Here is a 55,700-nt window from a genome sequence, read left to right as displayed (position 1 = left end):
CGTCGCGCCCACCGACTCCGCACCGATCGTCCGCGAGCGCATTCGTGACGACGCCGTCGAGCGCGAGATCGAGCTGGCCTCGTGGGGCTTCACGCCCTCGTGGTCGAAGGGCAAGGGGCCGTCGCCGATCAACGCCCGGCTCGAGTCGGTCGCGTCGAACGGCCTGTTCCGTAGCGCCTTCGCGAAGCAGCGGGCGATCGTGCCGATGCGCGGCTACTACGAGTGGGAGGCGCGCGAGGACGGCAAGCAGCCGTTCTTCCTCCACGGCGACGAGCCGATCCTCGCGGCGGCGGGCCTCTACACGGCGCGCAAGGTGGCGGAGGAGTGGCAGGTCTCGTTCACGATCATCACCCGCGAGGCGAGGGACGCCTCCGGCGACGTGCACGACCGGATGCCGGTCTTCCTGACACCGGATGTCCGCGACGAGTGGCTGGACCCGACACCCCTCGCGTCGACGGAGGAGATGCTCGCGACCCTCGACCGCGCCTCGGTCGCCGTCGCCGCCACGATCACCGCGTACCCCGTCGACCGCCGGGTCAACAACTCCCGAACGGTCGACCGGCACGATCCGGGGCTGCTGACGCCGCTCGCGTCCTAGCGCGACGGAACCCGGAGCTTCGGCGAGCTACTTCGTTCCCGCGTGGCCCCTCCGGCGAAGCCGGTAGAAGGACACTCCCGGGTCATGCCGGATCATTTCGTTCCGGCATGACCCGGGAACGGCTTGCCGTTGAGCGACACCTCGCTCGGGTCCACCTCGACCGTGCCGACGTCGTCCGGGCCGCCCGTGCCGGGCACGGTCGTCACGTCGGCCGAGCCCGACGTCTCCGTCTGGCTCGTCGTCGGGTCCTGGTCCTGCTTCGCCTCGGTCTCGCGCTCGCTGCCGGGCGACTCCGCGCGGTCCTTCTGCACCTGCTCGCTGCTCGTCGAGATGGCCGGGGCCGCCCCGTCGGGAGCGCCGATCGTCGAACCCTGCTCTGCGTCGTCCATGGTGGTCACCCTTCGTCGGAGCTCTCCACGCTACGTGCGGGCCCGGAGGCCGGCACCGGCTTGACAGCACCGAGCCCCGACTCCGCCAGCCCCACTCTCACACTGCGCCCCGAATGGAGGACGTACTACCCTGGGGCGGAGGTCGCACCCGGGGGCGCGCCGAACGCCCGCACCCGCGCGAGGAGGAACAGTGGCATCCCATCGAACGGGCGAGACCCGCGTGGTCGGCACGACCGTCGGCGATCGCTACACGATCGAGGAGCTGATCGGCAAGGGCGGCATGGCGACCGTCTACCGGGCTCGCGACGAGATCCTCGGCCGCTCCGTCGCCCTGAAGATGTTCGCGCCGGGCATCGACGACGCGCAGGACCTCCAGCGCAAGTCCTCCGAGATCCGGCTGCTCGCCGCCCTCAACCACCCCGCCCTCGTGACGCTCTACGACGCGGACGACGGCGGCGACGACACCGGCGGCCAGGCCTACATGGTCATGGAGCTCGCCGAGGGCCCGAGCCTGGCCGAGCGCCTCGCCTCCGGACCGGTCGCGCCGAACGACGTCGCCTCGATGGCCGCCGATCTCGGCGAGGCCCTGCACACCGTCCACGCGGCCGGAGTCGTGCACCGCGACGTGAAGCCGTCGAACGTCCTCCTCGTGCCCAGTCCGCTCACGAGCCGCGAGTTCCGGCCCAAGCTCGCCGACTTCGGCATCGCGTACCTGATCGACGCCACCCGCATCACCTCGCCGGGCACGCTGATCGGCACCGCCGCCTACCTCAGCCCCGAGCAGGCGCACGGCGATCCGCTCACCTCCGCGAGCGACATCTACTCGCTCGGTCTGGTGCTGCTCGAGTCGCTGACCGGGCGCCGCCCCTTCACCGGATCGGCGATCGAGGTGACGATGGCGCGGCTGCTCCGAGACCCCGAGGTCTCCGAGTCGCTCGGCGGCGGCTGGACGTCTCTCCTGAACTCGATGACCCACCGCGAGCCGGAGGAGCGCCCGACCGCGATCGAGGTCGCCGAGTCGGCGCGCAGGCTCATCGATCCCCGGAGGGACGGGCCGCCGACGGCGATCATCGTCCCCGATGTGGTCAGGGCCGCCGAGCCCGCGACCGAGCGGATGCCGATGACCGGGGCCGCGACCGAGCTGCTCCAGGAGCCGACGCGGGCCACGGAGGCGATCTCCGCGACCCAGCTGCTCCCCGCGGCGACGGCGGTGCACCCGACGACCGGGACCCGCCCGATGCCCGCGGAGCCCGCTCCGACCCGGTCGGCCGCGGCCGCCGCGCCCCGTCGCCGCGGACCGAATCCCTGGCTCCTCGTCCTGATGCTCGCGCTGGTCGCGATCGCCGTCGGGCTGGCGGTCGTCCTGCTCGGGGGCGATCAGCAGACCCCGCTGCCCGCCGTCGACGGCGAGCTCGGGGAGAACCTGCAGCGCCTGCGCGAGAGCATCCGCTCGTGAACCGCCTCCGCGCCGGGATCGTCCTGGCCGCCGCCCTCGTGCTCTCCGGATGCTCCGCCGCCGATCCGGCGATCGACGACTCCACCGCGCAGACCCTCGACGACGGGGTCGTCGCGGTCGCCGAGCGCGCCTCCGCCGACGACTACGCCGGTGCGATGACCGAGCTCGACGCCCTGCAGGCGGCGCTCACCGAGGCCCTGAACGGCGGAGGAGTCACCGCCGAGCGCGCCGCCGCGATCCAGATCGAGGTCGACACGGTGCGCGCGGATCTCGCCGCCCTGGTCGCCGAGCCCGCCCCCGTCGAGACGCCGACCGAGGACCCCGTCCCCGAGGAGGAGACCCCGGTCGAGGAGGCCCCGGTGGAGGAGACGCCCGTCGAGGAGACGCCCGTCGAGGAGGCTCCCGTCGAGGAGGATCCCGCGCCCGTCGAGACCCCCGAGGAGGAGCCCGCGCCGAGCCCGGAGGAGACCGAGCCGGTCGAGGAGGAGCCGGCGCCCGTCGAGTCGGAGCCGGCCGAGGAGGAGCCCGGGACCGGCAACAACGGCAACGGCAACGGCAACGGCAACGGCAACAACGGGAACGGGAACGGGAACGGGAACGGGAACGGGAACAACGGGAACGGCAACGGCAACGGCTGAACCGTCGCCGTGCCCGCGCGTCAGTCCCGGGTGGCGATGACCGCGAAGGTGGCGTCGAGGTCGACGTCCACGTCGGTCCCGTCGGCGCGGGTCACCTCGACGTCGTAGGCGTGGTCGGCGTCATCGCTGCGCTCCGCCTCGGTCACGGTGCCGCCGCCGACCGCCGCGAGCGCGGCCTCGCTCGCGCGGGCGAGCTCGTCGCCGACGAGGTCGTCGGGGTCGACCGCCGGAGCGTCCGTGGGCGCGGAGGCTGCCGCCGTGCTGTCGCGGTCGTCGTCCGCGTCGACGACGATCACGCCGAAGGAGTCGTCGAGCCGCACGTCGTACTCGATGCCGTCGTCGCCGCGCAGCTCCAGCTCGTAGCCGGTGGCACCGTCGTCGTCGCGCTCGGCCGAGGTCACGATCCCGCCGCCGATCTCGGCGATCGCGGCCTCACTGGCGCGATCGAGGTCGGAGCCGGTCAGCCGGTCCGAGCCCTCGAAGCCGTCCGTCGCCGCGTACGCGATCCCCGTGCCCGCACCGACCAGCACGATCACTCCGGCGATCCCCGTGATGATCTTCGTCTTCTTCTGCATGATCCGCTCCGTCTCCGGCGCCGCTCGTCGACGCCGCGCCCACTCTCGCCCGCCCCCGCTGAAGCCCCCCTGAAGCGCCGTCCCGCCCGACTACCTCCGGCTCGCAGAATCGCGTTCGGCTCGCGGAAGCCGCTCGTTCTCGCGAGCCGAGTGTGTTTTCACGAGCCGAACTCGCCGTCCGCCCATCTCCGGCTCGCAGAATCGCGTTCGGCTCGCGGAAGCCGCTCGTTCTCGCGAGCCGAACCTGTTCTCACGAGCCGAACCTGCGCCCGCCACGAGCCCGCTCAGCGCTCGCGCGGCACCCGCAGCGTCACCCGTGCGCCCCCGAGCGGCGACGCCTCGACCTCGACCGAGCCGCCGTGCGCCGCCGCGATCTCGGCCACGATCGCGAGACCCAGCCCCGACCCTCCGGCGTCGCGCGCACGCCCCTCGTCGAGCCGCACGAAGCGCTCCAGCACCCGCGCTCGCTCCCCGACCGGGATCCCCGGCCCGTCGTCGTCGACCGCGAGCACCGCCCACGTCCCCTCGGCGCGCGTCGCCACCGCCAGTCGCGAGTGCCGGTGACGCACGGCGTTGTCGACCAGGTTCCGCAGCGCCCGCCCGAGCAGTGCCCCGTCGGCCACGGCCTGCACCGGCGAGACCCCGCCCGCCTCGACGGCGACTCCGGAGTCGCGCAGCCGCCGCACCTCGCCGAGCGCCAGATCGTCGAGGTCGACCGGCGCGGCGACCACCGCCAGCCGTGCCTCGTCGGCGCGCGCGAGCAGCAGCAGACCCTCGATCAGCCCGCCCATCCGCACCGACTCCTCGGCCACCGTCGTGGCGAGCCGAGCGGAGTCGAGCCTGTCCGGGTGCGCGAGCGCCACCTCCGCCGTCTGCCGCAGCGCCGCGACCGGCGACCGCAGCTCGTGCGACGCATCGGACACGAACCTCCGCTGCCGCGACTGCGCGCTCTCCAGTCGCTCGAGCATCCGGTTGAGGGTCTGCGCCAGGCGGTCGATCTCGTCGCCCGACCCCGGCTCGGCGACCCGCCGGTCCAGCGCGGAGGCGGTGACCGCGTCGGCCTCCGCGCGCATCCGGTCCACGGGGCGCAGCGCCCGCCCGACCACCACCGCGCAGACGACGGCGACGAAGAGCACGAGCAGCGGCACCGCCACCGCGAGCAGCGCGATCGTCGTCGCGACCGCCTCCGCCCGGCCCTCGTCGGGGACGCCGACGACCACGAGCGAGCCGTCGTCGAGCTCCTGCGTCGCCACGACGACGGGATCCTCGTCCTCGGGTGTCGCGGTGAACGGCTCGTCCACCTCGTCGGTCGCGAGAGGGGGGAGGTCCTCGGCGTCCTCGCCGGCCGCCACGACGCGCCCGTCGACCACCAGTTGCACCACGCCCTCCGAGGCCCGCACCGCACCGGCACCGCCGCTCTCGACCAGCGCGCCGATCCGCTCCGCCTCCGCCTCGGCCGACGTCGCCGCGCTCGCCGCGAGAACGGACGAGAGCACGAGCACGAACGCGATCCCGCCGAGCACCGCCGCGAGGGCGACCACGGCCGTGGCCGCGAGCACGATGCGGGTGCGCAGCGACCGCCTCCTCACGGCGCCACCAGCGAGTAGCCCGCACCGCGCTGCGTGCGGATGGTGTCGACGCCGAACGGCCGGTCGATCTTGTTGCGGAGGGTGCGGATGTAGACCTCCACGATGTTGGGGTCGCCGTCGAAGTCGAAGTCCCAGACGGCGCCGAGCACGTCGCGCTTCGAGACGACGTCGCCGGCGCGCGAGACCAGGTACTCGAGCACGCTGAACTCGCGCGCGGTGAGCGCGATCGGCATCCCGCCGCGCTCGACGCGCCGCGCGGCCGGGTCGAGCACGAGGTCGCCCACCACCTGCACGGTCGGGCGCTCGGCGGCGCCGCGGCGGATCAGCGCGCGCAGCCGCGCCACGAGCACCGGGAACGAGAACGGCTTGGTGAGGTAGTCGTCGGCTCCGGTGTCGAGCGCCTCGACCTGGTCGAGGTCGCCGTCCTTCGCGGTCAGCATCAGGATGGGCGTCCAGTCCTCCGCGGCGCGGAGCCGCTCGCAGACCCGGAAGCCGCTGACATCGGGGAGCATCAGGTCGAGCACGATCGCGGCGTAGTCGGCCTCGCTCGCGAGCCAGAGGGCGTCGGTGCCGGTCGTGGCGGTGTCGACGGCGAAGCCCTCGGCCTCGAGCCCGGTCTCGAGCGCGCGCAGCAGGTTGATCTCGTCGTCGACGACCAGGATGCGGATGGCGGCCTCCCGAGGCTCGGCTCGCGCGCCCCGCGCGGCTCGGCCCAGGCTAGCGGCGACCCTGCTGAAGCCCGCCTGAAGCTCTGGGCACCCGATGTTTCCCCGCGTGCGGTACACACGGGGGATGACCGATCTGCAGCGCCGCCTCGGCACCGGCGACGCCGTGTTCATCGGGCTCGGCTCGATGCTCGGCGCCGGGCTCTTCTCGGCGTTCGCCCCGGCCGCCGCCGCGGCGGGCCCCTGGCTGCTCGCCGGCCTCGCGCTCGCCGCGCTCGTCGCCTGGGCCAACGCCTCCTCCTCGGCGCAGCTCGCCGCACAGCACCCCCGCTCGGGCGGCACCTACGTCTACGGCCGCGAGCACCTCGGCGAGTGGCCCGGGTTCCTCGCCGGCTGGGGCTTCGTCGTCGGCAAGACGGCCAGCTGCGCGGCGATGGCGCTGACCTTCGCGGCCTACGCGGCGCCTCCGGGGTGGGAGCGACCGATCGCGGCGCTCGCCGTGGCCGCCCTGGTCGCCGTGAACACGCTCGGGGTCACCCGGACCGCGCTCGCGACGCGCGTCATCGTGTCGATCGTGCTGGTGGTGCTCGCGCTGGCGGTCGCCGCGTCGGTCGCGGGCGGCCCCGCGCCGGTCGGGGCGTTCACCGGCGCGTTCGACGCGTACGGGGTGCTGCAGTCGGCCGGACTGCTGTTCTTCGCCTTCGCCGGCTATGCGCGCCTGGCGACGATGGGGGAGGAGGTGCGGGATCCGTCCCGCACGATCCCGCGGGCGGTCCTCGGCGCCCTCGCGCTCGCCGTGCTCGTCTACGCCGTGATCGGGTCGTCGCTGCTCGCCGCCCTCGGTCCCGAGGGGCTGGCGGAGTCGACCGAGCCGCTCGTCGAGGCGACCGCTGCCTGGCCGTGGGTCGCCCCGGTCGTCCGCGTCGGCGCGGCGGCGGCGAGCCTCGGCGCACTGCTCGCCCTGATCGCGGGCATCGGCCGCACGACGCTGGCGATGGCACGCGAGGGCGACCTGCCGCGGACGCTGGCCCACGTCGATCCGGTGCGCAGCGTCCCGCGCCGCGCCGAGGTCGCCCTCGGCGCCGTCGTGATCGTCCTGGTGCTGACGCTCGACCTGCGCTCGGCGATCGGCTTCTCGTCGTTCGGGGTGCTGCTCTACTACCTGGTCGCGAACCTGTCGGCGCTGCGGCAGGAGCCGCCGTTCCGCCGCTACCCGCGCGCCGTCGCCGTCGGCGGGGCGATCGGCTGCGTGGTCCTCGTCGTCACGCTTCCGATCGGCTCGATCCTCGGAGGCGTCGCCGTCTTCGCGATCGGGGCGGTCTACCGCTTCGCGAGGCTGCGGCGCGCCCGCTCGCAGTGAGCGGGCGCGCCGAGGGTCACTCGTCGCGGTCGGTGTACTCGCCCTCGACGTCCGAGTCGGCGCCAGCCGTCTCGGTGTCGACGTAGCTGCCCTTCTCGTCGCTCTCCTCCTCGTGCGCGGAGGTGTCGACGTAGCTGCCCTGCTCGTCGCTCGCGGTGTGCGAGACGCCCTCGGTCGAGGTGTACTCGCCATCGGGAGTCGCGGTCGTCTCGGTGTGCGCGGTCTTGTCCGCCAGGTGGCGGCCGCGGCGGGCGGCGCTGTCGGTCTCGGGAGTCTCGTCGTCGTGTGCCATGTCGGGTCCTCGCTTCATCGCGTCCGGAGCGGCGCGCCACCTGATCGGGGGCGCCGGGTTCTGCTCGTCCGACGATTCTGCATCCGGGCGGGCGGTGCAAGGTGTTGCGGCTGCACATCCGTGCCGGTCGCCCCCTGCGCAACTCCTGGTGGGGATCCGCCCTGAGGCCTAGCGTGAGCCGGGTGAGCGCACCGATCCGAACCCGCTGGAGTGTCATCGGACAGCTCGGCCCCCTCTTCGACGACGGCGGTCCGATGCTGCTCGTCGAAGCCCGCTCGGCCTTCGGTCGGCGGCCGATGCACCGGGCGAAGGCGCAGCTGCTCCTCTCGGCGCTGCGGCACCGCGGGCGCGAGCTCGGCGACCGGGTCGAGTACGTCCGCGCCGAGACGTTCGCCGAGGGCCTGGCGGGTCGCGACGACCTCGAGGTCATCGACCCGCCGACGCGCGGCGGACGCCGTCTCGCGCGCCGGATGGGCATGAGCGTCCTCCCCAGCCGCGGCTTCGTGACCGAGGAGGAGGACTTCCGCGAGTGGGCGCTCTCGCGGGCGGGGTCCCGCCTCCTGCTCGAGGACTTCTACCGCTGGAGCCGCGAGCGCACGGGGATCCTGATGCGCGGCGCCCAGCCCGAGGGCGGCAAGTGGAACTACGACCACGACAACCGCAACCCGCCGCCGAAGGGCGCGTCGCGGCTAGGCCTCCCCGACCCGTGGTGGCCCGAGGAGGACGACATCGACGAGGAGGTGCGCGCCGACCTCGCGAAGTGGGAGCGCGAGGGGGCCGTGCGCCTGGTCGGCGAGGACGGCCCGCGCCGCTTCGCCGCGACTCCGGCCGAGGCGGAGGCGGCACTCGCCGACTTCGTGTCGTCGCGCCTGGGCGACTTCGGCACCTACGAGGACGCGATGCTCTCGGGCGACTGGACGATGGCGCACTCGCTGCTGAGCGCTCCGCTGAATCTCGGACTGCTCGACCCCCGCACCGTCGTCGAGGCGGCCGAGGCCGAGTACGCGTCGGGAGGTGCTCCGCTCTCGGGCGTCGAGGGCTTCGTCCGTCAGGTGATGGGCTGGCGCGACTACGTCTGGCACCTCTACTGGCACCTCGGACCCGACTACCGCGAGCGCAGCAACGCGCTGGGGGCGAGGACGCCGCTCCCGGAGGCGCTGCTCACCCTGGACCCGGCGGGCATCGAGGCGAACTGCCTGCACGAGACCCTCGACGACGTCAGCCGCCACGGCTGGGCGCACCACATCCAGCGGCTGATGGTGCTCGGCAACTGGGGGCTGCAGCGCGGCTGGGACCCGGGGGAGTTCAACGACTGGTTCGTCGACGTCTTCGTCGACGGCACGGAGTGGGTGATGCCGGCGAACGTGATCGGCATGTCGCAGCACGCCGACGGCGGCATCGTCGCGACCAAGCCGTACGCGTCGGGCGGCGCCTACATCAACAAGATGTCGGACTACTGCGGCGGCTGCCGCTTCAACCCGAAGGTGCGCCTCGGCGAGGACGCCTGCCCGGTGACCGCCGGCTACTGGTCGTTCCTCGACCGCGTCGAGCCCGCCCTCCGCGGCAACCACCGGATGGCGCAGCCCCTCGCGGGCCTGCGCCGCCTGTCCGACCGCGAGGCCGTCGTCGCCCAGGAGCGCCACCGCGAGAGCTACTGACGCCCGCCCGCGCCTGCTCGCTGGTCGAGCCCGCAGCCCCGCAGGGGCGTATCGAGACCCACCAGCGTCAGAGATCGGCCTTCCGATCCGGCCTTCCGACGCTGGTGGATCTCGATACGCCCGCTCCGCGGGCTACTCGATCAGCATGGGCCGGGCGGCCGGCGTGAGGTCCCTCTTCTCGGGCAGGAGGCGGCGCGCGCCGCCCTGCATGCTGGTCGAGTAGCCCCGCAGGGGCGTATCGAGACCCACCAGCGTCAGCAGTCCCGGCCGTTCCGCGAGGACGCCGACCCCCCCCGTCTACCGCGTGAACACCGACACCGTCACCGCGACCGTCACCGCGGTCTCCGCGCCGTGCCCCGCCAGCGCCCCCTCGAGCGCCGCCGCATCGACGTGGTGCGCGCTCGGCCCCATCAGCACCTCCGCCCGCAGCTCGTCCCGCGTCATCAGCACCCCGTAGTCGAGCTCGCGCCGCGCGGCGAGCGAGAACTCCGCCAGCTGCTCGTCGAGCCGCTCCGCCTTGCCCGCGTCGATCCCGAGCATCCCGAGCTCCGTCCGGATCTCGTGCAGGTGCCGCTCGCGCGGCGTGACCACGACCGCGACCCCGCCCGGCCGCAGCACGCGCAGCATCTCGGGCGCGTTCCGCGGCGCGAAGACCGTGAGCAGCGCGTCGGCGCCGGCGTCGGCGAGGGGGAGCGGCTGCCAGAGGTCGGCCGTCGCGATCGCCGCCCGCGGGTGCGCTCGCGCGGCACGGCGCGCCGCCGCCGCCGAGAGGTCGAGCCCGAGTCCCGACGCCCCGGGTCGCGCGTCGAGCACGGCCGCGAGGTAGGCCCCCGTGCCGCAGCCCAGATCGACGACGAGCCGCGCATCGCCCGGCACCGCCTCCGCCACCGCCGCCTGGATCGCCCCGAAGTGCCCGGTGGCGAGAAGCTCGGACCTCGCCTGCACCATCGCCGCGGTGTCGCCCGAGGTCGCGTGCCGGCCGCGCAGGAGCGAGACGTAGCCCTGCCGCGCGACATCGGCGCTGTGCCCGAGCGGGCAGCGGAGCACGGTCGGTCGCGGCAGCGCGTCCGGCGCGAGGGAGTCTCCGCAGACGGGGCACGCCAGAGCCGGCAGCACCACCGAGCCCGGCGCGACCTCGGGATCGAACGCGCTCACGGGGCCCGCATCGCGGTGACGGCCGCGTTCAGCGTCGCGATCACCGGCACCGCGAACAGCGCGCCCGCGAGGCCGCCCACCTCGAGCCCCGTCGCCACTCCGAGCACCACGGCGAGCGGATGCACCTTCACCGCCGTCCCGAGGATGAGCGGCTGCAGCACGTGCCCCTCGAGCAGGTGCACCACGATGACGACGCCGATCATCACCAGTGCGGCGACCGGCCCGCTGAACAGCAGCGCCACCAGCGCGGCGAGCGCCCCGGTGACGATCGCCCCGAGGATCGGCACGAACGACCCGAGGAACACCACGATCGCGATCGGCACGACGAGCGGCAGCTGCAGGGCGAGGGCGCCGATCCCGATCCCCACGGCGTTGATCGCCGCGACTCCGAGCTGGGCCCGCACGAACTGGCTCAGGGTGCGCCACCCGGCGGCGCCGCCGCGCTCGAGCGGCGGCCGGGCGCGCGGCGGCAGCAGGCGGAGGATCCACTCCCAGATGCGCCGCCCGTCGAGCAGCAGGAAGATCAGCGAGAACAGGGTGAGCAGGGCGCCGGCGAAGAGCTCGACGACCTGCGAGCCGACCGCGAGCGCCCCGGAGGCGATCGTCGCGGCCTGCATGTCGGCCCACGACACCGCCTCCTGCGCCCAGTCGCCGAGCTGCACGTCGGTGAACGAGAGCGGCGGGCCCTGCAGCCACGCCTCCACGTCGTCGACCGAGTCGAGCAGGCGCTGCCCGATGCCGCTGAAACCCGAGCGCGACTGGGCGACGACGAGGCCGATCAGGCCGAGGAGCGCCAGCAGCATCGCGAGGATCGAGACCAGCACCGAGAGCCAGCGCGGCCAGCGCAGCCGCTCGAGGCGATCGCGCAGCGGAGTGAGCAGCGCCGTCAGCAGCAGCGCGATCAGCACGGGGATGACGACGACGGGGACCAGGGCGACCAGGCGCACGACGAGGTAGAGCATCGCGGCGACGGCGAGGAACCGCCAGCTCCAGGCGGCGGCGAGGCGCATGCCGGGGGTGACGTCGGTGGAGTCCGCGGAGTCGACGGCGGCGGGCGCCGCGCCCGCGACGGCCCGGTCCTGCACTCGACGTCGCCGCATGGCCCCTCCGATCCCCTCCGCAGTGTAGAGCGGAGGGGCGACACGGGTCTGGGGCGTCGCCCGGCGCCCGTCCGTCGATCGACCGATTCGACGGATCCGGTTGCCTGCAGCGCCGATCGATGACCTAATAGAGGCACTATGCCCACCAGGACAACGGTTTTCGAACGTCAGGCGCCCGCGCCCTCCCTCGTCGACGACGCTCTCGCCGGCTCGCGGCGCGGCGTCTTCTGGCTCGAGGGCGCCCCCGCGCCCCGCCCTCCGCTGGCGGCCTCCGCGACCGCCGATCTCGTGATCATCGGCGGCGGCTACTCCGGATTGTGGAGCGCCCTGCGCGCCAAGGAGCGCGATCCCGAGCGGCGAGTGATCCTGCTCGAGGCGCGCTCGATCGGCTGGGCCGCCTCCGGCCGCAACGGCGGCTTCGTCGAGTCGAGCCTCACCCACGGCCGCGAGAACGGGCTGGCCCGCTGGCCCGCCGAGTCCGAGACGCTCGAGCGGCTCGGCGTCGAGAACCTCGACGGCATCCAGCGGACGATCGCGCGGTACGGCATGGACTGCGACTTCGAGCGGACGGGATCGCTCGCGGTCGCGGTCGAGGAGCACCAGGTCGAGTGGCTCGCCGAGGGTGACGGAGTGGCGGGCGGCCGGTTCCTCGACGCCGAGCAGGTCCGCGGAGTCGTCGACTCACCCACCTTCCTCGCAGGCCTGACCGCGCCCGCCGAGCAGTGCGCCCTGGTGCACCCCGGCCGGCTCGCCCGCGAGCTCGCGCGGGTCGCCGAGGAGCTCGGGGTCGAGATCCACGAGGACAGCCGCGTCCTCGGCCTCGAGAGCGTCGGCGACCGCGTGCGGGTGCGCACCGAGGGGGGCAGCGTCACGGCGGCCCAGGCGATCCTCGGCACCAGCGCGTTCCCGTCGCTGCTCGCTCGGACCCGGCTGATGACGGTCCCCGTCTACGACTACGTCCTGATGACCGAGCCGCTCGACGCGGCGCAGCAGCGCGCGATCGGCTGGGAGGGGCGCGAGGGCCTGAGTGACGTCGCGAACCAGTTCCACTACTACCGGCGCACCGCCGACGACCGCATCCTGTGGGGCGGCTACGACGCCGTCTACCACCCGGGCGGACGCATCCGCTCGCGCTACGAGGAGCGGCCCGACACCTACCGCGCCCTCGCCTCGCACTTCCTGACGACCTTCCCGCAGCTCGAGGGGCTGGGCTTCAGCCACCGCTGGGCGGGAGTGATCGACACCAGCACGCAGTTCGCCGCCTTCTACGGCACCGCCCTCGGCGGCCGGGTCGCCTACGCCGCGGGCTACACCGGGCTCGGAGTCGGCACCACGGCCTTCGCCGCCGATGTGATGCTCGACCTCCTCGCGGGTGAGCGCACCGAGCGGACGGAGCTCGAGATGGTCCGGAGCCCGCCCCTGCCCTTCCCGCCCGAGCCGCTCGCGTCGATCGGCATCCAGGCGACCCGCTGGTCCCTGGACCGCGCCGATCACGACGGCGGGCGGCGGAACCTCCTCCTGAAGTCCCTCGACGCCCTCGGGCTCGGCTTCGACTCCTGACCCTCGACCCGGAAAGAGCCGCCGTGCCGCTCCTCGCCCAGCACACCGCCGTCCGCATCGCCGACGTCGCCCTCGAGCCCCTGGACGCGGGGGAGGGCGCCCCCGCCACGGGTGTGCGGGCGCTCGCCACCCTCGGCGGCCTCGAGATCGGAGTGTGGGAGATGGCGGTCGGCGAGGCCGTCGACACCGAGGCGGAGGAGGTGTTCGTCGTGGTCGCGGGTCGCGGGCGCGTCGAGATCGCCGGAGACGTCATCGAGCTCGAGCCCGGGGTGATCGTGCGACTCGCCGAGGGCGCTCGGAGCCGCTGGACCGTCACCGAGACGCTGCGGAAGGTCTACCTCACGGCCGGCTGAGCGCCTGCCGGCCGTCGATTGCCGCCGACGCGTCGGAGGCCGTCGGCGGCTGGGATACCGTGCTCACCGGACGGTGACCCCACGACCGGCGGCCCCGCAACAGCGAGTTCGGAACGGAGACGACCCATGCTCGACGCCCTTCTCGCGCTCGCCGGCTGGTTCGCGGGCGCGGTGCTCGTGGCGAGCGGCGCGCTGAAGCTCGGGCGGGCCGACGCGTTCCGCGACAGCCTCGGCGCGCTCGGTCTGCCGGCGCTCCTCGCGCGCGGTCCGCTGTTCGCGCGGCTCTTCCCCGTCGGCGAGATCCTCCTGGGCCTCGCGATCGTGCTGGCGCCCGCTCCGGCGCACCGGCTCGCGCTGGTGGTCGCCGCCCTCGTCTACGCCGTGTTCCTGGTCGTCGCGGTGCGCGCCTCCCGGGCGCCGGAGCCCGTCGACTGCGAGTGCTTCGGCGGTCTCGGGGAGTCGCGGATGACCGGCCGGACGGTCGCGCGCAACGCCCTGCTCCTGGCGCTCGCCCTCGCGGGACTCGCGGGCCCGGCACCCGCTGCGCTGCTCGGCCCCGTCGTCGCGTCGACGGCCGCCTCGGGGCTCGCCGCCGCGCTCGTCGCCGTCGTCCTGGTGCTGGTCCGCGACCGCCGAGCGGCGCCGTCCTCCTCCGTCCCGGGCGCCGTCACCGACGGTCTCGAGCTGCGCACCTTCGCGGGGGAGCGGATCCCGCTGGCGGACTTCGCGCAGCCGCCGACCCACCTGGTGTTCTTCTCGCCGAACTGCATCTCGTGCCACGAGCTGGTCGCGCGGTTCCGCTGGTGGCCGAACGGGCTGCGCGAGGGCGAGGAGCTCGTGCCGGTGTTCCTCGGTGCGCCGGAGGCCTTCGCCGCGCACGAGGTCTTCGCGCCGCTGGTCGAGCACGCCCTCTACGACCCCGATCGCGCCGTGGCCGCCGCGCTCGGGCGCACCTCCACGCCCGGTCACGTCCTGCTCGATCCGCAGAACCCGCTCGGCGACGGCTGGACCTCGGGCTGGTTCGAGATCGAGCGCCGCGTCCTGCGCCCCGACTTCTTCGCCGACGTGCACGCCGGACGGATCGGTCCCGCCGCCGCCGAGCACGCCTCCTGACCCCGCCCCGGGTGCGCGACGATGGGATCCGCACCCGGACGAACGGAGACCGCATGACCCTCGGCTCGCTCAGCACCGCCCCCGCCGCAGACCGCCCCGACCTGCTCGCCGAGGCGGTCCGCGCCGGAGCCGAGCGCGACGGCCTGCTCGACCGGCTGGAGGTCGTCGAGATCGACGCCGCCGATTCCGACACGGCCGTCACGAAGGAGCGCTACGGGCTCGAGGACCGCGACCTCGCGAACTGCGTGGTCGTCGCCGGATCGCGGGCCGGCGACGAGCGGATAGCGGCGTGCGTCGTTCTCGCCGACTCCCGCGCCGACGTGAACGGCGCCGTCCGCCGGCTGCTCGACGTCCGCAAGGCGTCGTTCCTCGGGCTGGAGAGGGCGGTCGCCGAGTCGGGCATGGAGTACGGCGGCATCACCCCGATCGGCCTGCCCGGCGGCTGGCGCCTCCTGATCGACGAGCGCGTGCTCGAGCGCCCCGCCGTCGTGATCGGCAGCGGCGTCCGCCGGTCGAAGATCGTCCTCCCGGGAGCGGTGCTCGCCCGCCTCACCGGCGCCGAGGTCGTCGCGGGGCTCGGCCTCCGCCAACCCGCATGAGGCGCACCTCCTCCAGCCGTCGGGCGGTCAGGGTCACTGGTCTCGCTGCCTGCGTGCTCGCACTGGCAGGGACAGCGGGATGCGCGGCGGACGTGCCCGGTCCATCGCCGACGTCTCCGCTGGTGAGCAGGGAGCGCGTCGAGGCGTCGGCGCCGTTCGATGACGCGCTCGCGCTCTCGGGCACCGAAGGGATCGACGAGATCGCGCGGGCCAGGGCGGACTGGTGCTTCTCGGAAGGCGGCCCGACCGGTCTGACGCTGGGTCCCTCCGGGGCCGTGTACAGCACCGTCTGCCTGCTCGAGGGCGCGGTCGTGTACGCGGTGCAGGGTGCCGATCAGGCGGACGCCGCCCGGGCTGTCGACGCTTTCCTCGAGCGCAACGGGATCCACAGCGGTCAGGGAACGGTCGTCGACGGGCTGTCCGACCGCGACCTCCTGACCGGGCCCGCGCTCGAGGGAGGTGGCGGACGAGACCTCCCCGGCGGAGGGGCAGGCGGAGCCGTCTCGCTCTCGTGGGAGTTCGGCGACGCCGACCGGCTCGCGGTCGACGGTCTGCCCCTCGCCGACGGCTTCAACCGGGTGTCCTACGACGGCACCATCACCGAGGGGACTCCGGAGGACGTCCGTCAGTCGGGCGCTCGATACTCGCTCACCGTCCGGTTGATGTGGCGCTACTTCAGCGGGGCGGGCGACGGGGAGCTTCCGCGGTGACCTCGGTGCCTGCTGAGTCCGCGCGCACACTCGAGTCGCGGACACCCCGTAGCTGCCCGAAACAAAGGCGTCGTACGGTGGGCGCATGCGCGCAGAACTCACACTCGGCGCGGAGGAAGAGCTCCACCTGATCGACCTCGAGACGAGGCAGCTCTCCGCGCACGCACCCCAGGTGCTCGCGCGGTTGCCGCGAGAGAACTTCTCGGCAGAGCTGCAGCGGACGACGGTCGAGACGAACACACCGGTCGTCGACTCGCTCGACGGGCTCCGGGAGCAGCTCATCACCCTCCGCCAGGCGGTCATCGACGCGGCGGCCCCCGACGGCATCGGCATCGCCGCCGTCGGCACCGCACCGCGATCGGAGCACAAGGACTTCGAGCTCACCAGCACCGGCCGCTACGGCCGGATGCAGGAGCAGTACCGGATGCTCGTGGACGAGCAGCTGATCTGCGGCACCCAGATCCACGTCGGGGTCTCCGATCGCGAGCTCGCGATCCAGATCGCGCAGCGGATCGCCCGGGATCTGCCGGTGCTGCTCTCGGCGAGCGCCAGCAGTCCGTACTGGAACGGCCAGGACACCGGCTACGCGAGCATCCGCACGATCATCTGGCAGCGCTGGCCGAGCGCCGGGGCGACCGGACCGCTGGCCTCCGCGGCGGAGTACGACCGCCTCCTCGCCGACCTCATCGCGACCGGCGTCATCGCCGACTCCAAGATGGCGTACTTCGACGTGCGACCCTCCTCGCACGCGCCGACCCTGGAGCTCCGGGTCTGCGACGCGATGCCGATCGTCGACGACGCGGTCCTGGTCGCCGGGCTCTTCCGCGGCCTCGTGCGCGCGGCCGAGCTCGACATCGAGGCGGGACGCCCGTTCCGGCACACCCCGCCGCCGATCCAGCGCGCCGCCACCTGGCAGGCCGCGCGCGGCGGTCTCGCCGGGCAGCTCCTCGACCACACCGAGCACCCCCGTCCGGTCCCCGCGGCGGAGGCGCTGCGCAGCATGATCGCGCGTCTCCAGCCCGCGCTCGACGAGCTCGGCGACCTCGAGCAGGTGCGCGAGCTGACCGAGGCGCTGATCGCGCGCGGCAACTCCGCCGACCGTCAGCGCGCCGTCTACGCCGAGCGCGGCACCCTCGACGCCGTCGTCGACTCCGTGGTCGCCGAGACCCACGGACCCGCGAGCGGACCGATCCTGCCGGCGCCGAGCCTCCGCACCTACCGCGTGCGCGCCGGAGACGAGGCCGTCGCCACCGGCGGCCGCCCCCGCAGCGCCTACCAGCCGATCCTCGAGCACTTCCGCGATCTCGGCGCCGAGCGGCTCGGCGAGCTGCACGAGTCGCGCGACCGCCTGGTCGAGGCGGCCGGGATCACCTTCCGCGTCGAGGACGAGGACCGGCCCTTCCCGGTCGATCTCGTGCCGCGGGTCCTGCAGGCGCACGAGTGGTCCGAGCTGGCCGCGGGTCTCGAGCAGCGGGCGCGCGCGCTCGAGTGCTTCCTCCAGGACGCGTACGGCGAGAAGCGGGCCGAGCGCGACGGCATCGTCCGCACGCTCCGCGGATCCGCCGGCTGGCGCGAGGAGGGCACCCGTCTGCCTCCGGGCACCGTGCGGGGTGCCGTGATGGGCTTCGACCTCGTCCGCAACGAGTTCGGCGGATGGCGCGTGCTCGAGGACAATCTGCGGAACCCCAGCGGCCTGGCCTACGCGATGGGCATCCGCTCGCTCGTCGACGATCTGCTGCCCGAGCTGCCCCGACCGGAGGGGCTGCTCGATCCGTCGAGCGCGTTCGCCGGGCTGCGGCGCACGCTCCTGCAGGGCGTCGCCCCCGAGGTCACCGAGCCCGTCCTGGCCCTGCTCTCGAGCGGAGCGTCGAGCTCGGCCTGGTTCGAGCACCGCGCCCTGGCCGAGGGTGCGGGGCTCCTGCTGCTCGAGGCCGAGGACCTCGTCGTCGAGGGCGGGCGGGTCCGGGCGCAGGGCCGGACCGTCGACGCCCTCTACCTCCGCCTCGACGTCGAGCTGGCCGACCTGGTCGCCGACGACCGGGCGATCGGTCAACGGGTGCTCGAGGTCGCCGCGGCCGGCCACGTCTTCCTCGCCAACGCCCCCGGCAACGGCATCGCCGACGACAAGGCGCTCTACTGCGCCGTTCCCGAGCTCATCGGCTACTACCTCGACGAGCGGCCGCTGCTCGAGTCGGTGCCGACCTACCGCCCGGAGGACGAGGCGGAGCGCCGCATCGTGCTCGAGCGCGTCGGCGAGCTGGTCACCAAGCCGGTCGACGGCTGGGGCGGTCGCGGCGTGATGATCGGACCCTCCGCCGCTGCCGCGCGAGTCGCCGAGCGACGGGCCGCCATCGCGGCCGAACCGGAGGCGTGGGTCGCCCAGGAGGTCGTCCGCCTGTCGTCCCTGCCCTCCTTCTCGGGCACCGAGCTGCAGCCGCGGCACGTCGACCTCCGCGCCTTCGTCTTCGTCACGGGGACGGGGCCCGACGACGTCCGCCTCGCCGACCTCGCGCTGACCCGCGTGGCGGCCGAGGGCAGCATGATCGTCAACTCCTCCCGCGGCGGCGGCGCGAAGGACACCTGGATCGTGGGGCGCTGAGATGTGCGGACTGGGCGGTGAGATCAGGCTCGACGGCGCCCGCGCCGATGCGGCGGCGGTCGAGCGGATGACGGGCTGCATGGTGCACCGCGGACCGGACGGCGACGGCCTGTGGGCGCGCGGACCGGTCGCGCTCGGTCATCGGCGGCTCTCGATCATCGACCTCTCGCCCGCCGGATCGCAGCCGATGATCGATCCGGCCCTCGGGCTCTCGATCGTGTTCAACGGCTGCATCTACAACTACGAGCAGCTGCGCACCGAGCTCGAGGGCAAGGGGCACCGCTTCTTCTCGCACTCCGACACCGAGGTGATCGGCAAGGCCTACGCCGAGTGGGGTGCGGACTGCGTCGACCGGTTCCTCGGCATGTTCGCCTTCGTGATCGTCGAGCACGTCTCGGGGCGCGTCGTGATGGCGCGCGACCGCCTCGGCATCAAGCCCCTCTACCTCGACGAGACGCGGGAGCGGATCCGCTTCGCCTCGACCGTGCAGGCGCTGCTCGCGGGCGGAGTCGCCGACACGACGATCGACCGCACCGCGCTGATGTTCTACCTGAGCTTCCACTCGGTCGTGCCGGCGCCGCGCACGATCCTGTCCGGAGTCACGAAGCTGCCGCCCGCGACCGTGCGCGTGATCGAGCCCGACGGCACGAGTCGCGAGCACGTCTACTGGGAGCCCGTCTTCGCCCGCGATCCCTCCCGCACCGACTGGAGCGAGCAGGACTGGCAGGAGGCGCTCATCGCGTCGTTCCGCACCGCCGTCGAGCGCCGCATGGTCGCCGACGTGCCGGTCGGCGTGCTGCTCTCGGGAGGCATCGACTCGAGCCTCGTCGTCGCGCTGCTCGCCGAGGCCGGCCAGACCGGGCTGCAGACCTTCTCGATCGGCTTCGACTCGGCGGGCGGGGAGTCGGGGAACGAGTTCGAGTACTCCGGCCTCGTCGCCGAGCGCTTCGGCACCGATCACCACCGCATCGCGATCGACTCCGCGCGCCTGCTGCCCGGGATCGACGGGGCGATCGCCGCGATGAGCGAGCCGATGGTCTCGCACGACGCCGTCGCCTTCTACCTGCTGAGCGAGGACGTCTCGCAGCACGTCAAGGTCGTGCAGTCGGGCCAGGGCGCCGACGAGGTGCTCGGCGGCTACGACTGGTACCCGCCGCTCGCCGGGGTCCCGCGCGAGAGCGCCGCGGAGGCGTACGCGTCGGTCTTCTTCGACCGTCGCTTCCCCGGGCTGCAGGCGCTGCTCACCCCGGACTGGCGCGGAGCGGATGCGGCGACCGCCTTCATCGCCGAGCGCTTCGGCCGCCCCGGCGCCGAGACGTCGGTCGATGCGGCGCTGCGGAACGACACGACCGTGATGCTCGTCGACGATCCCGTGAAGCGCGTCGACAACATGACGATGGCGTGGGGCCTCGAGGCGCGCGTGCCGTTCCTCGACCACGAGTTCGTCGAGCTCGTCGGCCGGATCCCACCGGAGCTCAAGCTCTCCGACGGCGGCAAGGGCGTGCTGAAGCGCGCTGTGCGCGGCATCGTGCCCGACGAGGTGATCGACCGCACCAAGGGCTACTTCCCGGTGCCCGCGATCCGCCAGCTCGAGGGCCCGTACCTCGAGCGCGTCCGCGCGGCGCTGACCGACCCGTCGGCCCGCGAACGCGCGATCTTCGACCCGGCGACGGTCGACGCGCTCCTCGCCGACCCGAACGCGACCCGCACCCGCCTCGGCTCGAACGAGCTCTGGCAGCTCGCCCTCCTCGAGATGTGGCTCCAGGAGCACGGCGTCGGCTGACCGCGCCCCTCGCTGATCACCTCCGGCTCGCGAGACGTGCTTCGGCTCGCGGAATCCGCCCGTTCTGACGAGCCGACCGCGATCCTGCGAGCCGGAGGTGAGCCCGGAGTCGCGTCGGCTCTCGATCGTTCGCGCCGCGTTCGCCCGGCGCGGAACACGCGCACCGACCGGTGCAGAAGGATGGAGGCATGACCCTCCTCGCACCCGACCGGCTCGCCGCTGCCGAGCGGCTCGGTCTCGCACTCGCGCACGCCTGGGGCAGCTGGGGTCCCACGATGACTCCCGACGCCGCGCGCACCGCCTTCATCAGCGACCGCGGAGGCTCGCCCGAGGTCTGGGTGCAGGACGTCGCCGCCGCGGGAGAGCCGCCCGCCGCGCACTGCATCCGCTTCACCGACGACCCCGTCCTCTCCGTCTCGTGGTCCGCCGACTCCGCCTGGCTCGCCTGCCTGGTCGCGACCGACGGAGGCGTCCGCACGCAGGTCTGGGTGGTCCGGCCCGACGGCTCCGACGCCCGCCGCATCGCAGGCTCCCGCGACGCCCACGCCGAGCTCGGCCCGTGGACGCGGAGCGGGCACCACGTCGTCGTCACCGTGCCCTCCGCCGAGCCCGAGCAGCCGACGCGCTCCTTCCTCGTCGATCCCGCGTCGGGTGAGCGCCGGCCGCTCGTGGACGGCGACCTCATCTCGGTGCTCGATCTCTCCGTCGAGGAGCGGCTCGTCGTCGTCCGCGACGGCCAGCGCGGACACCAGTACTGCGTCGTCGTCGACCGCCTCACCAACGAGAACCACGCGCTGCTGCCCGACTCGGGCACCGGGTCGACCGACGTGGCGCTGCTGCGCCCCTCCGCGCCGAACGACAACGAGAGCCCGATCGTGGCCTACCTCGCGACCGACGTCGACCTCCCGCGTCGCCAGCTCGTCGCGATGCCGCTCGGGCCCGACGGCTGGCGCGGCCGGATCCGCCGGCTCGCCGCCCGCGACGACGCCGAGCTCGAGGGCCTCGACGCCGACGACGCGGGGCGCCTCCTCCTGCTCGTCTGGAACGTCGCCGGCTCGAGCGAGATCGAGCTCTTCGACACCACGACCGGTGCGCGCGTCCCCGTCTCGGGGCTGCCGGGGCTGGTGGCGACGACGCCGGTCCTCTCACGGGACGGCGGGAGCGTCGTGCTCGGCGTCGAGGGGCCGGAGCGTCCGCGGGAGCTCTGGCGGATGGACACGGCGACCCACGAGTGGTCGCGGCTCACGCAGGTGCCCGCGCTGCCGGCCGAGCCCCTCGTGGTCCCGACGCTCGAGCGCTTCGCCGGCCGCGACGGGCTGGCGCTCTCGGGCTGGCTCTACCGCGCCCGGGGAGTGCCGACCGGCGGTCCGGCGATGCTGAGCCTGCACGGCGGGCCGGAGTCGCAGGAGCGGCCGACCTTCGCCGCGCAGCACCAGGCGGTCGCGGCGTCGGGGATCACGGTCTTCGCGCCGAACGTCCGCGGCTCCTCGGGCTTCGGACGCGACTTCGTGCACGCCGACGACGTCGAGAAGCGGACGGACGCGTTCGCCGACGTGCTCGCGGCGGCCGACTTCCTGGTCGACTCCGGCATCGCCGATCGGGCCCGCATCGCGGTGACCGGCCGCTCCTACGGCGGCTACCTGACCCTGGCCTCGCTCGCGTTCTCGCCCGGCGTGTTCGCCGCCGGTGTGGACATCTGCGGCATGTCCGATCTGCGGACCTTCTACCGCGACACCGAGCCGTGGATCGCCTCGGCCGCCGTCACCAAGTACGGGCACCCCGAGCACGACGTCGACCTGCTCGAGCGGCTCTCGCCGCTGGGGAGCGTGTCGGCGATCGACGTGCCGCTCCTGGTGGTCCACGGCGAGCTCGACACGAACGTGCCGATCGGCGAGGCCGAGCAGATCGTCGCGGCGCTGGAGGAGCGGGGCCGGCCGGTCGAGTACCTGCGCCTCGAGGGCGAGGGCCACGAGTACCGGCGCTCGGAGTCGAAGGAGCTGCTGCTCCTCGGCCTGCTGCGGTTCCTCGGCGACGCTCTCACGGGCGAGGAACGGGCCGCGGACGACCGCTCCGCGTGAGGGCGCGGGTCAGCGCGCCTCGAACTCCTCCGCCAGCGATCCGTGGATCGGATTCGCCGGGTCGTCGCCGACCGCCTGCGCGGGATCGTCGATCTCGGCGGCACGCAGATCGCCGAGCCCCTCGGCCGACTCGGGACCGCCGCCCGGGGCGCCGCCGCCCTCGTCCTCGGCGAAGTCCGCTCCGAAGTCGTCCGTGCCGCTCAGGATGTCGTCGGCGACGCGGCTCGAGAGGCCGCTGCGCTCACCCGGTCCGGGGTCGCCCGTCGGATCCGCGGGAGAGGCGGACGCCTCGCCGATCCCGGTCGCCCGGTCCTGCTGCCTCGCCGACATGTCCACTCCTGACTCGCTCCCGGCCGCGGTCCGCCGGAGCGGTCGGTCGCGACGGGTCGCCTGCCCCGAGCGTAGGGCGTGTTGAACACGATCCCGCGTGCTCCGCTCGGCCTGATCGCACGATCTGCGGCGTCGCGGATCTCGTCCCATGCCCGCATGGGCCTTCGATCCGCTCCTTGCAGCTCGCACGATCAGGCCGTGCTCGCGACGGCGGTCTCGTGTCCAGCACGCCCTGGCGACCGTCCCGTCAGTCGGGCAGGACCCACGCGTGCGGCCCCACGGTCACGCCGCCGACCGTCACCGTCTCGTCACCGAGATTGAGGGCCAGGCGAGCCGTCTCGCCATCGGGACCGTCCGCGATCAGCAGGACGGCGGTGTTCGAGAGGTCGACCGTCCTGGTGCGCGACCGGGCGAGCCACGGGTGCCGCCGCCGGAAGGCGATGACCTCCTGGTGGGTCCGGTAGGCGTCGCCGCGCGGCCACTCGCCCGGGTCGGCCGGGAACTCGGGGCGGATCGCGTCGTCGCCGCCCGCGCGCTCCTCCTTCACTCCCTCGAGCCCGCGCTCGTCGCCCGAGTACACGCTCGGGACTCCGCCGACGAAGCCGAGGATCGCGGTCGCGTGCCCGTGGTGCCTGCTGTCCGAGATCGCGCTCGCCAGCCGGGTCACGTCGTGGTTGCCGATGAAGGTGAGGGGGAGGAACTCGTCGAGGAACCCGCCGTGCCGCTGCAGCGTCCAGTCGAGCTCGAAGAGGTTGCCCTGCTCGATCGACGAGCGCACCGACTTCCACAGCTCGTACTGGGTGACGGAGTCGAGCCCCGACTCGCGGACGTACTCCGAGTAGTCGCCGTGGATGACCTCGCCGACGAACCACGCCCCGGGGAAGCGCTCGCGCAGCGGATCGATCGCGGCGCGCCAGCTGCTCGGGTCGACCGCGTAGGCCGCGTCGAGCCGCCACCCGTCGATGCCGCGCTCGAGCCAGTGCGCCATCACCGAGGACACGTACTCGGCGACCTCCGGATTCGCGGTGTCGAGCTCGACGAGCGCCTCGTGCCCCTCGAACACGTCCACCGGCAACCCGTCGACCTCGCGCGCCGACGGCCCGCGCGAGAACCGCGCCGCGGCGGCGGAGCCGGCACCGGCGGCGACGGCCTCGCGCCACCACGGGTGGTCGCGGCCGACGTGGTTGAAGACGCCGTCGAAGAGCACGCGGATCCCGCGCTCGCGGCACGCGGCGATCAGCTCGTCGAGGTCGCGCTCGTCGCCGAGGCGCGGGTCGACCGTGAAGTGGTCGATCGTGTCGTACCCGTGGGTCATCGACGAGAAGACCGGGCCGAGCAGGAGGCCGTTGCAGCCCACCGCCAGCAGGTCGTCGAGCCAGGGGAGGATCGAGCGGAGGCGGTGCCGCGGCTCGTCGCCTGGACCAGGGCCCTCGGCGGCCGTGGCCTCCGCGCCGGTGAATCCGAGGGGGTACACCTGCCACCAGATGGCTGTCGTGATCCAGTCGTTCGTCGTCTGCGTCATCGTCGCGATCCCTTCGGCGAGCTCGGGCGCGCGCCGGAGGGAGTGTAGCGACGCCGACTGACCCGTCCCCGGGCATCGTCACGCCGCTCCGGGCCGCTGGGCCGCGAGCCAGACCAGCACCTCGGCCGCCCCTCCGATCGACGCCGGCACCGTGACGGAGGCGACTGCGAGCCCGAGCAGCGCGCAGACGAGCCCGACGGCGCCCGACCGGCGCTCGCCGCGGTGCAGCAGCGCCACGGCCCCGACGACCACGCCGGCGACCCCGATGCCGACGGACGGGAGGGCCCAGAGCGGATGCACCGCCGAGGTCACGGCGAGGAGCCCGAGGGCGAGCGCCGCGAGCCCGGGCTCCCGCGGCGACCGTCTCCTGAGGCGGGCGACGGGCGGGCGATCGAGGGCGGGTGGCGGCGGGAGAACGGCGGCGGGGGCGAGGAGGAGGATCGACATGCCCCGATCCTCACGGGCCGCCGAGCTCGGTGGGCCGGGGGAGCGCGGTTCGGTGGAGGGGTCGGCCGAGTGCCCCCTGTGGAGGACGATCGGCGCGATCGGACCCTTCCTCGGGCGCGGATCGGCGTCGTTCCGGGCTTCGCGGGGCGTGATTCGCGAGGAATCGGGGATCGGGCTGGTAGGTTACGGACGGTCCGACCGGTCGAGGGCGTCCGTCCCCGACCGAGGACGATCCACATTCACCAGCTGTTCTCAACAGCGCGAACGTCCTGGGAGGACACTCCAATGGCTGACAAGTCGCTCAACCGCACCGAGCTCGTCGCGAAGATCGCCGCGGACTCCGGCCAGAGCCAGGCCGCCGTCAACGGCGTCCTCGACTCGCTCTTCACCACCCTCGCCGACTCCGTCTCGAACGACGTGAAGGTGACCATCCCGGGCTGGATCGCCGTCGAGCGCACCTCCCGCGCCGCGCGCACCGGCCGCAACCCGCAGACCGGTGAGACCATCCAGATCGCCGCCGGCCACTCGGTCAAGGTCTCCGCGGGCACCAAGCTCAAGGCCGCCGCGAAGTAGTCGCTGCGACCCGGCCGTCTCCGACGGCCCTCCGACGACGGCCCCGGTACGCGCCGGGGCCGTCGTCGTCCGCAGTCGCGGCTCCCGATCAGCCGCGAGAACGTAGGCTTGACGGGTGAATCGAACCGTCCGGATCGTCGGCCCGGCGCTGCTCCTGGTGGCCGCCGCCCTCGTCGCGCTCCTGGCAGCGCTGGCGTTCGGCCGCGGTGCCGACGCGCAGGCCATCAGCGATTCCGGCCCCGTCGTCCGCTACGGCCTCCCGCTCGCGAAGCTCGCCGTCAACCTCGGCGCCGCCGGGATGATCGGCTCCCTCGTGCTGACGCTCTTCGCGCTCAGCCCCCGCGCCGTCGCGCGCGCGGCGGTCGACCGCAGGGTCCTGGTCGGAGCGGGCGCCCCCGTCCGCGAGGCCCGTCCCGAGCCCGCCGCCGCCCCGGAGCCGCGCACCGAGTTCACCGTCGCCCTCGACGTCGCCGCCGCGAGCGCCGCGTTCTTCGCCGCCGCCTCCGCCGTCACGGGCTTCTTCACCTTCCTCAACGTCACGCAGACGCCGCTGAGCCTCGACCGAGACTTCGGCACCAAGCTCAGCTACTTCATCGGCAGCATCCCCGTCGGCCAGTCCTGGCTCATCACGACCCTGCTGGCGGCGGTCGTCACGGTGCTCTGCTTCGCCGTGCGCAACCAGACCGCGCTCGTCTTCGTGACGGGCATCGCGCTCCTCACCCTCCTGCCGATGGCGCAGCAGGGCCACGCCGCGGGCGCCAGCGGGCACGACGCCGCCGTCACCGCGCTCGGCCTGCACCTCGTCTTCGCCGCGATCTGGCTCGGCGGGCTGATCACGATCATCGTGCTGCGCCCCCTCCTCGCCGGTGCGCGCCTGCTCCCCGTGATCGAGCGCTACTCGAGCCTCGCTCTCGTGAGCTTCGTGGTCGTGGCCGCCTCCGGCTACGTCAGCGCCGAGCTCCGCCTGGCCACGCTCGACAACCTGCTGACGGGCTACGGCGTCCTCGTCCTCGTCAAGGTCGCCGTCCTCATCGCGCTCGGACTCTTCGGCGTGCTGCAGCGCCGCGTCCTGATCGCGCGCATGCGGGCCGCGGGCGGCTCGGGCGGGCGCAGCTTCTGGTGGCTGGTCGCCGCCGAGCTCACCTTCATGGGCATCGCCTCGGGAGTCGCGGCGGCCCTCGCCCGCACCGCGACGCCCGTCGACCAGGTCGCGGCGTCGCAGCTCACGAACCCGACCCCCGCCGAGCTGCTGACCGGCGAGCCGCTGCCGCCGGCTCCGAGCGCCCTGAACTTCGTCACCCTCTGGAACGTCGACCTGGTCTGGCTGCTGTTCTGCGCCTTCGGCATCGCCTTCTACGTCGCGGGCGTCGTCCGCCTGCACCGCCGCGGCGACAGCTGGCCCGTCCACCGCACGGTCCTCTGGATCGCCGGGATGCTCCTGCTCGCCTACATCACGAACGGCGGCGTGAACGCCTACGAGAAGTACCTGTTCAGCGCGCACATGCTCTCGCACATGGTGCTGACGATGGCCGTCCCGCTCCTGCTGGTCCCCGCCGCGCCGGTGACCCTCATCGCTCGTGCCGCGACGCGCCGGACCGACGGCTCCCGCGGACCCCGCGAGTGGGTCCTCCTCGCCGTGCACTCGCGCTTCGCGACGGCCGTCTCGCACCCCATCGTCGCCGCGCTGCTGTTCGTCGGCTCGCTCTGGGGCTTCTACTACTCGCCGCTGTTCCGCTGGGCGACCACCGACCACATCGGGCACGAGTGGATGATCGTGCACTTCCTGATCACGGGCTACCTCTTCGTGAGCGTGCTGATCGGAGTCGACCCCAGCGTCCACCGCGTCCCCTACCCGATGCGCCTCCTGCTGCTGCTGGGCACGATGGCCTTCCACGCGTTCTTCGGCCTCGCCCTGATGACCGGCACGGGCCTCCTCCTCGCCGACTGGTACGGCGCGATGGGCTGGGGAACCGATGCGCTGGCCGACCAGCAGGCGGCCGGCGGCATCGCGTGGAGCATCGGCGAGATCCCGACGCTCGCCCTCGCGATCGTCGTGGCCATGATGTGGAGCCGCTCCGACGACCGCGAGACCAAGCGCCGCGATCGCCAGGCCGACCGCACGGGCGAGGCCGAGCTCTCGGCCTACAACGACCGCCTGGCGACCCTCCAGAAGCGCGGCTGAGTGGGGGTTGTCCCCCCTTTTCCCCTGAGCGCACCCCCGCATCGCACGATCGCGGGCCGGGAGCCCCAGAGCCCTTCCTAGGCTGGCCCCGCCGCTCGACCCGGCCCGTGCCGACGCGGGTCCGAGGTGCGAGGCGGCGTCCGACCAGAAGGGGGATCCATGATCGAGGCACGAGGACTGACGAAAAGGTTCGGGGCGAAGACGGCTGTCGACGCGATCGACTTCACCGTGGCGCCGGGGAAGGTGACGGGGTTCCTCGGACCCAACGGGGCCGGCAAGTCGACGACGATGCGGATGATCGTGGGGCTCGACCGGCCGACCGCCGGCTCCGTGCGGGTGAACGGCCGCCCCTACGCCGAGCACGCCGCGCCGCTGCGCGAGGTGGGCGCCCTGCTCGACGCGAAGGCGGCGCACCGCGGGCGCTCGCTCCGCGACCACCTGCGCGTCATCGCCGCGACCCACCGCATCCCGCGTGCGCGGGTCGAGGAGGTCATCGAGCTCGTGGGCCTCGAGAGCGTCGCCCGCAAGCGCGTCGGAGGCTTCTCGCTCGGCATGGGCCAGCGGGTCGGCATCGCGACGGCTCTGCTGGGCGACCCGCAGACACTCCTGCTCGACGAGCCGGTCAACGGCCTCGATCCGGAGGGGGTGCGCTGGGTCCGCGACTTCGTGCGCTCCCAGGCGGCGGACGGCCGCTGCGTGCTGCTCTCCTCGCACCTGATGAGCGAGATGGCGCAGACCGCCGACCACATCATCGTCCTCGGGCGCGGCCGGGTCCTCGCGGATGCCCCGCTGGCCGACTTCCTCGCCGAGTCCCGGCCGCGCGTGCGCGTCGAGAGCCCGGAGGCGCAGCGTCTCGCGGAGCTGCTCGCGCTCCGCGGCGCGCACGTCGAGCCGGTCTCCGGCGGGCTCGACGTCGACGGGATGGACGCGCCGACGATCGGCGACCTCGCGCTCGGCAGCGGCATCGCCCTGCACGGCCTCACCCCGCTCACCCGCTCGCTCGAGGAGGCGTACACCGCCATGACCGCGGACGCGCTCGAGTACTCCACCCCCGCTTCGCAGCCCCTGGAAGGAGCGGCCCGATGACCGCGCAGGCCCCCGCCGTCCGACGTCCCGACCTCGACGGCGTGCGCCTGCGCACCGGAGGCGTCATCGCCTCCGAGGTGCTCAAGCTCGCCACCGTCCGCTCGACCTGGTGGTCGTTCGGCATCTGCATCGTGCTCGCCCTCGGGCTCGCGCTGCTCCTGGGCGCCAGCTTCACACCCGACACCGCGTCGGTGCTCGGCGCCCCCACACTCGTCGTCAGCGGAGCGACCGCCCATCTGCAGTTCGTCGGCCTGGTGGTCGCGGTGCTCGGGGCGCTCTCGATCGGCGGCGAGTACTCGACGGGCATGATCCGCTCGACCTACACCGCGGTCCCGAAGCGCCTGCCGTCGCTCCTCGCCCGAGGGGGAGTGGTCGCGATCGCGTCGTTCCTGGTCGGCGTCGTCACCACGGTCGGCTCGTTCCTGATCATCGCGGCGATGCTCGCACCCGAGGGCGTCGACGTGTCCCTGTTCGACGACGGGGTGCTCGCGGGGCTCCTCGGAGGCGCCTTCTACCTCGCGGTGATCGGCGCGTTCTCGGTCGGCCTCGCCGCGCTCGTGCGCAGCACCGCCGCGGCGATCGGCCTGTCGGTCGGTGCGCTGTTCGTGCTTCCGATCGTCGCCTCGCTCGCGGGGGCGCTGCTCGAGGCGCGCTGGATCGACGAAACGAGCCCGTACCTGCTGTCGAACCTCGGCCTGACGCTGTCGAGCCTGCCCGGCCAGGGGCTGATCGAGGCTCCCGCGGCCGCGCTCGCCAGCGTCGCGTGGGTCCTCGCCGTCTGGATCCCCGCCCTGCTGGTCACGCGCCTCCGCGACGTGTGAGCGCCACGCTCCTCCCCAGGCCCGCTCCACGCCGAGCGCCTGGGGAGGAGCGGAGGGCTGGGTACAGTGGACCGGTGACGAACCCGACCCTCTCCGACGAGCAGCAGCGGGTGTTCGACCTCATCGAGAACACCCGCGAGCACCTCTTCGTCACCGGCCGTGCGGGCACCGGCAAGTCCACCCTCCTCAACCACCTCAGCTGGAACACCGAGAAGCAGATCGTGATCTGCGCGCCGACCGGAGTCGCCGCCCTCAACGTGGGCGGCCAGACCATCCACTCGCTGTTCCGCCTGCCGATCGGCGTCATCGCCGACTCCGACCTCGATCAGCCGCCCGAGCTGCGCAAGCTCCTCAACACCATCGACACCCTCGTGATCGACGAGATCTCGATGGTCAACGCCGATCTGCTCGACGGCATCGACCGCAGCCTCCGCCAGGCGCGGCAGCGGCGGTCCGAGCCGTTCGGAGGCGTCCAGGTCGTCCTCTTCGGAGACCCGTTCCAGCTCGCGCCCGTTCCCGGTGATCCGGAGGAGCGCGCCTACTTCGCCGACCGCTACCGCTCGCTGTGGTTCTTCGACGCGCTGGTCTGGCAGGAGGCTCCGCTGCGGATCGTCGAGCTCGGCCGGATCCACCGCCAGAGCGACGAGCGCTTCAAGTGGATGCTCAACGCCGTGCGCTTCGGGATGGTCACGAAGGAGATCGCCGACGTCCTCAACGAGGCGGGTGCGCGCACGCCTCCGGACAACGACGCGATCACCCTCGCGACGCGCAACGACACCGTCAACCGGATCAACCAGACCGCGCTCGCCCGACTGAAGGGCCCGCTCAAGACGGCCACCGCCGAGATCAGCGGCGACTTCGGCGGGCGCACCTACCCGGCCGATCAGAACCTCGAGCTCAAGATCGGCGCGCACGTCATGTTCCTCCGCAACGACGCGGAGCAGCGCTGGGTCAACGGCACGATCGGCCGCGTGACCAAGGTCGCCGGCACGGTGTGGGTCGAGGTCGACGGCGAGGTGCACGAGGTCGAGCCCGCGACGTGGGAGCGCTACCGCTACTCCTACTCGGCGGCCACCAAGAAGCTGACGCGCGAGATCGTGGCCGAGTTCGCGCAGTTCCCGCTGCGGCTCGCCTGGGCCGTGACCATCCACAAGTCGCAGGGCAAGACCTACGACGCCGCCGTCGTCGACCTCGGCCAGCGCGCGTTCGCGCCGGGGCAGACCTACGTGGCGCTCAGCCGGATCACGAGCCTCGAGGGTCTGTACCTCACCCGGCCGCTGCGGCCGAGCGACATCATCGTCGACAAGGACGTGCTGCGCTTCATGTCCGAGCGCCGCGCGGAGCCCGCCGCGATCGCCGACACCGCGCCGACCGAGGCGAGCTGAGTCTCAGGCCGCCATCCGCGAGCGCGCGAGCTCGCGGAACAGCTCGCTGGTGAGCCGGTACGCCTCCGCCACCTCGGCGATGACGCGATCGCGCTCGGCGTCGTCCCACCCCGCCGCGTCGAGCTGCTCGCGGTAGACCGCGCGGAAGGCGGAGGGCGCGGCGATCTCGGCGTACAGGAAGAAGCCGACGCCGTTCGTCTCGAAGCCGAAGCGGCGCTGGAGGAGCGTCCGCACGATGGCGCAGCCCGACAGATCGCCGAGGTAGCGCGTGTAGTGGTGGGCGATGAAGCCGCCGCTCCAGCCGTCCGCCACCGTGCGGATCCGCTCGACGTACTCGGCGGTCGAGGGCAGCGGAGCGATCCGCTCGCGCCAGTCCTCGCCGACCAGGAAGCGCAGGTCCTCCGCGATCGCCGGCAGGCGGGTCAGCTGGGGGGAGAGGAAGACGGCGGCGACCGGATCGTCGGCCATCGAGTCGGCGACGGCCTCGAGCGCCTCGTAGACGAAGTAGTGCTGGGAGATCATCGCGATGTAGTCGTCGCGGCTGCCGGAGCCGGTCATCAGGGCGGTCATGAAGGCGGCGCCCTCGTCGTCGGCTCCCGACTGGCCGATCCGCTCGCGCAGCGCCTCCGAGAACGGGATCACGTTCGACACGGTGGCCTCCGTCCGGTTTCTTAGGATGGCCTTACCGTAGCCGAGCCGACCGGCCGCTGCCAGGGGCGGAGGCGATTCAGTGCCCGTGCCCGCCGTCGACGCTGCTCATCATCCCGCCCATGTCGCCCGTCCCCTCCGACGAGGCCGCGAGGGCCGGAGTCGCCAGCGCCGAGACGGTCAGCGCACCGGCGAGCAGGCCGATCACGGCGCGCGAGGCCGGCACCGAGCGCTCGGGCGCGCGCGGCGCCCTCAGCGTCCGGGCGACGACGGCCGCGGCGGCGAGCAGCAGGGCTCCCGCGGCGATCAGGGGGAGCGGGTCGCGGAGGAGGCCCGCCGCGATCACGAGGACCAGGCCCGCCGTGGCGATGGCGGCCACCGAGAGAGCCGTCCGGGGCAGCGGGAAGCGGCCGAGCGCGAGGACGGCGACGGCCCAGGCCAGCTCGACGACGCCCAGCGCGGCCAGGGGCACGGCGGCCGCGTCGCCCCGGCCCGCGGCCGACGAGACGTGCACGAGCCCCGCGCCGAGAGCGGCGAAGGCGGCGTTGCAGCGGGCGACGGTGGACATCTCACGGCTCCAGGGGCGGCGGCTCCCGGGGGAGCGCGGAAGGAGGCCCCGGATCGACACACCGCATCGTGTCGTCCGGGGCCGTTCGGTCCGTCCGCCGCGGAAAACGGCGGGCCCGCGGCGGACGGAGTCTGTGGGGGCGGCGAACCGCCCTGGTCATGCGGTCGCGGTGCGTGCTCCCGAGCGCTTCTCGAGGCCGAGGCCCGCTCCGAGGAGCACCAGGGCGCTGGCGAGGTGCAGGAAGTGGTCCGCGGTGTTGAGCGCGAGCACGTTGAGCGACGTGTTGACGAGGAAGAAGCCGACGACCCCGAGGAGCAGGTACAGGCCCCCGACCGTCGCGTTGACGGTCTTCGCGGCCGGCGCCGTCGAGAGCCCGGCGATCAGCAGCGCGCCGCCGATCAGCAGGTGCGCGACGTTGTGGAGAGGATTGACCTCGAAGATGCCGAGCAGGAGCCCGCCGTCGGTGGCGAGGAACTGCACTCCGCCGGTGACGACGAAGCCGAGCAGCCCGACGACGACGTAGACGGCGCCGAAGACCGAGGCGATCAGACGATTGGGTGAACCGGTCATGGTCTCGCAGCCTCCTCGAACCGGCGGCCTCTCGCCGCACATCCTCTCTTCGGAGCACCGGCCCGAGCGGTTTGGAGCGATCCGCGTCACGGTCCGGACACGAATGGCCCGTGCCGCGCCGGGGGCCGCCCGGTCGTCGAGGCGGCGCCCGTACAGTGGAGGGCATTCCACAAGGCGTCCGGGGGGATTCGAGGGCATGGCTCTGCAACTGAAGGCCGTGCCGTCGACGGCCGTGCTGCCGAAGGGCCTGCGGGCGAGGTCCTCGCGCCTCCTCCTCGCTTCTGCGCTGGTCCTGGCGCTCGCCGGGTGCACCGGCGGCACCGCCTCCTCGGTGCCCGCCGCGCCGGACGGGCCGGTCCCGGATGAGCTCGCGACCGCGCTCTCGGGGTTCCTCGGCGAGGCGCAGGCCGCCTCCGGTGCCACCGGAGCCGTCGCCGGCGTCTGGTCGCCGTGGGCCGGCGGCTGGGAGACCGCGATCGGGGTCGTCGGCGACGCCGACCCGACTCCGCTGACCACCGACGCGCACGTGCGCCTGGGCACAGGCGGCACCGAGGCGATGACCTGCGACGTCGTGGTCGCTCTCGCCGAGGAGGGGCGCGTCGACCTCGACGCCGACGTGGGGGAGTCGCTGACCTCGCTCCCCGGCATCGAGGGGCTCACCCTGCGCCAGCTCTGCGCGCACACCTCGGGTCTCGCCGACTTCCGCTCGGCGCTCTGGCCGACCGTGATCCAGAACCCGATCCGCGAGTGGCCGACGATGGAGCTGATCTCGGCCGCCCAGGTCCGCTCGCCCACCGCCGCCCCCGGTGCGGCGTGGTCCGACTCCTCCACAGGCCCGCTGCTCGCCGGGCTCGTGATCTCGGAGGTGACGGGGCGCAGCGTCGCCACCCTCTACGACGACTACGTGGTCCCGCGGTACGGCCTCCGGAGCACCCGGCTGCCCTCGGCGCGCGACGTCGACCTACCCGCGCCCGCGCCGCGCGGCTACTCGGCCGCCCTCGCCCCCGACGGAGGCGTGCGCTGCGACGTCCGGCGCGACGTGGGCACCGCCTCCCCGTCGGCTCTCGGCGCCGCGGGAGGCGCGGTCACCGACCTCGAGGACCTCCGCCGCCTGGCGTTCGGGCTCGCGGCCGACCCCGCGGGCGACGCCGTCTGGGCCGACGCCGTCCCGCAGGGCCAGGGGCGCCCCGACTGGCTGCTCGCCGGTCTCGGCGGTCACCAGGCCGGTCCGCTGCGCGGGTTCTCGGGAGTCGCACCCGGCTTCATCACGGCCGCCTACTCGGATCCCGAGTCGGGCCTCACCGTCGCGGTCTCCCTGAACAGCTCCACGCCCGGCCCCGACTTCGCGGCGAACGTCGCGCGCGGACTCGCGGCGATCGCCGTGGCGCAGGCCGGCGAGGGCACCGCGCCCGGTCTGCCGTGGACGGTCGACAGCGAGCGCACCGCGATCCTGACCGGCTACCCGCGCTGCTGACGCGTGGCAGGCGAGCGGTGCCGGCTGTCCGTCCGGTGCCGCCGCCCTCCGGCGGTGCGCCCTACCCTGGAGCCATGCCGATCGTTCCCGACACCAAGGACTGGACGTGGGCGGCCGAGCGCCCCTGCCTCGAGTGCGGCTTCGACGCCTCGCTGGTGGAGCCTGCCGCCGTCCCCCATCTCATCCGCGAGAACGCGGCCGCCTGGCCGTACGTCCTCGAGCGCGACGACGCCGCCGGTCGGCCCGACGACGAGACCTGGTCGCCGCTCGAGTACGCGGCGCACGTGCGCGACGTCCACCGCATCTACCGCCTGCGCCTCGGGCTGATGCTCGAGGGCGACGACCCGCTCTTCCCCAACTGGGACCAGGACGTCACCGCCGTGGAGGACCGCTACTCCGAGCAGGACCCCGCGGTCGTCGGGCGGGAGCTGGTCGACGAGGCCGAGCTGATCGCGGCCGCCTTCGAGGGGGTATCGGGCGACCAGTGGTCTCGCCCGGGCCGCCGCAGCGACGGAGCGGCCTTCACGGTCGCGACGATGGCGCGCTACTACCTCCACGACGTGGTGCACCACCTGCACGACGTCGACGGCTGAGCCGGCTCGTCAGTAGTCGATGAGCTGCGGATTCAGGAACGACAGGGTCCGCGCGTAGGCGAGGGCCGCCGAGGCGGGGCTGACCGCGTCGACGAGGTTCCCGTTGGCGAAGTGCCGCCCCGCGCCGGGGTAGGTGTGCGCCGTGACGGGGGTGCCCGCGTCCTTGAGCCGGCCGACGAACGACTCCGGATCGTCCCCCTCCGTCCACTCGTCGTGCTGCGCGTAGTGCAGGAGGGTCGGGCACGGGACGAGGGCGTGCTCCTCGCGTCCGAGGGTCGCGTAGTAGGCGACGACCGCGTCGACCAGACCCGTGGCGGCCGCGAGCAGCCCGAGGCGCCCGCCGAACCCGAACCCGATGATGGCGCTGCGCTCGGCACCCGCTGCCGCCCCCGAGCGCACCGCCTCGGTGACGGAGGCGAGCGCGCGGTCCTCGGCGGCCATCGCGGCCAGGTCCTCCGCGTCCTCGGGAGCGAGGGTCGCCCAGCCGTCGTAGAGGTCGGGGACGAGCACGTGGTAGCCGTGCTTCGCGACGGCCTCGGCGAACGGCTCCATCCAGGGGAGCCGGCCGTGGACGTCGTGCAGCACGACCACGACCGGACGACCGGGGCGCCCGAACTCGAGGGCGATGCCCGGCGACGGGATCTGGACCAGCTCTGTCACGGTCCCAGCCTGCACCGTGGAGGCCCCGGATCCGCGTGCCTGCGCCGATCCGCCCGGCGTGTCGGGCTCGGAGGACGCTCCGGCACCACCTGGCGACGTCACCCGCGGATGCACGAGATTGTCGACAATTCAGGTTAGCCTGCCCTTATGAACTCGACCTCCTCGGCCCGCCCGCTCCTCCGCTCAGCCTCGACGGTCGCCGCCGCGGTCGTCGTCCTCGCCCTCAGCGCCGGCTGCAGCGGTGCGACGGCGGCGAGCCCGGAAGCCGGAGGAGTCACGGTCGAGACCGTGCTCGGCGAGGTCACCGTGCCGGACCGCATCGAGTCGGTCGTCGTGATCGAGGGGCGCCGCGATCTGGACATCGCCCTGTCGCTCGGGCTCCCCGTGGTCGGCTTCCCGCGGGAGGAGGAGGGGGCCCTCGAGCTCGAGTCGCCGCTCGCCGGTGCCCTCGACGCCGCGGTCGCGAGCGGCGCGGAGCCGCTGTTCCTCGCCGACGAGATCAATGTGGAGGCGATCGCCGCCGCAGCGCCGTCGCTCATCATCAGCCGATCCGACGACGTCGAGCCGATCCTCGAGGAGCTCCAGGTCATCGCTCCGGTGCTGGCGATCGGCGAACAGGACGTCTCGACCTGGCAGGACGATCTCAGGCTGGTCGGCCGGGCGACCGGCACGCTCGATCGCGCCGACGAGCTGATCGCCGAGTACGAGGCCGCGGTCGCCGAGGTCTCGAGCACCTACGCCGACGTCATCGCCGCGCACGCTGTCGCGCCGATCGGCATCGACTCCGACGGATCGCAGGTGCGGCCGAACCGCCTGCTGTCCACGGTGCTGCGCGATGTCGGTGCGATGCCGACCGCGGCCTTCGCCGAGGCCGTCGAGTCGGGCGAGGGTGTCGAGTACGGCCCCGAGCAGCTGTACGACGCGCACAGGGATGCGGACGGCATCGTGGCACTCGTCAACGTCGCCGACGAGTGGGCCGCCGTGCAGGAGAACCCCCTCTGGTCGCAGCTGCCGGCGGTGCAGGCCGGCCACGTGGTGCGGTCGGACAAGTCGACGCACGAGGGCGGGCCGATGACGGCGATGCACGCCATCGAGGTCGTCGAATCGCTCTACGCCTCCTTCTGAGCGCAGTGCCGGTGGGCAGGGTCGCGCCTGGTGCGTCAGTGCGCCACGGAGTCCTCGTCGCGGCCGCCGTCGTCGGCGCGGTGCTCGTCGCCGCCGTCGCGAGTCTGCTGACGGGCACTCGCGGGCTGGATCCGGCGACGGTCCTCGCGGCGCTCTCGGGGCACGCAGGAGCGGAGGCGGAGGCGATCGTGCTCGGCCAGCGGGTGCCGCGCACGGCGATCGGCATCGCGGGAGGCGCCGCGCTCGCCCTGGGCGGGGCGCTCGTCCAGGCCCACACTCGGAACCCGCTGGCCGACCCGGGGCTGCTCGGAGTGACGGCCGGATCGGCGCTCGCCGTCGTGACCGCCGTCTCGGTGCTCGGCGTCAGCACCCCGGCCGGACACCTCTGGTTCGCCTTCGCCGGTGCCGCGATCGGCACCGTCCTCGTCGCCGCCTTCGGCGCGACCGCGCGATCGCGCCGAGACAGCGGCCCCGCCTCCCTGGTCCTCGCCGGAGCCGCGGTGTCGGCGCTGCTCAGCGCCGCCACCGGCGTGATCCTCCTCCTCGACACCGCCGCACTCGACGAGTACCGCTTCTGGACGGTCGGATCGCTCGCCGGAGGCCGCGGCGAGGAGGTACTCGGCGCGGTCCTCCCGTTCCTCCTCCTCGGAGCGGTGCTCGCCGTCTCGCAGGGCTCGACTCTGAACGCCCTCGCGCTCGGTGACGACGTCGCGGCGTCCCTCGGCCGGTCCGTCGTCGCGAGTCGGGTGGTGGGGCTGCTGGCGGTCGTCCTGCTCGTGGGAGGGGCGGTGGCCTGCGTCGGCTCCCTCGGCTTCGTGGGTCTGGTCGCCCCGCACCTCGTCCGTCGGTTCGCCGGAGGCGACCAGCGTCGGATCCTGCCCCTGTCGGCCGGAGCGGGAGCGCTGATCGTCCTGGCGGCCGACATCGTCGGGCGGGTCCTCGTCGCTCCCGCCGAGCTCCCGGTCGGTGTGACGCTGGCCGTGCTCGGCGGCCCGGCGTTCCTCGTCATCGTCCTCCGGTCCGCTCGTCGTCGTCGGCCTGACGCGGTGATCGGATGACGGGATCGCGACGTCCGCGTCTCGTCGCGGCCACCGCCTCGATCCTGGCGGTCGGGATCGCCGTGCTCTCGCTCGGCGTCGGCGACGTCCCGCTGCCTGCGGACCGAGTGCTCGAGATCCTCCTCGGCGGCGGGAGTGCGCAGGAGGAGCTCATCGTGCTGCAGCTCCGGCTCCCGCGCGCCGTCCTGGCCCTGCTGATCGGGCTCGCACTCGGAGTCTCCGGGGCGATCGTGCAGACCACGGCGCGCAACGCTCTCGCCAGCCCCGATCTGCTCGGGGTGACCGCGGGGGCCAGTGCCGGGGCGGTCGCGGTCATCGTGCTCGGCGGCTCCGGCGGGCGGGTCGCCGGGGTCCTGAGGTCAGCGGGGATCCCCGTCGCCGCCGTCGTCGGCGGCCTGCTCGCGGCCGCCCTGGTCGCCGCCGTCCTGCGCATCGTCCACTCCGGCGGTGTCCAGCCGCTGCTCGTCGGTGTCGGTGTCTCCGCCTTCTTCGGCGGGCTCGTGAGCTGGATGCTGATCGCCGCGGACATCGACGACGCGGCGCGGGCCAACGTCTGGCTCACGGGGTCGCTGAACAACCGCGGCTGGCCGGAGTCGCTCGCGGTCGCGGTGGTCGTCGTCCTCGTGATGCTCGCCCTCGCCCCCCTCGCGGCGAGGATCCCGGCGCTGACCCTGGGTCTCGAGGTCGCCCGGACGCTCGGCGTGCGGACGACGTCGACCGTCGTCGCGCTCCTGGTGCTCTCGGTGCTGCTCGTGTCGGCGGCGACGGCCGCGGCCGGACCGATAGCGTTCGTCGCTCTGGTCGCGCCGCACCTCTCCCGGATGCTCGCGCGGGCCTCCCGGGCGCCGCTCCCGGCCGCCGGAGCGATCGGCGCCGTCCTGGTCGTCGCGAGCGATCTGCTCGCCCGGATCGCACTCGCCCCTCTGATCCTGCCGGTCGGTGCGGTGACCGCCGCCATCGGCGCTCCCTTCCTCCTCTGGCTCCTCGTACGCAGAAGGACAGCACTCCGATGACCCCTCCCGCCTCCGGATTCGAGATCCGCGACCTCACGGTGTCGTACGGCCGTCACCGCGCCGTCGACAGCGTGAGCGCCCGCATCCCCGCCGGCGCGATCACCGCGGTCATCGGTCCGAACGGCTGCGGCAAGTCGACCCTGCTGCGCTCCCTCGCGGGTCTCGTCCGCGGTCCTCGGGGTCACCTCCTGCTCGACGGCCGCGACCTCGCGGACCTCCCACCGCGGCTCTACGCCCGAGAGGTCGCGATGCTGCCCCAGGCGCCCCTCGCTCCCGACGGGATGACCGTCGCCGAGCTCGTCTCGCGGGGGCGGGACCCGCATCGGAGGCTGTTCCGGCCGTGGTCCGCGGAGGACGAGAGCGTCGTGCAGGAGACGCTCGCCGCCACCGGGCTGACCGACCTCGCGCAGCGGCCGCTCGACTCGCTGTCCGGCGGTCAGCGTCAGCGCGCCTGGATCGCGATGACGGTGGCGCAGCGGACGCGGGTGATGCTGCTGGACGAGCCGACGACCTACCTCGACGTCGCGCACCAGCTCGAGGTCCTGGCTCTGATCGAGGAGCTGCACAGCCGCTCCGGTGCGACCGTCGTCATGGTGCTGCACGAGCTCAGTCTCGCCGCGCGGCACGCCGACCACCTCATCGCGATGAAGGACGGCCGCATCGTCGCGGCAGGCCCTCCCGCCGACGTCGTGACCGAGCGCGTGCTGGCCGACGTCTTCGGGATCGAGGCCGAGATCCTCGCCGACTCCCGGACCGGCCGGCCGGTCGTGGTCCCGCTCGGGCCGGCGGGAGAATGGCGGTCGTGACCTCCTCGCCCCCTGATCCGGCCCGCTCGGACGCCTCCACCGCCCGGCCGAGCGACGCGGTGCGGCGGATGATCACCTCGGGCGCGCTCGCGCCGGGGACCCGGGTCACCGAGGCGATGCTCGCGGGAGTGCTCGGCACGTCGAGGTCGCCGGTGCGCGAGGCGCTGCGCGTCCTCGAGCAGGAGGGTCTGCTCGTCTCCCTCCCGAATCGCGGAGTCACCGTCGTGCAGCTCACGCCGCAGGACGTCTACGAGATCTCGACGCTGAGACGGACCCTCGAGGAGATGGCGGTCCGGATCGGCGTTCCGGTCACCGCGCCCGAGCGCCTGCGCCGGGTCGAGAGCGCCTTCGAGCTGATGCAGGAGCACGCCGTCGCCGGGCGGGAGGAGACGGCGGCCGAGGACAGCTACCGCTTCCATCTCGCCGTCGTCGGGCTGGCGGGCCACGGCAGGCTCGAGCGGGCGTACAGCTCCCTCGCCCTGCAGCTCGCGATGGATCTGAATCGTCGCGCCCGCTCCAGCAGGGAGACGCTGATCGAGCGGGCGGAGCGGCACCGGCCGGTCCTGCAGGCGATCCGGCGGGGAGACCCGGCCGCGGTCGTGGAGGCGCTCGGAGAGGAGGCGGCTCTGCTGCCCGTTGCGCGGGCGGGTCGGCCTGCGGCGCTGACTCCCGAGGCCGCGGCCTGGCTCGACCGGGCGCGGGAACCCGGCGATGGCGGTGACTGGAGCGAATGACGGGAATTCTGGAGCGAGTGACGGGAATCGAACCCGCGCCATCTGCTTGGGAAGCAGAAGTTCTACCATTGAACTACACTCGCGCGGCGCCGTTTCGGGCGCGTCTCCCATCGTAGCAAGGCGTGCGGGAGGGCCGGAACGCGGCCGCGGCTAGGATCGGCTCGTGCTGCTCTCCGACCGCGACATCAAGTCCGAACTCACCTCCGGCCGCGTCGGTCTGGCGCCGCACGATGCATCGATGATCCAGCCGTCGTCCGTCGATGTGCGCCTCGATCGGTTCTTCCGGCTGTTCGACAACCACCGCTACCCGTACATCGATCCGGCCGAGGACCAGCCCGAGCTGACCCGGCTGGTCGAGACCCCCGCGGGGGAGGCGTTCATCCTCCACCCCGGTGAGTTCGTGCTCGGCTCGACCTACGAGGAGGTCTCGCTGCCGGACGACATCGCCGCGCGACTCGAGGGCAAGAGCTCGCTCGGGAGGCTCGGGCTCCTCACCCACTCGACCGCGGGGTTCATCGATCCGGGCTTCACCGGGCACGTGACACTCGAGCTGAGCAATGTTGCGACGCTGCCGATCATGCTCTGGCCGGGCATGAAGATCGGTCAGATGTGCTTCTTCCGCCTCAGCTCACCGGCCGAGAAGCCGTACGGCTCCGCCGAGTACAGCTCGCGCTACCAGGGCCAGCGCGGCCCGACCGCGTCGCGGTCGTCGCTGAACTTCCACCGCACCGACGTCTACTCCGACTGACCCCGGGCCCCGTCGGTCGGCTCAGCCGAGCAGGCGGGGGAGCTGCAGGACCAGCCAGGGGGAGAACGCCCACGGGGCCGCGCGGACCGCGGCGAGCGTCGCCTCCGGGTCGACCCACTCGTAGTCCATGACCTCGTCGGGCTGCGGGTTCAGCGCCTCGCGGCTCGAGAGCGTCGCGGTGTAGACGGGGCAGATCTCGTTCTCGACGACTCCGGAGGCGTCGACCGCGCGGTAGCGGAAGTCGGGCAGGGCGACCTCGAGCGACTCGAGGCGGGCGCCGAGCTCGCGCTCGGCCCGGCGCACCACCGCGTCCTCGATCCGCTCGCCGGGAGCGGGGTGGCCGCAGAACGAGTTGGTCCAGACGCCGGGCCAGGTGCGCTTCTCGAGCGCCCGCCGCGTCACGAGCAGCGCGCCGTCCGGAGCGAAGACGTGGCACGAGAACGCGAGGTGCAGGGGAGTGGCGGTGTCGTGGACCGTCGCCTTGTCGGCGACGCCGATCGCGCCGCCCGTCTCGTCGAGCAGCACCACCTGCTCGATCTCGTCGGTCAGCACCGCGATTCCTCCCGAAGTCATGACGGTAAGTCAAGCACGCTCCGGTAACTCAGCCGGCTTATTGCTAGAGAAGCGAGTTTGTTAGCCTCAGCACGTGGATACGCGAGACTCCGTAGTTCTCTCCCGGCGACGGCAGGAGCACGTCGACGCCGTGCTCGATCGCTTCTTCTCGCTGGCGCGCGCCAGAGCGGGCCGCCTCGGCCCCCGCTACCTCACGCTCTGGCAGACCCTCGAGGCCAACACCCGCGGCGGCAAGCGCTTCCGCCCCCTGATGGTCATCTCGGCCTACGAGGCCCTCGGCGGCACCGACCCTGAGGCGGCGGCCCACCTCGGCGCCGCGTTCGAGCTCCTCCACACGGCCCTGATCGTGCACGACGACGTGATCGATCGCGACTTCGTCCGCCGCGGCGGCCCGAACGTCTCGGGGAGCTACCGCGACGAGGCCACCACCGCCGGGCTCTCCATCCCGATCGCCGAGCACCGCGGCACCTCGGTCGCCGTCATCGCGGGCGACCTGGCGCTCACCGGCGCCCACCGTCTCGTCGAGGGCGTCGGAGCCGACGACGCCGTGCGCGCCCGGCTCCTCACCCTGCTCGACGAGGCCGTCTTCGCCTCAGCCGCGGGGGAGCTCGCCGACGTCGACTTCTCGCTGATGCCCGGCATGCCCACCGTCGACGAGGTGCTCGAGATGGAGCGCCTGAAGACGGCGGTGTACTCGTTCGAGGCGCCGCTGCAGGCCGGCGCGATCCTCGCGGGGGCCGTCGACGAGGTCGTCGCGGCGCTGGGCGAGTTCGGCCGCTGCATCGGCATCGCCTACCAGATCGTCGACGACCTGCTCGGGGTGTTCGGCGAGGAGGTGCAGACGGGCAAGACCACGCTCGGCGACCTCCGCGAGGGCAAGCGCACCGTCCTGATCGCCCACGCCGCGGGGACCGACTGCTGGCCCGACATCGAGGACCTGATCGGCGACGAGCATCTGAGCGGCGAGACGGCCGAGCGCGTGCGCCGGATCCTCGTGGAGTGCGGGGCCCGCAGCTACGCCGAGAACCTCGCCGACGACTTCGCGACCCGGGCCTGGCAGGCGCTCACGGTGCCCGCTGTCCCGGAGGCGTTCCGCACCGAGGTCCGCCCACTGGTCGCGAGCGTCGTGGGACGCACCCGATGAGCGCCCGCAGCACGGCCCGCGGACTCCGCCACGCGCGGACCGTCGCCACGATGCCGCACGCCGCGCCCCGCCGACGTACGGTGGCACGATGAGCCGGCAGAGCGAACTGTACGACCGCGTCGCCCACGAGGCGTCGGCGCAGGTGATCCGCCGCTACTCGACGTCGTTCGGGCTGGCCACGCGTCTGCTCGGCCCGGGTGTCCGCGAGCGGGTCGAGGACGTCTACGCGCTGGTCCGCGTCGCCGACGAGATCGTCGACGGCGTCGCCGAGGAGGCGCGGCTCGACCGCTCCGCCGTCGAGGAGGCGCTCGACGCCTTCGAGGCCGAGACCGAGCGGGCTCTCGAGACCGGCTACAGCGCCAACCTCGTCATCCACGCCTTCGCGAGGACCGCGCGGGCGACCGGTTTCGGCACCGAGCTCACGGCGCCGTTCTTCGCCTCGATGCGCGCCGACCTCCGCGAGACCGAGCACACTCCCGAGTCGTTCGAGGCCTACGTCTACGGCTCGGCCGAGGTCGTCGGGCTGATGTGCCTGCACGTGTTCCTCGCGGCTCCTGATGCGGGTCTCGTCTCCCCCGCGCAGCGCGAGCGTCTCGTCGCCGGCGCGCGCCGCCTGGGCTCGGCGTTCCAGAAGGTCAACTTCCTCCGCGATCTGGCGGCGGATGTCGACGGGCTCGGACGCAGCTACTTCCCGGGCGTCGACCCGCGCGACTTCTCCGAGCAGGACAAGGCGATCCTCCTCGCCGACCTCGACGCCGACCTCGAGGCGGCCGCCGCGATCGTGCCCGAGCTGCCCCGCTCGTCGCGCCGGGCCGTGCGTCTCGCGCACTCGCTGTTCGAGGCGCTGGCGGACCGCATCCGCGAGACGCCCGCCGAGGAGCTCCTGCGCGCCCGCGTCAGCGTGCCGACCGCGACCAAGGCCGCGCTCGCCGCCCGCGCGGCGGTCTCGACTCTCGGACCGCGACTCGGTCAGGGACCCGCCCGTGCCGCTCGCTCGCAGTCCGGATCGCACCGCGCGGTCGTGATCGGCGGCGGGATCGGCGGTCTCGCCTCCGCGGCTCTGCTCGCCCGCGACGGCTTCGACGTCACCCTGCTCGAGGCGAAGGACGTCGTCGGCGGTCGCGCCGGCTCATGGGAGAAGGACGGCTTCCGCTTCGACACCGGACCCTCGTGGTACCTGATGCCCGAGGTGTTCGACCACTTCTTCCAGCTGATGGGCTCGAGCGCCGCGGAGCGCCTCGACCTCGTCACGCTCGACCCGGGCTACCGGGTCTACAGCGAGGGGATCGAGGAGCCGATCGACGTGCTCGCCGACCTCGAGTCGAACCTCGCCCTGTTCGAGCGCATCGAGCCCGGCGCGGGCGAGCGCGTGCGCTCCTACCTCGACTCGGCCCGGGACACCTACGAGGTCGCGAAGCGCCGCTTCCTCTACACGAGCTTCTCGTCGTTCCTGCCGCTGCTGCGCCGCGACGTGCTGAGTCGCACGAGCACGCTCGGGCGCCTGCTCCTCACTCCGCTCGACACCCTCGCCGGCAAGACGGTCACCGACAACCGGCTCCGCCAGATCCTCGGCTACCCGGCCGTGTTCCTCGGCTCCTCGCCGTTCAGTGCGCCGAGCATGTACCACCTGATGAGCCACCTCGACCTGGCCGACGGCGTGCTCTACCCGATGGGCGGCATCACGACGCTGATCGACGCCGTGCGGGACGTCGCCGAGGAGGCGGGGGTGCGCATCCGCACCTCGTCGCCGGCCACGCGGATCCTCACCGCCCGCGCCCCGCGCGGCAGCCGCCGGGACGCCGAGGTCGTCGGCGTCGAGTTCGAGGGGCCGGAGGGGACCGGGCAGATCGCCGCCGACCTCGTCGTGAACGCCTCCGACCTCTTCACCACCGAGCAGTCGCTGCTGCCCGACGAGCTGCGCACCTACCCGCCGTCGTACTGGGAGAACCGCGAGCCCGGCCCGAGCGCCGTCCTCGTGCTGCTCGGTGTGCGCGGGGAGCTGCCCCAGCTCGAGCACCACACCCTGCTCTTCACGCAGGACTGGCGCGACAACTTCGGCCGCATCTTCGGCGAGAACCCCTCGGTGCCGGACCCGGCCTCGATCTACGTCTGCCGCCCGAGCGCGACCGACCCCTCGGTCGCTCCGGAGGGGCACGAGAACCTGTTCGTGCTCGTGCCGATCCCGGCCGACACCTCGATCGGGCACGGCGGAGTCGACGGCGCGGGCGATGCGCGCGTCGAGGCCATCGCCGACGCCGTGATCGAGCAGATCGCGACCTGGACCGGAGCGACCGACCTCGCCGAGCGCATCGTCGTCCGCCGGACCATCGGCCCGGCGGATTTCGAGAGCGACCTCGGCGCGTGGCGCGGCTCGATGCTCGGCCCGTCGCACGTGCTCTCGCAGAGCGCCTTCTTCCGCGCCGGCAACATCAGCAAGCACGTCGACGGCCTGCTCTTCGCGGGAAGCTCGACGATCCCGGGCATCGGCCTGCCGATGTGCCTGATCAGCGCCGAGGTGATGCTCAAGCGGGTGCGCGGCGACGTCTCGACCGAGCCGCTGCCGGTGCGCGACGCCCCGGCGGCGCCCGTCGCGCCCGACGTGACGGAGGCGTCCCGCGTCCCGGTCGCGGTCGCGGGGGAGTAGCCGGTGGGGTTCCTCTACCTGCTGGCGCTCGCCGTCTCGATCACCGGGATGGTCGTGCTCGACAGGCGCTTCCGCCTGTTCTTCTGGGCCGACGCGCGGCGCGCGGCGATCGTGCTGCCGGTCGGCGTCGTCTTCTTCCTGATCTGGGATCTCGTCGGCATCGGTCTCGGCGTGTTCTTCCGCGGCGAGACGCCCTACATGATCGGCATCCAGCTCGCGCCGGAGCTGCCCATCGAGGAGGTCCTCTTCCTCACCCTGCTCTGCTACCTGAGCATGGACGTGCACGGGTTCCTCTCGAACCGCGCCGCCCGGCGACCGGAGGTGCGCGCATGACCTACCTCCTCCTCAACGCCGTCTTCCTCGCGGTCGTGCTGGTGGTCGTCGCGATCGCGTGGCGGCGCCTCCGCCCCGCCGCCGTGCTCGGCACGCTCGCCGTGCTGCTGGTGATGACCGCCGTGTTCGACAACGTGATGATCGGGGTGGGACTCCTGGTCGCCTACGACGACGAGCTGATCTCGGGCATCCGGATCGGAGTGGCCCCCATCGAGGACTTCGCCTACGCGATCGCCGCCGCGCTCCTGCTGCCCGCGCTCTGGACCCTCCTCCCCGCGCGTCGACGGAGCGCCTCGTGAAGCGGCTGCGCGCGCTGTTCGTCTCGAGCCGCCCGCTGAGCTGGGTCAACACGGCGTACCCGTTCGCGGCCGCCTACCTGCTGACCACGCGCGAGATCGACCTCGCCTTCGTGCTCGGCACGCTCTACTTCCTCATCCCGTACAATCTCGCGATGTACGGCATCAACGACGTCTTCGACTACGAGTCCGACCTCCGCAATCCTCGCAAGGGCGGAGTGGAGGGAGCGGTCCTCGACCGCGGCGAGCACCGCGCGACGCTGATCGCCGCGGTCGTGACGAACGTGCCGTTCCTCGTGGCCCTGGTCCTGCTCGGCTCGCCGGTGTCGTGGCTGGTGCTCGCGATCAGCGTCTTCGCGGTGATCGCCTACAGTGCTCCAGGGCTGCGGTTCAAGGAGCGCCCGTTCGTCGACTCGCTGACCTCGGCCACGCACTTCGTCAGCCCCGCCGTGTACGGCATCGCGCTGGCGGGCACGGTCGTGAACCCGCCGCTCGTGGCGCTGCTCGTCGCGTTCTTCCTCTGGGGGATCGCGAGCCACGCCTTCGGCGCGGTGCAGGACATCCTCGCGGACCGGGCGGGCGGTATCGCCTCCATCGCCACCGTCATCGGGGCGAGGGCGACCAGCCGCTTCGCGATCGCCGCGTACGTCGCGAGCGGGCTGCTCCTGCTCCTGCTGCCGTGGCCGGGCACCCTCGCCGCGATCCTCGCGGTGCCGTACGCAGTGAGCGTCTGGCCCTACCGCTCGCTCACCGACGCGGAGGCCGAGCGAGCGAACGCCGGCTGGAAGCGCTTCCTCGCGCTCAACTTCCTGACCGGCTTCCTGGTCACCCTGCTGCTGATCGTCTTCTGGCTCGCCACCTGACCGGCGGGCGGGGGTGGGCTCCGGCGCCGACTTCCCCCATGCTGGTCGAGTAGCCCCGCAGGGGCGTATCGAGACCCGCCAGCTTCAGGAGATGAGGCGCCTGACCGGGTCTTCTGATGGACGTGGATCTCGACACGCCCGCCTCCGCTCAGAAGAGGTGGTGCGGCGCGACGATCAGGACGATGACGACGGCGAGGCCCGCGAGCAGGGCGAGGACGAGGGCGGCGTAGCCGACGCGCTTCGCCAGGCGCCGGGCACGCGCGGCTCCCGAGGACTTGCGCTTCTTCTTGACGCGGATCGACGCGGGGCGGTCGGGGACGCTCGTGGGCCCCGCGGCGGGCGCGGTCGGCCACTCGGACGAGGGGCTCGTCGACGGCGCGTCGACGGCGGGCTCGGAGGTCCGGGTGTGCCGCTCCGGGCCCCGGGGTGCCCCGTCGCGCTCGTGCGTGTCCTGTCGCGCCATCGCGTGCTCCTCCATCCGGCCGGGGCCGATCGTGCTGTCGCCGCGGCGAGCGGCTCGGTCACTCTAGGGGAGGGCCGAGGCGTCGCGCTCGGTCGGCGCGGGAGTCGCGGAGGCGGTCGGCGGGCGCTTGACCGGGAGCAGCAGCACGAGCCCGACGGCGAGCACCAGGACCAGGCCGAGGATGCCCCAGTACTGCACGTTCGCCTCGTCGCCACCGGAGGCGACGGCGGCGATCGACACGAACGCCGCGAAGGCCGCGGGGGCCAGGAACGACGCGGCGCGTCCGGTGGTCGCGTAGAGGCCGAAGATCTCGCCCTCCCGCCCCTCGGGGATCAGGCGGGCCAGATAGCTGCGGCTCGCCGACTGGGCGGGGCCGACGAACAGGCAGAGCAGGAGTCCGAAGATCCAGAACACCGTCTGGCCGCCGTCGTGCAGCACGAACACCGCGGTCCCGCAGATCACCAGGCCCACCAGGGAGGCGACGATCACGGCCTTGGGCCCCACGCGGTCGTCGAGCGCACCGACCGAGATGGTCGCCACTCCGGCCACCAGGTTCGCCGCGATCGCGAAGAGGATCACCTCGCCCGGGCTGAAGCCGAAGGTGCCCTGGGCGAGGACTCCGCCGAAGGTGAACACTCCGGTCAGTCCGTCGCGGAACACCGCGCTGGCGATGAGGAAGGCGACCGTGCTGGGGCTCTCGTGCCAGAGCGCCCGGATCTGCCGGAAGAGCGCGCGATAGGAGGCGATGATGCCGACCCTGCTGGCTCCGGAGGCGGTGGCCGGCGTCTCGGGAACCGCCAGGAGCACCGGCAGGGCGAAGACGGCGAACCACACGCCCGCGAGCAGGATCGAGACCCGCACGTCGAGGCCGTCGTCGCCGGTGACGCCGAAGAGCCCCACCTCGGGCGAGATGAAGCCGAAGTAGACGATGAGGAGCAGGACGATGCCGCCCACGTACCCCATGCCCCAGCCGAAGCCCGAGACGCGGCCGATGCTCGCGCGCGTCGAGACCTGCGTCAGCATGGCGTTGTAGTTGACGCTCGCGAACTCGAAGAAGACGGTGCCGACGGCGAGCAGCAGCAGGCCGAGCCAGAGGAACGCGGGGTCGGGGCGCACGAAGAACATCAGCAGGATGCAGACGACGACCACGGCCGAGTGGATGCCGAGCCACAGCCTCCGCCGCCCGCCGAGATCGGCCCGTCGCCCGGTGATCGGCGCGATCAGCGCGACGACCAGTCCGGCTCCCGCGAGCGACCAGCCGAGTGCCGCGGAGACGCCGGTCGAGGTGCCGAAGAGCCCGTCGCTGGTCAGGTAGACCGTGAAGACGAAGGTGGTGACGACCGCGTTGAAGGCCGAGCCGCCCCAGTCCCAGAGAGCCCAGGCGACGACGGGCCAGCGACGGGTGCGGTCTGTCATGCGATCACCGTAGGGCGCCCGGGTGAACTGCGGGTACCGGGCGGCACCGCTCCCTGAGAGTTGAGCCGACTCCGCTCAAGTTCTACGCCGTCGACTTGACTCGACGGAACAGCTGCGTAAACTTGAGCGTGCGGGGCTCAACTCCCACCGGGTCGATTCCGGCGGGGCCCGAGCCCGCAACAGTCTTCCCGCAGTCCCGCAGTCAACTGAACGGCCCGACGGCCGCTCGCGAAGGAGAAACACGCATATGTCCCGTGCCGTAGGCATCGACCTGGGAACCACCAACTCGGTCGTGGCCGTCCTCGAGGGTGGCGAGCCCACCGTCATCGCGAACGCCGAGGGCTTCCGCACCACCCCGTCCGTCGTCGCGTTCACCAAGGACGGCGAGGTGCTCGTCGGCGAGACCGCGAAGCGCCAGGCCGTCACCAACGTCGACCGCACCCTCGCGTCCGTCAAGCGCCACATGGGCACCGACTGGACCTTCGCGGTCGAGGACAAGAAGTACACCCCGCAGGAGATCTCGGCCCGCATCCTCGGCAAGCTCAAGCGCGACGCCGAGCAGTACCTGGGCGAGAAGGTGACCGACGCGGTCATCACCGTCCCGGCCTACTTCAACGACGCCGAGCGCCAGGCCACGAAGGACGCCGGCGAGATCGCCGGTCTGAACGTCCTCCGCATCATCAACGAGCCGACCGCCGCGGCGCTCGCCTACGGCCTCGACAAGGGCAAGGAGGACGAGCTCATCCTCGTCTTCGACCTCGGTGGCGGAACCTTCGACGTCTCCCTCCTCGAGGTGGGCAAGGACGACGACTTCTCGACCATCCAGGTCCGCTCGACCTCGGGCGACAACCGCCTCGGCGGCGACGACTGGGACCAGCGCGTCGTCGACTACCTGGTCAAGCGCTTCAAGGACTCGACCGGCGTCGACGTCTCGAAGGACAAGATCGCCCGTCAGCGCCTCAAGGAGGCCGCCGAGCAGGCCAAGAAGGAGCTCTCCTCGAGCACCTCGACGAGCATCCAGCTGCCCTACCTCTCGCTCACCGAGAACGGCCCCGCGAACCTCGACGAGACGCTCACCCGCGCCAAGTTCGAGGAGCTCACGAGCGACCTGATCGAGCGCACCCGCAAGCCGTTCACCGACGTCATCGCCGAGGCCGGAGTCAAGGTCGACGACATCGCGCACGTCGTGCTCGTCGGCGGCTCGACCCGCATGCCGGCCGTGGCCGAGCTCGTCAAGAAGCTCACCGGCGGCAAGGAGCCCAACAAGGGCGTCAACCCGGACGAGGTCGTCGCCGTCGGCGCCGCGCTCCAGGCCGGTGTCCTCAAGGGCGAGCGCAAGGACGTCCTGCTCATCGACGTCACGCCGCTCTCGCTCGGCATCGAGACCAAGGGAGGGATCATGACCAAGCTCATCGAGCGCAACACCGCGATCCCGACCAAGCGCTCCGAGACCTTCACCACGGCCGACGACAACCAGCCGTCCGTCGCGATCCAGGTGTTCCAGGGCGAGCGCGAGTTCACCCGCGACAACAAGAACCTCGGAACCTTCGAGCTGACCGGCATCGCGCCCGCCCCCCGCGGGATCCCGCAGGTCGAGGTCACCTTCGACATCGACGCCAACGGCATCGTGCACGTGTCCGCGAAGGACAAGGGCACCGGCAAGGAGCAGTCGATGACGATCACCGGCGGCTCGTCGCTGCCGAAGGACGACATCGAGCGCATGGTCCGCGAGGCCGAGGAGCACGCGGCCGAGGACAAGGCCCGCCGCGAGGCGGCCGAGATCCGCAACAACGCCGAGACCCTCGCCTACTCGATCGACAAGCTGATCAAGGAGAACGAGGACAAGCTGCCCGAGGACGTCAAGACCGAGGTGCAGGGCGACGTCGACGCGCTGAAGACCGCGCTCGCCGGCGACGACGACGCGGCCGTCAAGACCGCGTTCGACGCGCTGAACGCCTCGCAGACCAAGATCGGCCAGGCCATCTACTCGCAGCAGTCGGCCGACCAGGCCGCCCCTCAGGACGCCCCGGCCGAGGACGAGAAGAAGGACGACGAGGACATCGTCGACGCCGAGGTCATCGACGACGACGAGCCGAAGGACACGAAGTAACGATGGGCAAGCACAACCTGCCGCACGACGAGGGCACACCCGAGGAGCCCACCGAGGGCACCGGACCCGCCGACGGGACCGAGGCGGCCGCCGCCGCCCAGGACTCCGAGGGACTGATCGAGGCCGAGGGGCCCGACGTCGAGACCAGCCTCTCCGACGCCGACCTCTCGTTCCTCTCGGGACAGTCCGACGCCGAGACGCTCGCAGCGGAGCACCTCGCCGACCTCCAGCGGGTGACCGCGGAGTACGCGAACTACCGCAAGCGCACGGAGTCGAACCGCCAGGTCGAGAAGGAGCGGGCCATCGGCGACGCGGTGAAGGTCATACTGCCCGTGCTCGACGACCTCGATCGCGCCGAGAAGCACGGCGACCTGGCCGAGGGCGGGCCGTTCACCGCCATCGCGCAGAAGCTGCGCGGCGGGATGGAGAAGCTCGGGCTCGTGAAGACCGGCGCCGTGGGGGATCTGTTCGACCCGAACATCCACGAGGCGATCTTCCAGCAGCCCACTCCCGGCGCCGAGACCTCCACGGTCGCCGACGTCGTCGAGTCGGGCTACTACCTCGGAGGCTCGCTGCTGCGGGCCGCCCGGGTGGTCGTGGCCGTCCCCGCCGACTGACCCACCTCCGCACCACCGCGAGGGACCCCGCCCGCCAGGCACTGCAGGGCGGCCGGGGTCCCTCGCACCACACGACACAGGAAGAGGCGCATGGCCAGCCAGGATTGGTTCGACAAGGACTTCTACAAGGTCCTCGGCGTGCCCAAGGACGTGTCCGAGGCGGATCTGAAGAAGACCTACCGCAAGCTCGCCCGGCAGTTCCACCCCGACTCCAACCCCGGGGACGCCAAGGCGGAGGCGCGGTTCAAGGAGATCAGCGAGGCGTACACCGTCCTCTCCGACACCGAGCAGCGCAAGGAGTACGACCAGATCCGCGCGATGGGCGGCGGCGCCCGCTTCACCGCGGCCGGCGGCCAGCCCGGCGGCTTCGACGACGTCTTCGGCAACGTGTTCAACCAGGCCGGCGGTCGCTCCACCTACAGCACCCAGCAGGGCCCGCCCGCGGGCTTCGAGGACATCCTCGGCGGCATGTTCGGCAACGCCGGCGGCGGCCGCTTCGGCCAGCCGAGCGGCGGGTTCCGCGGCTTCGGCGGCCCGCAGAAGGGCGCCGACGTCACGGCCAGCACCACCATCGACTTCCGCACCGCCACCCGCGGCGACACCGTGCAGCTCCAGACCGGCGAGGGCCGCGCGCTCTCGGTGCGCATCCCCGCCGGAGTGGCCGACCAGCAGAAGATCCGCGTGCGCGGCAAGGGCCGCCCGAGCCCCGACGGAGGCGAGCCCGGCGATCTCGTGCTGACCGTCGCCGTGCGCAAGCACCCGGTCTTCGAGCGCGACGGACTGAACCTCCGCGTGAACGTGCCCGTCACCTTCGTCGAGGCCGTCTTCGGTGCGACGATCGAGGTGCCCACCCTCGGGGGCGACCCCGTGAAGCTCCGGGTCGCCCCCGGCACGCCGAGCGGCCGAGTGCTGCGCGTGAAGGGCCGCGGAGTCGCGACGGGCAAGGGCACCGGTGATCTGCTCGCGGTGATCCAGGTCGCCGTCCCCGACCACCTCTCCGCCGCCGCCAGGGACGCCCTCGAGGCGTTCGCGGCCGCCGAGCCGGGGGAGAACCCGCGCGAGGACATCCTGGAGAAGGCCCGCTACTAGGGTCCGACCCGCCAGCAGGGTCCGATCCGCCGACGAGAGGCTGGGACGTGGACGAGAACACCCCGGTCTTCGCGATCGCGGTCGCCGCCGACCTCGCGGGGATGCATCCGCAGACCCTCCGGCAGTACGACCGGCTGGGCCTCGTGCGCCCGACGCGGACGGCCGGCAAGTCGCGCCGCTACTCGATGCGCGACGTCGTGCAGCTGAGGGAGGTCGCGCGACTGTCGTCCGAGGGCGTGTCCCTCGAGGGCATCGCGCGCATCCTGCAGCTCGAGAACCAGGTGCAGGCGCTCTCGCAGCGGGTGCGCGAGCTCGAGGGCGCGCTCGCCGACGAGCTCCTCAACCGGCCCGGCCGCCGCGTGTTCGCCGCGGGCCTCGAGGGCGACGTGGTCACCCTGCGCCACGGGACCCGCGCGCAGCGCCGCACCGAGGTCGTCGTCTGGCGGCCCCTCCCTCGATCGCACGACAGCGACACCGACTCCCCATGAGGGGGGTACGCTGACCTGACGTCCGGCAGAGCAGCCGCGGCGTCCGCTCCGTCCGCCACGGTGCGGCGAGACGGAGGAGGCCCCGTGAACGACGAGCGCAGTGCGAACGAGCACGACGACGACCGGGCCGCCGACGACGAGAGGGCACCGGAGAAGCGCGCGCCCGTCGTCCCCGACAACGGCTACACCCGCGAGGAATACGCCATCCACGCCACGCGCAGCGAGCTCCCGCTCTTCTCCGACGCTCTCTCCGGCCGTCGCGACGACGCCGAGTGGCTGTCGTCGCTCAAGGGAGTCCTCGGCGGAGGCAAGCCGGACGCCGCCGCCTCCGCCGCGGAATCCGCGATCGAGCGGCGTCGCCGCCCGGCGGACGATGCCGGAGCCGCTGACAACGCCTGAACCCCGCGCGGTCAGTCGCGCGCGTGCGACTCGACCAGCACGCCGCCGACGCGGCCGCCGGACACCCGGCTGAGGAACTCCGTGCCGAACGGCACCGCGCCGAGCAGGGTCCGCGCCCGCACGCGCTCCTCGTCGGAGTAGCCGAGCACGATGTACAGGCCCACGACCGCGATCGCGGCGATCGTCGCGACGCGCGCCGGGATCTGGTCGACGACTCCGCCGCCCCCGTCAGCCGGCTCGGCCAGGGTGACGCACATCAGGAAGATGGTCGCGTAGACCGCGAGGTGCCGGTGGGCGCTCTGCCAGGGGCGCGAGAGCGCGGCGATCGGCAGGATCCACAGCGCGTACCAGGGGTGGATCGCGGTCGACGCCGTGACGAACGCCAGCAGTGCTCCGGTCAGCCGGGCCAGCGGATCGATCGCGCGCTTCGAGAGCAGGAGCGCGGCCGCGACACCGGCCGCGACGGCGAGGGCGAGCACCTTCACCAGGGTGATGGCCGCTCCGGGATCGTGTCCGGTCAGCTCGACGGCGCTCGACACGACGACCGTGACGAACGACATCGGCGCGTACCAGTGCAGGATCGATCCGGGCACGACCATCGCCACGACCCAGCCGACGCCGACGCCCGCCGCCAGGCCGATCGCGACGACCAGCGCGAGCGCGCCGGCGCCGGTCCACGCCCAGAGCCGCACCCGCTCGCGCAGCGTCGCGTCGTGACGGAGCCAGAGCAGCGCGAGCACGGGCAGGGCGATGACGGCGACGGGCTTGACCGCGATCGCGGCGCCCATCAGCAGCACGGCCGCCACGCGGCGATCGGTGTGGCCGTAGTAGAGCGACGCGAGGATCAGGGCGAGCATCACGGAGTCGTTGTGGCCGGCGACGACGAAGAGCACCAGGGTCAGCGGGTTCGCCACGATCGTCCACGCGGTCAGCGAGGTCGAGAGGCCGCGGAGCCGCGCGAGGCGGATCGCGTAGACGGCCAGCACCGCGACTCCGGCGACCGAGAGCGCCCGCAGCATGGCGATGGACAGCTCCGGCGAGGTCCAGCCGGCCAGCTGCACGGCCGTCTTCTCGGCCAGCAGGTACAGCGGGCCGTACGGGGTCGGCGTGTCGGCCCAGAGCGGATCGACGCCGAGCGCGAACCAGCCGGGGAGGGTCGCGACTCCGTGCGTGTAGGGGTCGACGCCCTGGGTCATCAGGCGGCCCTGCGCCACGTACGAGAACATGTCGCGGCTGAACAGCGGAACGGCGACGAGCAGCGGTGCCGCCCAGGCGAGGGCGGCGACGAGGATCGCGCGGAGCGAGCCGGGGCGCCCGTCGAGCGCGACCGAGCGCAGCCGGAGCCACGCGACGAGCAGGAGCACTCCGCCGCCGACCACCGCGATCGCGCTGAGCTCGGTGAGCCAGCCCGTCGCGCGCATGGTCGAGATCAAGGGCCAGTCGCGGAGCGATGAGTCGCGCGGGAGGAAGCCGACCCCGAGCGATCCGACCAGGATCGCGGTCGAGGCGAGCGTCCCCATCGCGAGCGGAGCGACGTGGCCGGCTCGGAGGAGCGACCAGCGCGAGCGCCGCGAGGCAGCTGCTCCCGAGGGGCCGACCCCGTGGAGTCGTTCCGTCGTCCCCCGAGATGCCGCCATTGTCCACACGCTAGGCGAGCGCTCTCCGAATCCGGTGGACGGGCGGTGAACGCCCGACCACGAGGCTCTCAGGAAGTGGTCGGCTGCGGTGCGGGCTCGGCGAAGCGGAGCTGATTGCCGAAGGGATCGATCAGGTCGAGCGCGTAGCCGAACGCCGATCTCGTGATGCGGGGATTCAGGTACGGGTACGCCTTCGCGTCGAGCTCGGCGTGCAGCTCGCGGACTCCGCGGAGGGCCAGGTGCACCGCGGCTCCGGGGCTGCCGTCGCGGTGGTGCTCGCTGAGGTGCAGCCGGAGCCCCGAGCGCGACACCTGCAGGTAGAGCGGCGAGTCGCGGCTCGCGCGGTGCTCCCAGTCGACCGCGAAGCCGAGGTAGTCGACGTAGAACTCGCCCGCCTTGGCGACCGAGAAGATGCGCAGGATCGGCACCGCCGCCTCCATCCGCACCGGCTCGAGCCCCCGGGCGTCGTCGCTCCCCGTCCTGTCCCTGGCGCGTCGTCTGGTCTCCACGGCACGAGGGTATCCGGCCTCGGAGGTCGCCGCCGCCGACGGCGTCAGTCGACGAGGTCGAGGGCGCGGAGCCTCTCCAGCGTCGCGACGCCGGCGGGCGGGCAGCGGTGGGCGTCGGCCGTGCCGATCCAGTGCAGGGAGTCGATCTCGCCGGTCGGGCGCGGTTCGTCGGCCAGCTCGGCGGCGAACACCGTCATGTGGACCTCGCGTCCCTCCGGCTCACCGTGCGCCTGCTCCCGAACCGTGAAGAGCTCGTGGAGGCGGGTCGGTGACGAGCCCAGCTCCTCCTCGGCCTCGCGCGCGGCCGCCTCGACGCCGCTCTCGCCCGGGTCGACCTTGCCGCCCGGAAGGTAGACCACCTCGCGCCCGCGTGCGACGACCATGAGGACCCTCCGGTCACGGATCACGGCGACGGCGGAGACGAGGAGGGGCGGGAGGCTGCTCATCCCGCCATCATGCCCGCGGCTACCATGGTCGGACACCAGAAGGACGCGCGCAGCCGGCGT

Annotated in this window: 56 protein-coding genes and 1 tRNA gene (1 of these 57 running past the window's edge); 36 read left to right on the top strand and 21 right to left on the bottom strand. The window is 73.0% G+C overall.

Translation table 11 applies throughout. The features are described from left to right. Window positions 1–598: the 3' portion of an SOS response-associated peptidase gene (locus tag GRS96_RS18110; RefSeq protein WP_159852924.1), read on the top strand. Its footprint begins 98 nt before the window's first position; 598 of the gene's 696 nt are visible here — the last part of the coding sequence; its start codon lies beyond the left edge, outside the window; it ends in the stop codon at window positions 596–598. A gap of 92 nt (window positions 599–690) precedes the next feature. On the opposite strand, the gene GRS96_RS18105 is transcribed toward GRS96_RS18110, so the two are convergent. Then, window positions 691–987: a hypothetical protein gene (locus tag GRS96_RS18105; protein WP_159989129.1), complete on the bottom strand. Its 297-nt coding sequence runs from the start codon at window positions 985–987 to the stop codon at window positions 691–693. 190 nt (window positions 988–1,177) lie between these two features. On the opposite strand from GRS96_RS18105, the gene GRS96_RS18100 reads away from it, so the two are divergent. Together GRS96_RS18100 and GRS96_RS18095 are read left to right on the top strand one after the other, a co-directional pair. Then, window positions 1,178–2,443: a serine/threonine-protein kinase gene (locus GRS96_RS18100; protein WP_159989128.1), complete on the top strand. Its 1,266-nt coding sequence runs from the start codon at window positions 1,178–1,180 to the stop codon at window positions 2,441–2,443. Continuing rightward, a complete protein-coding gene (locus GRS96_RS18095; RefSeq protein WP_159989127.1) occupies window positions 2,440–3,081 on the top strand; it encodes a hypothetical protein in 642 nt (213 codons plus the stop codon). The genes GRS96_RS18100 and GRS96_RS18095 overlap by 4 nt, the downstream gene beginning before the upstream one ends. 20 nt (window positions 3,082–3,101) lie before the next feature. On the opposite strand, the gene GRS96_RS18090 is transcribed toward GRS96_RS18095, so the two are convergent. From GRS96_RS18090 to GRS96_RS18080, 3 genes are all read right to left on the bottom strand, one after another. Further along, window positions 3,102–3,656: a PepSY domain-containing protein gene (locus GRS96_RS18090; protein WP_159989126.1), complete on the bottom strand. Its 555-nt coding sequence runs from the start codon at window positions 3,654–3,656 to the stop codon at window positions 3,102–3,104. Between the two features lie 284 nt (window positions 3,657–3,940). Further along, window positions 3,941–5,245 (bottom strand): sensor histidine kinase, encoded by a 1,305-nt coding sequence (locus GRS96_RS18085; protein ID WP_159989125.1) that lies wholly within the window; start codon window positions 5,243–5,245, stop codon window positions 3,941–3,943. Then, window positions 5,242–5,913 (bottom strand): response regulator transcription factor, encoded by a 672-nt coding sequence (locus GRS96_RS18080; RefSeq protein ID WP_159989389.1) that lies wholly within the window; start codon window positions 5,911–5,913, stop codon window positions 5,242–5,244. Before GRS96_RS18080 ends, GRS96_RS18085 begins: the two co-directional genes overlap by 4 nt. A gap of 124 nt (window positions 5,914–6,037) precedes the next feature. On the opposite strand from GRS96_RS18080, the gene GRS96_RS18075 reads away from it, so the two are divergent. Further along, window positions 6,038–7,270, top strand: coding sequence for an APC family permease (locus tag GRS96_RS18075; protein WP_159989124.1), 1,233 nt, complete (start codon window positions 6,038–6,040; stop codon window positions 7,268–7,270). Between the two features lie 16 nt (window positions 7,271–7,286). Here the strand turns inward: GRS96_RS18075 and GRS96_RS18070 are convergent, their stop codons facing one another. After that, window positions 7,287–7,562, bottom strand: coding sequence for a hypothetical protein (locus tag GRS96_RS18070; RefSeq protein WP_159989123.1), 276 nt, complete (start codon window positions 7,560–7,562; stop codon window positions 7,287–7,289). A gap of 182 nt (window positions 7,563–7,744) precedes the next feature. Between GRS96_RS18070 and GRS96_RS18065 the strand changes: the two genes are divergently transcribed. After that, entirely contained in the window at window positions 7,745–9,220 is a 1,476-nt protein-coding gene (locus GRS96_RS18065) for a cryptochrome/photolyase family protein (protein WP_236553659.1), read from the top strand. A gap of 297 nt (window positions 9,221–9,517) precedes the next feature. Here the strand turns inward: GRS96_RS18065 and GRS96_RS18060 are convergent, their stop codons facing one another. Beyond that, a complete protein-coding gene (locus GRS96_RS18060; RefSeq protein WP_159989122.1) occupies window positions 9,518–10,375 on the bottom strand; it encodes a methyltransferase domain-containing protein in 858 nt (285 codons plus the stop codon). After that, complete coding sequence (locus tag GRS96_RS18055; protein WP_159852907.1) at window positions 10,372–11,475, bottom strand: AI-2E family transporter; 1,104 nt, start codon at window positions 11,473–11,475, stop codon at window positions 10,372–10,374. The genes GRS96_RS18060 and GRS96_RS18055 overlap by 4 nt, the downstream gene beginning before the upstream one ends. Window positions 11,476–11,613: 138 nt before the next feature. Between GRS96_RS18055 and GRS96_RS18050 the strand changes: the two genes are divergently transcribed. From GRS96_RS18050 to GRS96_RS18015, 8 genes are all read left to right on the top strand, one after another. Further along, window positions 11,614–13,035 (top strand): NAD(P)/FAD-dependent oxidoreductase, encoded by a 1,422-nt coding sequence (locus tag GRS96_RS18050; RefSeq protein WP_159989121.1) that lies wholly within the window; start codon window positions 11,614–11,616, stop codon window positions 13,033–13,035. Window positions 13,036–13,058: 23 nt separating this feature from the next. Further along, window positions 13,059–13,388: a cupin domain-containing protein gene (locus tag GRS96_RS20705; RefSeq protein WP_159852903.1), complete on the top strand. Its 330-nt coding sequence runs from the start codon at window positions 13,059–13,061 to the stop codon at window positions 13,386–13,388. A 126-nt stretch (window positions 13,389–13,514) separates the two neighbouring features. Further along, window positions 13,515–14,501 (top strand): peroxiredoxin family protein, encoded by a 987-nt coding sequence (locus GRS96_RS18040; protein ID WP_159989120.1) that lies wholly within the window; start codon window positions 13,515–13,517, stop codon window positions 14,499–14,501. Window positions 14,502–14,554: 53 nt separating this feature from the next. Beyond that, window positions 14,555–15,100, top strand: coding sequence for a YbaK/EbsC family protein (locus tag GRS96_RS18035; protein ID WP_159989119.1), 546 nt, complete (start codon window positions 14,555–14,557; stop codon window positions 15,098–15,100). 122 nt (window positions 15,101–15,222) lie between these two features. Then, window positions 15,223–15,810 carry a hypothetical protein gene (locus tag GRS96_RS18030; protein WP_159852897.1) on the top strand — a complete coding sequence of 196 codons (588 nt, stop codon included), beginning with the start codon at window positions 15,223–15,225 and terminating at the stop codon, window positions 15,808–15,810. A gap of 85 nt (window positions 15,811–15,895) precedes the next feature. Then, window positions 15,896–18,409: a glutamate--cysteine ligase gene (locus GRS96_RS18025; protein WP_159989118.1), complete on the top strand. Its 2,514-nt coding sequence runs from the start codon at window positions 15,896–15,898 to the stop codon at window positions 18,407–18,409. 1 nt (window position 18,410) lies between these two features. Then, a complete protein-coding gene (locus tag GRS96_RS18020) occupies window positions 18,411–20,192 on the top strand; it encodes an N-acetylglutaminylglutamine amidotransferase (RefSeq protein WP_159989117.1) in 1,782 nt (593 codons plus the stop codon). A 188-nt stretch (window positions 20,193–20,380) separates the two neighbouring features. Then, window positions 20,381–22,270 (top strand): S9 family peptidase, encoded by a 1,890-nt coding sequence (locus GRS96_RS18015; RefSeq protein WP_159852891.1) that lies wholly within the window; start codon window positions 20,381–20,383, stop codon window positions 22,268–22,270. A 9-nt stretch (window positions 22,271–22,279) separates the two neighbouring features. Here GRS96_RS18015 and GRS96_RS18010 read toward each other — a convergent pair whose 3' ends face one another. From GRS96_RS18010 to GRS96_RS18000, 3 genes are all read right to left on the bottom strand, one after another. Continuing rightward, window positions 22,280–22,600, bottom strand: coding sequence for a hypothetical protein (locus GRS96_RS18010; protein ID WP_159852889.1), 321 nt, complete (start codon window positions 22,598–22,600; stop codon window positions 22,280–22,282). A gap of 247 nt (window positions 22,601–22,847) precedes the next feature. Beyond that, a complete protein-coding gene (locus GRS96_RS18005) occupies window positions 22,848–24,122 on the bottom strand; it encodes an alpha-amylase family glycosyl hydrolase (protein ID WP_159852887.1) in 1,275 nt (424 codons plus the stop codon). 78 nt (window positions 24,123–24,200) lie between these two features. Further along, window positions 24,201–24,569 (bottom strand): hypothetical protein, encoded by a 369-nt coding sequence (locus GRS96_RS18000; RefSeq protein WP_159989116.1) that lies wholly within the window; start codon window positions 24,567–24,569, stop codon window positions 24,201–24,203. Window positions 24,570–24,854: 285 nt separating this feature from the next. On the opposite strand from GRS96_RS18000, the gene GRS96_RS17995 reads away from it, so the two are divergent. The 5 genes from GRS96_RS17995 to GRS96_RS17975 all read left to right on the top strand — a co-directional run bounded on the left by GRS96_RS17995 (window position 24,855) and on the right by GRS96_RS17975 (window position 30,616). Next, a complete protein-coding gene (locus GRS96_RS17995) occupies window positions 24,855–25,142 on the top strand; it encodes an HU family DNA-binding protein (RefSeq protein ID WP_056037903.1) in 288 nt (95 codons plus the stop codon). Between the two features lie 115 nt (window positions 25,143–25,257). Further along, a complete protein-coding gene (locus tag GRS96_RS17990) occupies window positions 25,258–27,324 on the top strand; it encodes a cytochrome c oxidase assembly protein (RefSeq protein ID WP_204162110.1) in 2,067 nt (688 codons plus the stop codon). A 159-nt stretch (window positions 27,325–27,483) separates the two neighbouring features. Continuing rightward, entirely contained in the window at window positions 27,484–28,410 is a 927-nt protein-coding gene (locus GRS96_RS17985; protein WP_159989115.1) for an ABC transporter ATP-binding protein, read from the top strand. Beyond that, a complete protein-coding gene (locus tag GRS96_RS17980) occupies window positions 28,407–29,231 on the top strand; it encodes a hypothetical protein (protein WP_159989114.1) in 825 nt (274 codons plus the stop codon). Before GRS96_RS17985 ends, GRS96_RS17980 begins: the two co-directional genes overlap by 4 nt. A gap of 74 nt (window positions 29,232–29,305) precedes the next feature. Then, window positions 29,306–30,616, top strand: a complete 1,311-nt coding sequence (locus GRS96_RS17975; RefSeq protein WP_159852879.1) for an ATP-dependent DNA helicase — start codon at window positions 29,306–29,308, stop codon at window positions 30,614–30,616. A 3-nt stretch (window positions 30,617–30,619) separates the two neighbouring features. Here the strand turns inward: GRS96_RS17975 and GRS96_RS17970 are convergent, their stop codons facing one another. From GRS96_RS17970 to GRS96_RS17960, 3 genes are all read right to left on the bottom strand, one after another. Further along, window positions 30,620–31,267, bottom strand: coding sequence for a biliverdin-producing heme oxygenase (locus GRS96_RS17970; RefSeq protein WP_159852877.1), 648 nt, complete (start codon window positions 31,265–31,267; stop codon window positions 30,620–30,622). A gap of 76 nt (window positions 31,268–31,343) precedes the next feature. Next, on the bottom strand, window positions 31,344–31,832 hold the full coding sequence (locus GRS96_RS17965) for a hypothetical protein (RefSeq protein WP_159852875.1): 489 nt from the start codon (window positions 31,830–31,832) through the stop codon (window positions 31,344–31,346). Between the two features lie 156 nt (window positions 31,833–31,988). Further along, the gene (locus GRS96_RS17960) at window positions 31,989–32,402 is read right to left on the bottom strand and encodes a DUF4383 domain-containing protein (RefSeq protein ID WP_159852873.1); all 414 of its coding nucleotides are present in this window, start codon (window positions 32,400–32,402) and stop codon (window positions 31,989–31,991) included. A 196-nt stretch (window positions 32,403–32,598) separates the two neighbouring features. On the opposite strand from GRS96_RS17960, the gene GRS96_RS17955 reads away from it, so the two are divergent. Continuing rightward, window positions 32,599–33,876: a serine hydrolase domain-containing protein gene (locus GRS96_RS17955; protein WP_159989113.1), complete on the top strand. Its 1,278-nt coding sequence runs from the start codon at window positions 32,599–32,601 to the stop codon at window positions 33,874–33,876. Between the two features lie 74 nt (window positions 33,877–33,950). Further along, window positions 33,951–34,469: a DinB family protein gene (locus GRS96_RS17950; protein ID WP_159989112.1), complete on the top strand. Its 519-nt coding sequence runs from the start codon at window positions 33,951–33,953 to the stop codon at window positions 34,467–34,469. Between the two features lie 9 nt (window positions 34,470–34,478). On the opposite strand, the gene GRS96_RS17945 is transcribed toward GRS96_RS17950, so the two are convergent. After that, complete coding sequence (locus GRS96_RS17945; protein ID WP_159852867.1) at window positions 34,479–35,129, bottom strand: dienelactone hydrolase family protein; 651 nt, start codon at window positions 35,127–35,129, stop codon at window positions 34,479–34,481. Window positions 35,130–35,276: 147 nt separating this feature from the next. Between GRS96_RS17945 and GRS96_RS17940 the strand changes: the two genes are divergently transcribed. The 5 genes from GRS96_RS17940 to GRS96_RS17920 are packed head-to-tail and all read left to right on the top strand — an operon-like array spanning window position 35,277 to window position 39,865. Continuing rightward, on the top strand, window positions 35,277–36,254 hold the full coding sequence (locus GRS96_RS17940) for an ABC transporter substrate-binding protein (protein ID WP_159852865.1): 978 nt from the start codon (window positions 35,277–35,279) through the stop codon (window positions 36,252–36,254). Window positions 36,255–36,292: 38 nt separating this feature from the next. Then, window positions 36,293–37,312 (top strand): FecCD family ABC transporter permease, encoded by a 1,020-nt coding sequence (locus GRS96_RS17935; RefSeq protein WP_204162109.1) that lies wholly within the window; start codon window positions 36,293–36,295, stop codon window positions 37,310–37,312. After that, window positions 37,309–38,325, top strand: coding sequence for a FecCD family ABC transporter permease (locus GRS96_RS17930; RefSeq protein ID WP_159989111.1), 1,017 nt, complete (start codon window positions 37,309–37,311; stop codon window positions 38,323–38,325). The genes GRS96_RS17935 and GRS96_RS17930 overlap by 4 nt, the downstream gene beginning before the upstream one ends. Continuing rightward, window positions 38,322–39,131, top strand: a complete 810-nt coding sequence (locus tag GRS96_RS17925) for an ABC transporter ATP-binding protein (RefSeq protein ID WP_159852861.1) — start codon at window positions 38,322–38,324, stop codon at window positions 39,129–39,131. The genes GRS96_RS17930 and GRS96_RS17925 overlap by 4 nt, the downstream gene beginning before the upstream one ends. Then, window positions 39,128–39,865 (top strand): GntR family transcriptional regulator, encoded by a 738-nt coding sequence (locus GRS96_RS17920; protein ID WP_159989110.1) that lies wholly within the window; start codon window positions 39,128–39,130, stop codon window positions 39,863–39,865. Before GRS96_RS17925 ends, GRS96_RS17920 begins: the two co-directional genes overlap by 4 nt. 9 nt (window positions 39,866–39,874) lie before the next feature. Here GRS96_RS17920 and GRS96_RS17915 read toward each other — a convergent pair. Beyond that, window positions 39,875–39,948, bottom strand: a tRNA-Gly gene (locus GRS96_RS17915). 80 nt (window positions 39,949–40,028) lie between these two features. On the opposite strand from GRS96_RS17915, the gene dcd reads away from it, so the two are divergent. Continuing rightward, the gene (gene dcd / locus GRS96_RS17910; RefSeq protein ID WP_159852857.1) at window positions 40,029–40,613 is read left to right on the top strand and encodes a dCTP deaminase; all 585 of its coding nucleotides are present in this window, start codon (window positions 40,029–40,031) and stop codon (window positions 40,611–40,613) included. A gap of 21 nt (window positions 40,614–40,634) precedes the next feature. Here dcd and idi read toward each other — a convergent pair whose 3' ends face one another. Next, window positions 40,635–41,162, bottom strand: coding sequence for an isopentenyl-diphosphate Delta-isomerase (idi, locus tag GRS96_RS17905; protein ID WP_159853282.1), 528 nt, complete (start codon window positions 41,160–41,162; stop codon window positions 40,635–40,637). 97 nt (window positions 41,163–41,259) lie between these two features. On the opposite strand from idi, the gene GRS96_RS17900 reads away from it, so the two are divergent. The 5 genes from GRS96_RS17900 (at window position 41,260) to GRS96_RS17880 (ending at window position 46,466) form a co-directional block, all read left to right on the top strand. Further along, complete coding sequence (locus tag GRS96_RS17900) at window positions 41,260–42,330, top strand: polyprenyl synthetase family protein (RefSeq protein ID WP_159989109.1); 1,071 nt, start codon at window positions 41,260–41,262, stop codon at window positions 42,328–42,330. Window positions 42,331–42,418: 88 nt separating this feature from the next. Next, entirely contained in the window at window positions 42,419–44,974 is a 2,556-nt protein-coding gene (crtI, locus tag GRS96_RS20850) for a phytoene desaturase family protein (protein WP_159989108.1), read from the top strand. A 3-nt stretch (window positions 44,975–44,977) separates the two neighbouring features. Then, entirely contained in the window at window positions 44,978–45,307 is a 330-nt protein-coding gene (locus tag GRS96_RS17890; protein ID WP_159989107.1) for a lycopene cyclase domain-containing protein, read from the top strand. Beyond that, entirely contained in the window at window positions 45,304–45,606 is a 303-nt protein-coding gene (locus GRS96_RS17885) for a lycopene cyclase domain-containing protein (RefSeq protein WP_159852849.1), read from the top strand. Before GRS96_RS17890 ends, GRS96_RS17885 begins: the two co-directional genes overlap by 4 nt. Then, the gene (locus GRS96_RS17880) at window positions 45,603–46,466 is read left to right on the top strand and encodes a prenyltransferase (protein ID WP_159852847.1); all 864 of its coding nucleotides are present in this window, start codon (window positions 45,603–45,605) and stop codon (window positions 46,464–46,466) included. Before GRS96_RS17885 ends, GRS96_RS17880 begins: the two co-directional genes overlap by 4 nt. A 148-nt stretch (window positions 46,467–46,614) precedes the next feature. Here the strand turns inward: GRS96_RS17880 and GRS96_RS17875 are convergent, their stop codons facing one another. Both GRS96_RS17875 and GRS96_RS17870 read right to left on the bottom strand, forming a co-directional pair. Continuing rightward, a complete protein-coding gene (locus tag GRS96_RS17875) occupies window positions 46,615–46,929 on the bottom strand; it encodes a hypothetical protein (protein WP_159852845.1) in 315 nt (104 codons plus the stop codon). 63 nt (window positions 46,930–46,992) lie between these two features. Further along, on the bottom strand, window positions 46,993–48,345 hold the full coding sequence (locus tag GRS96_RS17870; protein WP_159852843.1) for an MFS transporter: 1,353 nt from the start codon (window positions 48,343–48,345) through the stop codon (window positions 46,993–46,995). 247 nt (window positions 48,346–48,592) lie between these two features. Between GRS96_RS17870 and dnaK the strand changes: the two genes are divergently transcribed. The 5 genes from dnaK to GRS96_RS17845 all read left to right on the top strand — a co-directional run bounded on the left by dnaK (window position 48,593) and on the right by GRS96_RS17845 (window position 53,048). Continuing rightward, the gene (dnaK, locus tag GRS96_RS17865) at window positions 48,593–50,455 is read left to right on the top strand and encodes a molecular chaperone DnaK (RefSeq protein ID WP_159852841.1); all 1,863 of its coding nucleotides are present in this window, start codon (window positions 48,593–48,595) and stop codon (window positions 50,453–50,455) included. Window positions 50,456–50,457: 2 nt separating this feature from the next. After that, a complete protein-coding gene (locus tag GRS96_RS17860) occupies window positions 50,458–51,072 on the top strand; it encodes a nucleotide exchange factor GrpE (protein WP_159852839.1) in 615 nt (204 codons plus the stop codon). A gap of 90 nt (window positions 51,073–51,162) precedes the next feature. Further along, window positions 51,163–52,161, top strand: a complete 999-nt coding sequence (locus tag GRS96_RS17855; protein ID WP_159852837.1) for a DnaJ C-terminal domain-containing protein — start codon at window positions 51,163–51,165, stop codon at window positions 52,159–52,161. A gap of 47 nt (window positions 52,162–52,208) precedes the next feature. Next, the gene (locus tag GRS96_RS17850; protein ID WP_159852835.1) at window positions 52,209–52,649 is read left to right on the top strand and encodes a heat shock protein transcriptional repressor HspR; all 441 of its coding nucleotides are present in this window, start codon (window positions 52,209–52,211) and stop codon (window positions 52,647–52,649) included. Window positions 52,650–52,733: 84 nt separating this feature from the next. Next, window positions 52,734–53,048, top strand: a complete 315-nt coding sequence (locus tag GRS96_RS17845; RefSeq protein ID WP_159989106.1) for a hypothetical protein — start codon at window positions 52,734–52,736, stop codon at window positions 53,046–53,048. Window positions 53,049–53,059: 11 nt separating this feature from the next. Here GRS96_RS17845 and mptB read toward each other — a convergent pair whose 3' ends face one another. From mptB to GRS96_RS17830, 3 genes are all read right to left on the bottom strand, one after another. Continuing rightward, window positions 53,060–54,685, bottom strand: coding sequence for a polyprenol phosphomannose-dependent alpha 1,6 mannosyltransferase MptB (gene mptB / locus GRS96_RS17840; RefSeq protein ID WP_159852831.1), 1,626 nt, complete (start codon window positions 54,683–54,685; stop codon window positions 53,060–53,062). A 68-nt stretch (window positions 54,686–54,753) separates the two neighbouring features. Beyond that, complete coding sequence (locus GRS96_RS17835; protein ID WP_204162107.1) at window positions 54,754–55,194, bottom strand: glyoxalase superfamily protein; 441 nt, start codon at window positions 55,192–55,194, stop codon at window positions 54,754–54,756. 44 nt (window positions 55,195–55,238) lie between these two features. Beyond that, window positions 55,239–55,640, bottom strand: coding sequence for an NUDIX domain-containing protein (locus tag GRS96_RS17830; protein ID WP_159852828.1), 402 nt, complete (start codon window positions 55,638–55,640; stop codon window positions 55,239–55,241). Window positions 55,641–55,700 lie beyond the last annotated feature (60 nt).

The organism is Rathayibacter sp. VKM Ac-2803, from assembly GCF_009807175.1.
Taxonomy (GTDB): Bacteria; Actinomycetota; Actinomycetes; order Actinomycetales; family Microbacteriaceae; genus Rathayibacter.
The sequence above is the reverse complement of the archived record's forward strand: the minus strand, read 5'-3'. Positions and strand labels throughout refer to the sequence as shown.

What these genes read in the sequence shown, in the direction of transcription:
- GRS96_RS17960 (WP_159852873.1), bottom strand. Translation starts at nt 32,402, where the DNA reads ATGACCGGTTCACCCAATCGTCTGATCGCCTCGGTCTTCGGCGCCGTC.
- GRS96_RS18070 (WP_159989123.1), bottom strand. Translation starts at nt 7,562, where the DNA reads ATGGCACACGACGACGAGACTCCCGAGACCGACAGCGCCGCCCGCCGC.
- GRS96_RS17885 (WP_159852849.1), top strand. Translation starts at nt 45,304, where the DNA reads ATGACCTACCTCCTCCTCAACGCCGTCTTCCTCGCGGTCGTGCTGGTG.
- GRS96_RS17930 (WP_159989111.1), top strand. Translation starts at nt 37,309, where the DNA reads ATGACGGGATCGCGACGTCCGCGTCTCGTCGCGGCCACCGCCTCGATC.
- GRS96_RS17855 (WP_159852837.1), top strand. Translation starts at nt 51,163, where the DNA reads ATGGCCAGCCAGGATTGGTTCGACAAGGACTTCTACAAGGTCCTCGGC.
- GRS96_RS17965 (WP_159852875.1), bottom strand. Translation starts at nt 31,832, where the DNA reads ATGTCCACCGTCGCCCGCTGCAACGCCGCCTTCGCCGCTCTCGGCGCG.
- GRS96_RS18020 (WP_159989117.1), top strand. Translation starts at nt 18,411, where the DNA reads ATGTGCGGACTGGGCGGTGAGATCAGGCTCGACGGCGCCCGCGCCGAT.
- GRS96_RS18105 (WP_159989129.1), bottom strand. Translation starts at nt 987, where the DNA reads ATGGACGACGCAGAGCAGGGTTCGACGATCGGCGCTCCCGACGGGGCG.
- GRS96_RS18005 (WP_159852887.1), bottom strand. Translation starts at nt 24,122, where the DNA reads ATGACGCAGACGACGAACGACTGGATCACGACAGCCATCTGGTGGCAG.
- GRS96_RS17995 (WP_056037903.1), top strand. Translation starts at nt 24,855, where the DNA reads ATGGCTGACAAGTCGCTCAACCGCACCGAGCTCGTCGCGAAGATCGCC.
- dnaK (WP_159852841.1), top strand. Translation starts at nt 48,593, where the DNA reads ATGTCCCGTGCCGTAGGCATCGACCTGGGAACCACCAACTCGGTCGTG.
- GRS96_RS18000 (WP_159989116.1), bottom strand. Translation starts at nt 24,569, where the DNA reads ATGTCGATCCTCCTCCTCGCCCCCGCCGCCGTTCTCCCGCCGCCACCC.
- GRS96_RS18050 (WP_159989121.1), top strand. Translation starts at nt 11,614, where the DNA reads ATGCCCACCAGGACAACGGTTTTCGAACGTCAGGCGCCCGCGCCCTCC.
- GRS96_RS18035 (WP_159989119.1), top strand. Translation starts at nt 14,555, where the DNA reads ATGACCCTCGGCTCGCTCAGCACCGCCCCCGCCGCAGACCGCCCCGAC.
- GRS96_RS17955 (WP_159989113.1), top strand. Translation starts at nt 32,599, where the DNA reads ATGGCTCTGCAACTGAAGGCCGTGCCGTCGACGGCCGTGCTGCCGAAG.
- GRS96_RS17940 (WP_159852865.1), top strand. Translation starts at nt 35,277, where the DNA reads ATGAACTCGACCTCCTCGGCCCGCCCGCTCCTCCGCTCAGCCTCGACG.
- GRS96_RS18075 (WP_159989124.1), top strand. Translation starts at nt 6,038, where the DNA reads ATGACCGATCTGCAGCGCCGCCTCGGCACCGGCGACGCCGTGTTCATC.
- GRS96_RS17870 (WP_159852843.1), bottom strand. Translation starts at nt 48,345, where the DNA reads ATGACAGACCGCACCCGTCGCTGGCCCGTCGTCGCCTGGGCTCTCTGG.
- GRS96_RS17925 (WP_159852861.1), top strand. Translation starts at nt 38,322, where the DNA reads ATGACCCCTCCCGCCTCCGGATTCGAGATCCGCGACCTCACGGTGTCG.
- GRS96_RS18025 (WP_159989118.1), top strand. Translation starts at nt 15,896, where the DNA reads ATGCGCGCAGAACTCACACTCGGCGCGGAGGAAGAGCTCCACCTGATC.
- GRS96_RS17860 (WP_159852839.1), top strand. Translation starts at nt 50,458, where the DNA reads ATGGGCAAGCACAACCTGCCGCACGACGAGGGCACACCCGAGGAGCCC.
- GRS96_RS17985 (WP_159989115.1), top strand. Translation starts at nt 27,484, where the DNA reads ATGATCGAGGCACGAGGACTGACGAAAAGGTTCGGGGCGAAGACGGCT.
- mptB (WP_159852831.1), bottom strand. Translation starts at nt 54,685, where the DNA reads ATGGCGGCATCTCGGGGGACGACGGAACGACTCCACGGGGTCGGCCCC.
- GRS96_RS18015 (WP_159852891.1), top strand. Translation starts at nt 20,381, where the DNA reads ATGACCCTCCTCGCACCCGACCGGCTCGCCGCTGCCGAGCGGCTCGGT.
- GRS96_RS18055 (WP_159852907.1), bottom strand. Translation starts at nt 11,475, where the DNA reads ATGCGGCGACGTCGAGTGCAGGACCGGGCCGTCGCGGGCGCGGCGCCC.
- GRS96_RS18090 (WP_159989126.1), bottom strand. Translation starts at nt 3,656, where the DNA reads ATGCAGAAGAAGACGAAGATCATCACGGGGATCGCCGGAGTGATCGTG.
- GRS96_RS17875 (WP_159852845.1), bottom strand. Translation starts at nt 46,929, where the DNA reads ATGGCGCGACAGGACACGCACGAGCGCGACGGGGCACCCCGGGGCCCG.
- GRS96_RS17950 (WP_159989112.1), top strand. Translation starts at nt 33,951, where the DNA reads ATGCCGATCGTTCCCGACACCAAGGACTGGACGTGGGCGGCCGAGCGC.
- crtI (WP_159989108.1), top strand. Translation starts at nt 42,419, where the DNA reads ATGAGCCGGCAGAGCGAACTGTACGACCGCGTCGCCCACGAGGCGTCG.
- GRS96_RS17830 (WP_159852828.1), bottom strand. Translation starts at nt 55,640, where the DNA reads ATGAGCAGCCTCCCGCCCCTCCTCGTCTCCGCCGTCGCCGTGATCCGT.
- GRS96_RS18040 (WP_159989120.1), top strand. Translation starts at nt 13,515, where the DNA reads ATGCTCGACGCCCTTCTCGCGCTCGCCGGCTGGTTCGCGGGCGCGGTG.
- GRS96_RS18010 (WP_159852889.1), bottom strand. Translation starts at nt 22,600, where the DNA reads ATGTCGGCGAGGCAGCAGGACCGGGCGACCGGGATCGGCGAGGCGTCC.
- GRS96_RS17980 (WP_159989114.1), top strand. Translation starts at nt 28,407, where the DNA reads ATGACCGCGCAGGCCCCCGCCGTCCGACGTCCCGACCTCGACGGCGTG.